The organism is Vibrio sp. 10N.222.54.E6 (genome assembly GCF_041473955.1).
Classification (GTDB): domain Bacteria; phylum Pseudomonadota; class Gammaproteobacteria; order Enterobacterales; family Vibrionaceae; genus Vibrio; species Vibrio tasmaniensis_A.
In genome coordinates this window covers 3,579-61,249 of the sequence record NZ_JBFRTD010000013.1, presented here as the reverse complement: position 1 = coordinate 61,249, position 57,671 = coordinate 3,579, and the positions used below count along the sequence as shown (strand labels likewise).

Annotated in this window: 48 protein-coding genes and 1 pseudogene (1 of these 49 only partly in view); 24 read left to right on the top strand and 25 right to left on the bottom strand. The window is 43.7% G+C overall.

The features are described from left to right. Both AB4513_RS08060 and AB4513_RS08055 read left to right on the top strand, forming a co-directional pair. Nucleotides 1-682 carry the 3' end of a DUF294 nucleotidyltransferase-like domain-containing protein gene (locus tag AB4513_RS08060; RefSeq protein WP_009847053.1) on the top strand. 1,208 nt of this gene lie to the left of the window's left edge, so only the last 682 of its 1,890 coding nucleotides appear in the window; its start codon lies beyond the left edge, outside the window; it ends in the stop codon at nucleotides 680-682. Nucleotides 683-687: 5 nt separating this feature from the next. Then, complete coding sequence (locus AB4513_RS08055; protein WP_012604226.1) at nucleotides 688-1,404, top strand: 3'-5' exonuclease; 717 nt, start codon at nucleotides 688-690, stop codon at nucleotides 1,402-1,404. A 128-nt stretch (nucleotides 1,405-1,532) separates the two neighbouring features. On the opposite strand, the gene AB4513_RS08050 is transcribed toward AB4513_RS08055, so the two are convergent. From AB4513_RS08050 to AB4513_RS08040, 3 genes are all read right to left on the bottom strand, one after another. After that, nucleotides 1,533-2,225, bottom strand: a complete 693-nt coding sequence (locus AB4513_RS08050; RefSeq protein WP_102258603.1) for an MOSC domain-containing protein — start codon at nucleotides 2,223-2,225, stop codon at nucleotides 1,533-1,535. Nucleotides 2,226-2,291: 66 nt separating this feature from the next. After that, entirely contained in the window at nucleotides 2,292-3,386 is a 1,095-nt protein-coding gene (gene serC / locus AB4513_RS08045) for a 3-phosphoserine/phosphohydroxythreonine transaminase (RefSeq protein WP_102258604.1), read from the bottom strand. A 163-nt stretch (nucleotides 3,387-3,549) separates the two neighbouring features. After that, complete coding sequence (locus AB4513_RS08040) at nucleotides 3,550-4,812, bottom strand: DUF945 family protein (protein ID WP_017096724.1); 1,263 nt, start codon at nucleotides 4,810-4,812, stop codon at nucleotides 3,550-3,552. A 182-nt stretch (nucleotides 4,813-4,994) separates the two neighbouring features. Here AB4513_RS08040 and AB4513_RS08035 point away from each other — a divergent pair, with 182 nt between their 5' ends. The 3 genes from AB4513_RS08035 (at nucleotide 4,995) to AB4513_RS08025 (ending at nucleotide 8,342) form a co-directional block, all read left to right on the top strand. Continuing rightward, on the top strand, nucleotides 4,995-6,938 hold the full coding sequence (locus AB4513_RS08035) for an ATP-binding protein (protein ID WP_102258605.1): 1,944 nt from the start codon (nucleotides 4,995-4,997) through the stop codon (nucleotides 6,936-6,938). Next, nucleotides 6,931-7,428 (top strand): response regulator, encoded by a 498-nt coding sequence (locus tag AB4513_RS08030; protein ID WP_017096722.1) that lies wholly within the window; start codon nucleotides 6,931-6,933, stop codon nucleotides 7,426-7,428. Before AB4513_RS08035 ends, AB4513_RS08030 begins: the two co-directional genes overlap by 8 nt. Before the next feature lie 359 nt (nucleotides 7,429-7,787). After that, nucleotides 7,788-8,342, top strand: coding sequence for a hypothetical protein (locus tag AB4513_RS08025; protein WP_009847060.1), 555 nt, complete (start codon nucleotides 7,788-7,790; stop codon nucleotides 8,340-8,342). 125 nt (nucleotides 8,343-8,467) lie between these two features. On the opposite strand, the gene AB4513_RS08020 is transcribed toward AB4513_RS08025, so the two are convergent. Continuing rightward, on the bottom strand, nucleotides 8,468-9,049 hold the full coding sequence (locus tag AB4513_RS08020; protein WP_009847061.1) for a TfoX/Sxy family DNA transformation protein: 582 nt from the start codon (nucleotides 9,047-9,049) through the stop codon (nucleotides 8,468-8,470). 355 nt (nucleotides 9,050-9,404) lie between these two features. On the opposite strand from AB4513_RS08020, the gene AB4513_RS08015 reads away from it, so the two are divergent. The 5 genes from AB4513_RS08015 (at nucleotide 9,405) to AB4513_RS07995 (ending at nucleotide 14,963) form a co-directional block, all read left to right on the top strand. Then, on the top strand, nucleotides 9,405-10,325 hold the full coding sequence (locus tag AB4513_RS08015; RefSeq protein WP_017096721.1) for an HDOD domain-containing protein: 921 nt from the start codon (nucleotides 9,405-9,407) through the stop codon (nucleotides 10,323-10,325). Between the two features lie 54 nt (nucleotides 10,326-10,379). Next, nucleotides 10,380-11,285, top strand: coding sequence for a lysine exporter LysO family protein (locus AB4513_RS08010; RefSeq protein WP_102258606.1), 906 nt, complete (start codon nucleotides 10,380-10,382; stop codon nucleotides 11,283-11,285). A gap of 174 nt (nucleotides 11,286-11,459) precedes the next feature. Beyond that, the gene (locus AB4513_RS08005; RefSeq protein ID WP_009847065.1) at nucleotides 11,460-11,987 is read left to right on the top strand and encodes a hypothetical protein; all 528 of its coding nucleotides are present in this window, start codon (nucleotides 11,460-11,462) and stop codon (nucleotides 11,985-11,987) included. Nucleotides 11,988-12,105: 118 nt separating this feature from the next. Then, nucleotides 12,106-13,749, top strand: coding sequence for a pyridoxal-dependent aspartate 1-decarboxylase PanP (gene panP, locus AB4513_RS08000; protein ID WP_102258607.1), 1,644 nt, complete (start codon nucleotides 12,106-12,108; stop codon nucleotides 13,747-13,749). A 359-nt stretch (nucleotides 13,750-14,108) separates the two neighbouring features. Further along, the gene (locus AB4513_RS07995) at nucleotides 14,109-14,963 is read left to right on the top strand and encodes a MurR/RpiR family transcriptional regulator (protein WP_004734686.1); all 855 of its coding nucleotides are present in this window, start codon (nucleotides 14,109-14,111) and stop codon (nucleotides 14,961-14,963) included. A gap of 140 nt (nucleotides 14,964-15,103) precedes the next feature. Here the strand turns inward: AB4513_RS07995 and AB4513_RS07990 are convergent, their stop codons facing one another. Next, nucleotides 15,104-16,396 (bottom strand): iron-containing alcohol dehydrogenase, encoded by a 1,293-nt coding sequence (locus AB4513_RS07990; protein ID WP_102258608.1) that lies wholly within the window; start codon nucleotides 16,394-16,396, stop codon nucleotides 15,104-15,106. A gap of 525 nt (nucleotides 16,397-16,921) precedes the next feature. On the opposite strand from AB4513_RS07990, the gene AB4513_RS07985 reads away from it, so the two are divergent. Both AB4513_RS07985 and AB4513_RS07980 read left to right on the top strand, forming a co-directional pair. Continuing rightward, nucleotides 16,922-17,185, top strand: a complete 264-nt coding sequence (locus AB4513_RS07985; RefSeq protein WP_009847069.1) for a GrxA family glutaredoxin — start codon at nucleotides 16,922-16,924, stop codon at nucleotides 17,183-17,185. A gap of 247 nt (nucleotides 17,186-17,432) precedes the next feature. Continuing rightward, nucleotides 17,433-19,115, top strand: a complete 1,683-nt coding sequence (locus AB4513_RS07980; RefSeq protein ID WP_012604238.1) for an aspartate:alanine antiporter — start codon at nucleotides 17,433-17,435, stop codon at nucleotides 19,113-19,115. A 184-nt stretch (nucleotides 19,116-19,299) separates the two neighbouring features. Here AB4513_RS07980 and fabV read toward each other — a convergent pair whose 3' ends face one another. From fabV to AB4513_RS07960, 4 genes are all read right to left on the bottom strand, one after another. Next, nucleotides 19,300-20,502: an enoyl-ACP reductase FabV gene (fabV, locus tag AB4513_RS07975; RefSeq protein ID WP_009847071.1), complete on the bottom strand. Its 1,203-nt coding sequence runs from the start codon at nucleotides 20,500-20,502 to the stop codon at nucleotides 19,300-19,302. A 209-nt stretch (nucleotides 20,503-20,711) separates the two neighbouring features. Then, nucleotides 20,712-22,994 (bottom strand): acyl-CoA dehydrogenase, encoded by a 2,283-nt coding sequence (locus AB4513_RS07970; protein ID WP_009847072.1) that lies wholly within the window; start codon nucleotides 22,992-22,994, stop codon nucleotides 20,712-20,714. Between the two features lie 63 nt (nucleotides 22,995-23,057). After that, on the bottom strand, nucleotides 23,058-23,687 hold the full coding sequence (locus AB4513_RS07965) for a TetR/AcrR family transcriptional regulator (RefSeq protein ID WP_009847073.1): 630 nt from the start codon (nucleotides 23,685-23,687) through the stop codon (nucleotides 23,058-23,060). A gap of 440 nt (nucleotides 23,688-24,127) precedes the next feature. Continuing rightward, the gene (locus AB4513_RS07960; RefSeq protein WP_102258609.1) at nucleotides 24,128-27,937 is read right to left on the bottom strand and encodes a VCBS domain-containing protein; all 3,810 of its coding nucleotides are present in this window, start codon (nucleotides 27,935-27,937) and stop codon (nucleotides 24,128-24,130) included. A gap of 300 nt (nucleotides 27,938-28,237) precedes the next feature. On the opposite strand from AB4513_RS07960, the gene AB4513_RS07955 reads away from it, so the two are divergent. Both AB4513_RS07955 and AB4513_RS07950 read left to right on the top strand, forming a co-directional pair. Next, the gene (locus AB4513_RS07955) at nucleotides 28,238-29,545 is read left to right on the top strand and encodes a TolC family outer membrane protein (RefSeq protein WP_102258610.1); all 1,308 of its coding nucleotides are present in this window, start codon (nucleotides 28,238-28,240) and stop codon (nucleotides 29,543-29,545) included. After that, nucleotides 29,545-30,156, top strand: coding sequence for an OmpA family protein (locus AB4513_RS07950; RefSeq protein WP_032499588.1), 612 nt, complete (start codon nucleotides 29,545-29,547; stop codon nucleotides 30,154-30,156). Before AB4513_RS07955 ends, AB4513_RS07950 begins: the two co-directional genes overlap by 1 nt. Nucleotides 30,157-30,393: 237 nt before the next feature. On the opposite strand, the gene nhaA is transcribed toward AB4513_RS07950, so the two are convergent. The 5 genes from nhaA to AB4513_RS07925 form a co-directional block, all read right to left on the bottom strand. Continuing rightward, entirely contained in the window at nucleotides 30,394-31,557 is a 1,164-nt protein-coding gene (gene nhaA / locus AB4513_RS07945) for a Na+/H+ antiporter NhaA (protein WP_029222855.1), read from the bottom strand. A gap of 275 nt (nucleotides 31,558-31,832) precedes the next feature. Then, nucleotides 31,833-32,981, bottom strand: coding sequence for a lipocalin-like domain-containing protein (locus tag AB4513_RS07940; RefSeq protein ID WP_012604245.1), 1,149 nt, complete (start codon nucleotides 32,979-32,981; stop codon nucleotides 31,833-31,835). Beyond that, nucleotides 32,971-35,424, bottom strand: coding sequence for an ABC transporter permease (locus tag AB4513_RS07935; RefSeq protein WP_170962736.1), 2,454 nt, complete (start codon nucleotides 35,422-35,424; stop codon nucleotides 32,971-32,973). The genes AB4513_RS07940 and AB4513_RS07935 overlap by 11 nt, the downstream gene beginning before the upstream one ends. Further along, on the bottom strand, nucleotides 35,405-36,076 hold the full coding sequence (locus tag AB4513_RS07930) for an ABC transporter ATP-binding protein (protein ID WP_009847080.1): 672 nt from the start codon (nucleotides 36,074-36,076) through the stop codon (nucleotides 35,405-35,407). The genes AB4513_RS07935 and AB4513_RS07930 overlap by 20 nt, the downstream gene beginning before the upstream one ends. A 122-nt stretch (nucleotides 36,077-36,198) precedes the next feature. Continuing rightward, nucleotides 36,199-37,572: an MATE family efflux transporter gene (locus AB4513_RS07925; RefSeq protein WP_102258612.1), complete on the bottom strand. Its 1,374-nt coding sequence runs from the start codon at nucleotides 37,570-37,572 to the stop codon at nucleotides 36,199-36,201. Between the two features lie 96 nt (nucleotides 37,573-37,668). Between AB4513_RS07925 and AB4513_RS07920 the strand changes: the two genes are divergently transcribed. Next, on the top strand, nucleotides 37,669-39,129 hold the full coding sequence (locus AB4513_RS07920) for a DUF2867 domain-containing protein (RefSeq protein ID WP_102258613.1): 1,461 nt from the start codon (nucleotides 37,669-37,671) through the stop codon (nucleotides 39,127-39,129). A gap of 196 nt (nucleotides 39,130-39,325) precedes the next feature. Here the strand turns inward: AB4513_RS07920 and AB4513_RS07915 are convergent, their stop codons facing one another. The 3 genes from AB4513_RS07915 to rsuA all read right to left on the bottom strand — a co-directional run bounded on the left by AB4513_RS07915 (nucleotide 39,326) and on the right by rsuA (nucleotide 42,112). Beyond that, complete coding sequence (locus tag AB4513_RS07915) at nucleotides 39,326-39,985, bottom strand: DUF2913 family protein (RefSeq protein ID WP_009847083.1); 660 nt, start codon at nucleotides 39,983-39,985, stop codon at nucleotides 39,326-39,328. Continuing rightward, nucleotides 39,985-41,202: a Bcr/CflA family multidrug efflux MFS transporter gene (locus AB4513_RS07910; RefSeq protein WP_017101184.1), complete on the bottom strand. Its 1,218-nt coding sequence runs from the start codon at nucleotides 41,200-41,202 to the stop codon at nucleotides 39,985-39,987. Before AB4513_RS07910 ends, AB4513_RS07915 begins: the two co-directional genes overlap by 1 nt. A gap of 214 nt (nucleotides 41,203-41,416) precedes the next feature. Next, a complete protein-coding gene (gene rsuA, locus AB4513_RS07905; protein WP_009847085.1) occupies nucleotides 41,417-42,112 on the bottom strand; it encodes a 16S rRNA pseudouridine(516) synthase RsuA in 696 nt (231 codons plus the stop codon). A gap of 97 nt (nucleotides 42,113-42,209) precedes the next feature. Here rsuA and AB4513_RS07900 point away from each other — a divergent pair, with 97 nt between their 5' ends. Beyond that, on the top strand, nucleotides 42,210-43,949 hold the full coding sequence (locus AB4513_RS07900; RefSeq protein ID WP_102258614.1) for a DEAD/DEAH box helicase: 1,740 nt from the start codon (nucleotides 42,210-42,212) through the stop codon (nucleotides 43,947-43,949). Nucleotides 43,950-44,025: 76 nt separating this feature from the next. On the opposite strand, the gene AB4513_RS07895 is transcribed toward AB4513_RS07900, so the two are convergent. Next, entirely contained in the window at nucleotides 44,026-46,407 is a 2,382-nt protein-coding gene (locus AB4513_RS07895) for a GGDEF domain-containing phosphodiesterase (protein WP_102258615.1), read from the bottom strand. Between the two features lie 288 nt (nucleotides 46,408-46,695). Here AB4513_RS07895 and AB4513_RS07890 point away from each other — a divergent pair, with 288 nt between their 5' ends. The 3 genes from AB4513_RS07890 to AB4513_RS07880 all read left to right on the top strand — a co-directional run bounded on the left by AB4513_RS07890 (nucleotide 46,696) and on the right by AB4513_RS07880 (nucleotide 49,227). Beyond that, a complete protein-coding gene (locus AB4513_RS07890) occupies nucleotides 46,696-47,094 on the top strand; it encodes a PepSY domain-containing protein (protein WP_009847088.1) in 399 nt (132 codons plus the stop codon). 24 nt (nucleotides 47,095-47,118) lie between these two features. Beyond that, nucleotides 47,119-47,778 carry a response regulator transcription factor gene (locus AB4513_RS07885; RefSeq protein WP_004734666.1) on the top strand — a complete coding sequence of 220 codons (660 nt, stop codon included), beginning with the start codon at nucleotides 47,119-47,121 and terminating at the stop codon, nucleotides 47,776-47,778. A 102-nt stretch (nucleotides 47,779-47,880) separates the two neighbouring features. Continuing rightward, nucleotides 47,881-49,227: an ATP-binding protein gene (locus tag AB4513_RS07880; protein ID WP_102258616.1), complete on the top strand. Its 1,347-nt coding sequence runs from the start codon at nucleotides 47,881-47,883 to the stop codon at nucleotides 49,225-49,227. 106 nt (nucleotides 49,228-49,333) lie between these two features. Here the strand turns inward: AB4513_RS07880 and AB4513_RS07875 are convergent, their stop codons facing one another. The 3 genes from AB4513_RS07875 to AB4513_RS07865 form a co-directional block, all read right to left on the bottom strand. Further along, the gene (locus AB4513_RS07875; RefSeq protein ID WP_029222854.1) at nucleotides 49,334-49,714 is read right to left on the bottom strand and encodes a VOC family protein; all 381 of its coding nucleotides are present in this window, start codon (nucleotides 49,712-49,714) and stop codon (nucleotides 49,334-49,336) included. Between the two features lie 172 nt (nucleotides 49,715-49,886). Further along, entirely contained in the window at nucleotides 49,887-51,194 is a 1,308-nt protein-coding gene (locus AB4513_RS07870; RefSeq protein ID WP_102258617.1) for an LssY C-terminal domain-containing protein, read from the bottom strand. A gap of 14 nt (nucleotides 51,195-51,208) precedes the next feature. After that, nucleotides 51,209-51,937 (bottom strand): glycosyltransferase, encoded by a 729-nt coding sequence (locus AB4513_RS07865; RefSeq protein WP_102258618.1) that lies wholly within the window; start codon nucleotides 51,935-51,937, stop codon nucleotides 51,209-51,211. A 369-nt stretch (nucleotides 51,938-52,306) separates the two neighbouring features. Between AB4513_RS07865 and rplY the strand changes: the two genes are divergently transcribed. Continuing rightward, nucleotides 52,307-52,585 carry a 50S ribosomal protein L25 gene (rplY, locus tag AB4513_RS07860; RefSeq protein WP_009847093.1) on the top strand — a complete coding sequence of 93 codons (279 nt, stop codon included), beginning with the start codon at nucleotides 52,307-52,309 and terminating at the stop codon, nucleotides 52,583-52,585. A 462-nt stretch (nucleotides 52,586-53,047) separates the two neighbouring features. Here rplY and AB4513_RS07855 read toward each other — a convergent pair whose 3' ends face one another. Both AB4513_RS07855 and AB4513_RS07850 read right to left on the bottom strand, forming a co-directional pair. Further along, entirely contained in the window at nucleotides 53,048-53,374 is a 327-nt protein-coding gene (locus AB4513_RS07855) for a hypothetical protein (RefSeq protein WP_102258619.1), read from the bottom strand. Between the two features lie 281 nt (nucleotides 53,375-53,655). After that, on the bottom strand, nucleotides 53,656-53,976 hold the full coding sequence (locus AB4513_RS07850; protein ID WP_102258620.1) for a hypothetical protein: 321 nt from the start codon (nucleotides 53,974-53,976) through the stop codon (nucleotides 53,656-53,658). Nucleotides 53,977-54,162: 186 nt separating this feature from the next. On the opposite strand from AB4513_RS07850, the gene AB4513_RS07845 reads away from it, so the two are divergent. The 3 genes and pseudogenes from AB4513_RS07845 to AB4513_RS07835 form a co-directional block, all read left to right on the top strand. Then, entirely contained in the window at nucleotides 54,163-54,384 is a 222-nt protein-coding gene (locus tag AB4513_RS07845; protein WP_009847096.1) for a TA system antitoxin ParD family protein, read from the top strand. Then, complete coding sequence (locus AB4513_RS07840; RefSeq protein WP_102258621.1) at nucleotides 54,377-54,667, top strand: type II toxin-antitoxin system RelE/ParE family toxin; 291 nt, start codon at nucleotides 54,377-54,379, stop codon at nucleotides 54,665-54,667. Before AB4513_RS07845 ends, AB4513_RS07840 begins: the two co-directional genes overlap by 8 nt. Nucleotides 54,668-54,770: 103 nt before the next feature. Further along, nucleotides 54,771-54,866: pseudogene (locus tag AB4513_RS07835) on the top strand (integrase); the annotation flags it as partial. A 256-nt stretch (nucleotides 54,867-55,122) separates the two neighbouring features. On the opposite strand, the gene AB4513_RS07830 reads toward AB4513_RS07835, so the two are convergent. Then, on the bottom strand, nucleotides 55,123-55,479 hold the full coding sequence (locus tag AB4513_RS07830; protein ID WP_012604261.1) for a hypothetical protein: 357 nt from the start codon (nucleotides 55,477-55,479) through the stop codon (nucleotides 55,123-55,125). A 138-nt stretch (nucleotides 55,480-55,617) separates the two neighbouring features. After that, complete coding sequence (locus tag AB4513_RS07825) at nucleotides 55,618-56,028, bottom strand: GFA family protein (protein ID WP_240798316.1); 411 nt, start codon at nucleotides 56,026-56,028, stop codon at nucleotides 55,618-55,620. Between the two features lie 162 nt (nucleotides 56,029-56,190). On the opposite strand from AB4513_RS07825, the gene AB4513_RS07820 reads away from it, so the two are divergent. Next, on the top strand, nucleotides 56,191-57,345 hold the full coding sequence (locus AB4513_RS07820) for an IS110-like element ISVisp2 family transposase (protein WP_372192922.1): 1,155 nt from the start codon (nucleotides 56,191-56,193) through the stop codon (nucleotides 57,343-57,345). Nucleotides 57,346-57,671: the final 326 nt, after the last annotated feature.

Genomic DNA, 57,671 nt, shown 5'->3' with positions numbered 1-57,671 from the left:
CCAATGTGGCTATGTGTACTGTACCGGTGACATCATGGCCACTAACCCAACTTGGCGTATGACACGTCGACAATGGGAAGAATGCTTCGCTGATTGGATTGATGATCCAAACCCGAAAGCACTACTGAACGCCTCTATCTTCTTTGATTTAGATGGTGTTTATGGCCGCTTAAAATGGGCAGAACAGTTAAATAGTTTTATTGTAAGACGTGCGCGTAAGAACAACCGTTTCTTGGCGTGTCTTGCTCGTAACGCACTCAACCGAACACCGCCTCTGGGTTTCTTTAAAGATTTTGTAATGGAGAAAGATGGTCGTCATAACAACTCGATCAATCTTAAACGTCGTGGTACCGCACCACTTGCCGATCTAATCCGTGTTCACTCTTTAGCAGTCGCATCTCGCTCTAAGAACTCATTCGAACGTTTAGATGACATTATCGACGCAGGTATTTTGCCAAAAGGTCGAGCTCAAGACTTGAAAGATGCGATGGAATTTATCTCTTTAGTTCGTATTCGCCACCAAGCACACGATGTCGACAACAACATCGAACCGGATAACAACATCGAACCAGAGAACCTTTCTGACTTCGAGCGACGTAATCTAAAGGATGCATTCCAAATATTAAGCAATGCACAGAACTTTCTTAAGTTCCGTTATCAAGCCAGCAATAAGTTTAAGTAGGCGCTATGAACAAACTATTCAGATCCCCAGCGGTTGATTGGCCATTTAAGTTTGCTCAGAAGCTCGAACGAGCGAGAGATGAACGCTTGAAGCAATTTTATAGCCAGCCTCTTCCTGCACCTGATACGCCATTATCAGAAGTGACTTTCTTAGCTGTCGACTTTGAGACAACGGGTTTAAACCCAAACAAAGATGGCATCATTACCATTGGTCTAGTTCCGTTTACGCTAAATCGAATCTACCTAAGACAAGCCAAGCACTGGACCCTGAGACCAAAGCAGAAATTGGAAGAAGACTCGGTTGTTATCCATGGCATCACTCACAACGACATCATTGATGCGCCAGACTTAAGTGAAGTATTAGATGAGATCTTAGAATCAATGGGCGGCCATATCCCAGTCGTTCATTATCGCCGCATCGAGCGTGATTTCTTGGATAACGCGTTGAAGGTCAGATTAGGTGAAGGAATTGAGTTTCCAGTCCTCGACACGCTCGAGATTGAATCTCAAATCCAAAACAAACTGGCCGGCGGTCTATGGAATAAGCTAAAAGGTAAGAAGCCTGCGTCAGTAAGGCTTGGTCAGAGCCGTCGTAGATACCACTTGCCTGACTATACTCCGCATCATGCGTTAACTGATGCGATTGCGACAGCGGAGCTTCTACAAGCACAGATTGCGCACCATTTTAGCCCTGATATGCCTGTTAAAGATTTCTGGTTATAGCTAGATAAACTAGTCGCTGTTAGTTACTGACTAATAAGTGCTCACCTCAGAACCAAAAACGCTCACATCTTCTAGATAGTGAGCGTTTTGTTTTGCGCATGATTGTCTTTTAAGCATGAATAGAAAGTCTACTCGGCTGTCGGGCCAACCAATCTCATTTCCCAATCTTCAACTTCGCCAGTTTGAAGTCGACGTTCTACGAGCGTGCCCCAAGATTCCACTAGAGGCAGCTCCGCCAATTCTCTAAGCTCTTGTTTATCCAAACAACCCGTGAACACCGCACCCATAACCCGGCTTAACGGCCATTCTGGGTAAGGTCTTTCACACAGGATAATCTCGTCGCCGGAGCCGATATCACCCTCTTCCAAAACACGGAAGTACCAGCCAGTTCGAAGGGTGTCTTGTAGCCTTTTCGCCATATCATTTTGATCGAATCGTACATTGAGCTTCCAACAAGGCATACGACCTTGTGAAACTTCCAGCAAGGTTGAACCAATTCGAATCTTATCTTTTAAACAAATGGAAGCTTCAGTCACCCCACTTGAACTTATGTTCTCGCCAAATGCGCCTGCAGATTGGAAGATGTCTTTGTCGCCCAGTTCTTGCTGCCAAACCGGATAGTGCTCACTTGGATAAATATGAAGGGCTTTCTGAATACCGCCATGAAAGCGAGGGTCGCCTTGCTCATCGTTAATAAATCCAAGCTCAGTGGCGTATTGGCGCTCAGATAAAACCTGCTTATTGATTGCACTCTGTGTACCGTGAGCAAAAGCAACGATCTTACCGCCCAAAACACTGTTTACTGTACCTAACTTCTTCATACCCTTCCTTTTCAGCAAGTAAAAAAAGAGGAGCTTTCGCTCCTCTTATTATGAATAACGCCCTATTTAAGCGTATTTCTCTTCAAAGTCTTTCATGAAGTTGACTAATACTTGCACACCTTCCAAAGACATTGCGTTGTATAGTGATGCTCGCATCCCACCTACCGCTCTGTGACCTTTTAGTGATTTCAGACCAGCAGCATCAGCCAACTCTAAAAACTTAGCATCTAGCTCTGGTTTCGCTAATTGGAATGGCACGTTCATTCTTGAACGGTTTACTGTATGAACATCGTTTCTGTAGAAAGCTGAGCTATCAATCGCATTATAAAGCAGCGCAGCTTTCTCTCTGTTCACTAATTCCATCGCTTCAACACCACCTTGAGCTTTCAACCACTTGAATACAAGGCCTGATAGGTACCAAGCGTACGTTGGCGGTGTGTTGAACATTGAGTCTTTTTCAGCAAGTACTTTGTAGTTAAGAATGCTCGGCAATACGTCGTTTGCTAGCTCTAGCAGATCATCACGCACGATAGCAATGCAAATACCAGCGGGGCCTATATTCTTTTGAGCGCCAGCGTAGATAACACCGTACTGAGACACATCGATCTTACGAGACAGAATGTTAGATGACATATCCGCTACGATTGGCTTATCCGTTTGAGGAAGCTCACTGATTTCAATACCATCGATGGTCTCATTTGGACAGAAATGTACATACGCCGCTTCCGGGTCGATTTTCCAATCTTTAGCTGGAACAACCGCTGCTTTGCCATCAATTGACGTCTTGGCGTTGAATACATCGATTTCGCAATATTTGCTCGCTTCAGTCACTGCACTTTCTGCCCAGTAACCCGCATCAATGTAAGTCGCTTTCGTCGCGTCACCTAAAAGGTTTAGAGGAACAGCAGCGAATTGAGCACGAGCGCCCCCCTGACAAAAAAGAACTTTGTAGTTGTCTGGGATGTTCAGAAGATCACGTAGGTCCTGTTCGGACTCGTCAGCAACTTGAATAAATTCCTTGCTGCGATGGCTGATTTCCATCACGGAAGTCCCTAAACCATTCCAATCAATAAAGTCCGCCTGCGCTTGTTTCATTACCGGTTTAGGCAGTGCAGCTGGGCCAGCACTGAAGTTGAATACGTTATCTAATGTAAGTTCCATGGGGATGATTGCTCCTGCTAAATAATAACTATGCAAGTAATACCATGTTTTACCCAACATAAAAACAACAAAAGAGGTCTTAAGACCTCTTTTGTTTTGTACCGTATAAAATGTTTAAGCTTGACCTGCTAAATCACCCTATCAGTATTCAAGCCTGTTCTGTTTATTGAACAAAAACCGGCATAAGTAGAGCGATTAATGGAATTTCTTGTCCATTTTCGAACACTAGGTTTCCATTTTCTAAGTCAGCGCTGATTTCATAACCACTTTCTGTTTCCTTGATCATTTCCATCACAAGCAATTCATCGATACCTTCACGGATGAATGGGTACTCTTCAACAAGCTCATTTGAGAAGCTAGAGTGAACGTTACCCGTTAATGCCGGCATGATCATCGAAGGATTACTGCTGATGTTTTCGGTTCCTTCCGGTACGCTCACTAACCACTTAGATTCGAATTGACCCTTACCTAGATCTAACGACATATTGTTCATTGAAAGGTCGAAGCCTTTAGCAAACAGGATATCGATAAATGGAATGATCTCGGCAACGTCTTCTTGCGTCATTACTGGATTAGATTGGTAAATCTCAAAGATTTTCTCAAACGATTCGCTATCCAATTTCGACATTTCGAAATCGACGTTTAGGTTGTTCAACTGGCCTTCACTGGTCTCGATGTTTGCGATATCCAGCTTAAGGTTGCTGCGCAGACGCTTAGTCGCTTCATCTAGATGTGATTCAAAATCGTACTTAGAGTTTTCAATGGTCATGAAAGGCTGCATTGCAGAGTCTGTAACCAAGAAGCTATCGATAGTAAAATTCTGAGAACCTAACCAGTAGCCTTTCGCTTGTTGACCTGAACCTACACCTTTTAGGTTTGACAGTGTTACCTCTTCACCGGTTTCAAAATCAATTTGAACTGAAGGGATTGAAAGCTCGTAATCAACTTGCCCTAAAACAGTGGCATGGCCAGACAGATTCGATTTCGTGATTGATACCGAAGTACCATTCTCATCAGAACCTTGATGATTGAACTGGCTTAACTCGAAGTTAAAGTCCGTGTTGCCGTTTAGCTCAGTGCTAGTTGTCAGAGTTAGAGGCAGAATATCAGTATTATCAAACGTCGACAGTGCATTCAGGCTCACCAAACCGTGGCTAACCGCACTATTGATGACAAACTCACTCGGCAGCCCATCAATCGCGAGTTGTTCTTTCAGGTTTTCATCGGTCACAGTTAGGCGAGTAGTTACGTTAGAAGACAGGTAACCTCTATCGTACTCCACGATCTCCGCTTGAATGCTTGAATTGTTAAGCTTTGCAACACCATCGGTAATGGCATTTTGTCCAATTTGGCCAACCGCTAGTGGCCAACAAAGTGCCAATGAGATTGCGCCGCCAATTGCACCAATTTTTCTTAACTGTTCCATGAGTTCTCTTTCTACACGTGTCTGTTTTTTTAGTCTAACCCATCAGTAGCAAACAAGAAACATTGAGTTAAATCAGTCTATTGCTCGATACTTCGATTGCCTCAATAAATTAACGGCTAGCTCTCATCCTTATTCGGCGGTTCTTGCTAGGCTAGAGACGTCGCTACTATTAAGGTTGAGCTGTGAATCAATACGCTGTTATCTGTTTGGACAATAATCCGGTTAGCATTGAAAGAATACGTTCGGAGCTGGCTCCGTTGGCTTCTGTATTCGATATTTATACTGCCGAGAACATAGAAGACGCGCATCACGCATTAGAAGATATTCATGATCACAACCAAACTGTAGCCTTGGTGATCACTCATCATCATTCTGAATTTAATGGCGTGCAATTTCTGATTGAACTCGAACAGCTGCCCCATAGTAATACCGCAAGAACGATATTAGTCAGCGCTTCGTCAGACATTCAATCCATTCTAACCGCTGTAAATGAAGGCAGGCTCAACCACTGTCTAACCAAGCCAGTTCAAGATCAGGTTCTATTCAAATCAGCGCAAAAAGAGCTAACGTCTTTTGTCATCCAATACGACTCAGAAAACCTGCTCTCTTACAGCGATGCATTGGATCAACAGCGCTTACTCAGAGCGCACATTGAACAAAAGATTCACTCTTTCCAATCGGGTTTCATTCACGATTACCACCAGCTTTCTGACAATGCCCTTGCTGAGCGTGTCGTCAGTGCTCTGCAGGATGTCTTTTCAAAAGATGATAAAACCAAGGCCATTCGTGATTATTCACCAGAGCATCTGCTGACGGTTGAGGGCGAAGATAATCGCTTTCTTTGGTTAATTATTGAAGGTGAAGCGGCGCTCTATAAAAAAGATGAACTGGGGCAGCAACGCGAAGTTGTGCGTCACTCTAAGGGCAATATTGTCGGAGGGATGTCATTCGTGACGGGTGAGCCTTCGTTCTCTACTGCGATTACTCTGACTCAGACCCAAGTCATCAAACTGGATAAAGATAGCTTTGCTCAGGTGATGCATTCAAACAACACTCTGCTGCCGCTGTTTACCAATCTACTACTCCGTCACTTTAACCGACGATTACAAAGAAGCATCAACAATAAGATCCAGCTTCAGCAAACGCTAGAATCGTTGGAATCTGCACATCAACAATTGATAGAGAAAGAGAAGATGGCGATGCTCGGCCAACTCGTGGCGGGTGTTGCACATGAGTTGAACAACCCGATTGCAGCGATCTTGCGAAGCATTGAAACCTTGTCTGAACATCTCGATCAAATACTCGAGAACTCGGCACTCCCAGAATCCAATAAAGGGACGGATGTATTAGCACAGTCAAAAATGGCGAAGCCACTATCAACAGCTCAAGAAAGACAAATTGTAAAACACCTCACCTCTACTATCGATGACCGCGCGCTAGCTAAAAAAGCCGTAAGACTGAACCTGAGCCAAGACTCTGCGGTTTTAGATACCTTAAAAGACTCCCCTGTCGCAGGCAAAGAGCTGCTCAATGACTTAGAGCATTATCACTATGTTGGAAACTCTATCCGCTCAATTCAAGTTTGCAGCAAACGTATTGCCGATATGGTCAAAAGCCTAAAAAGCTATGCCCGAGAAGATGAAGAGGTCCGCCACTACACAGATATCCACGAAGGGCTTGAAGATACGTTAGTGATCTTTGAAAACAGGCTCAAACATCACCAACTTGAAAAACACTACGACACCGACTTGCCGCTTCTATTGTGCCAGTCGCTCTCGCTGCAACAAGTGTGGACCAACCTTCTCTCTAATGCACTTGATGCTCTTTCAGAGCGAGGCAAAGTCTCTATCACCACGTATCAAGAAACTAAAGGTGACGACACGTTTCTTGTAGTGCAAATATCGGACACTGGACACGGTATCGCCAAAGAAGACATCAACACTATTTTCAACCCAAACTTCACGACCAAAAAAGAAGGCAACTTCGGTTTAGGGATTGGGTTATCCATTTCTCAACAAATCGTTTCGGCTCATCAAGGTTTTATTTTGGTGGAGTCTGAGGTAGGCAGCCATACACACATGCAAGTGTGGCTTCCATTCAAACAAGAAGGAGCACCTCATGAATAAGTACCTAATTTTATGTGTCGATGATGAGCCAGAGGTTCTCAACAGTGTCCTTCAAGATTTAGCACCATTTGAAGACAATTTTATTGTTGAAGGAGCCGAATCGGTCGATGAAGCTAAGCAAGTGATTAAAGAAATGGGACAGGAAGGTATTAAACTCGCCTTAATCTTGTGTGACCACATCATGCCTGACAAAACGGGTATCGATTTTCTTATCGAACTTAACCAGCACGACTCTACAAAGCCAACACGCAAGCTGCTGCTCACCGGGCAAGCTGGGCTAGAAGATACCGTCACAGCAATTAACAACGCGGCGCTTGATTTTTATATTTCAAAACCTTGGCAAGGCGATCAACTTAGAGACACGATTACTCAACAACTGACAGACTATGTCATTGCAAACGACAAGCAGTTGTTAAACTGGACTTCCATTTTAGATACTGAGCGAATACTGACATCAATGTCAGACAAGCGAACTAGTTTCAGTGAATAGCGATAGGTTGGTAAATAGAGGTTGTTTGATGAATAGTGATTAGATGATGAATAGCGATTAGTTAGTCGCGATGCATCTTTGACACTAAGTGTATTTTGTATAACAGCGAGTAAATTAAGTGTATCTAATAGTTATCGATAACAAGTGAATGGATACTAGATTTTGTTAAATAACCCTAAAACATGAGATCTCTGTAACAGAGCAGTACTTTACTTGCTTGTTTTTTAGCTAAATGACAAATGAATAGCATTTTTATGGGTTACTTTTCCGCGAGTTAGATTAAACTGTCTCAATGTTTATGGTTTGGCTATTTTTTATCAAACCAAAGGGATCAACACTAATAAAGGTTTACGGTCGTTATGCGCAAAATTCTACTTACTACCGCTATGCTATTGGCTTCTAGCCAAGCACTAGCTGTCGATGGACAACCAAATGAACAAGCACAAGTAATGAGCAACTTTAGCTACGATTACTTTGACGCTCGTATCGGTGCGAGCCCAATTACATTTGGTGGTGCGTTCAGTAAGTCAATCCACCCGAATGCTCACGCAGTAGCGCGTATCGATTCAGAATTTGAAGGCGATTACGACTCTGCTGTAGGTCTTGGTTTCCACGCTCCAATTAACAACTGGGCAGATCTAACGGGTGAAATGCTAGCTCGTATAGTTCAACCAGCAGCGAAAAGCTCTCCTGATGTTGGTATGGAATTCAACGTTGGTGTTCGTCAATGGCTTGGCCCACAACTAGAAGTTGGCGGCAAAGGCGGTTACGTTTCTATCGATGATAAAGATGATTGGATCGGTTCTGCTTACGTGCGTTTCCACTCTACAGAACTATTCTCTCTAGGTGCAGAAGTTCGTATCAATGATTTCTACGGTGATCAGTTAATGTTCACGACTCGTTTCAAGCTTTAAGTAAAACGAGAAAGCTCTTCATATGGGCTTAGCCTTTAAAACGGGCTAGATAGAAACAAAAAACCGAGGAAATCCCTCGGTTTTTATATATAAACAGTAATCTTATGCATATACAGGCGATATCTTTAGTGGCAGCTCTTTAATAATTGCTGCTTGCGTGGCTCTTGTAATAGTTTCCAGTGAATACCATCAATTGCACCCGCAAACTTCCAAAGTAATTTTAGGTCAACATCGTTTCCGTACGCTTCGCGAACCTTATTAAACACTTCAGATGCACCCAACTGCATAAACATTGAAACATCATCCACTCCAGCCTTTTTAACCATGCGTTCTAACGTCAGTTGCATGTTAGGCAAATCCCTTAATCTACGGCTAGCAGATGATTTTTTGAAGCTACGCTGCTGAATTGAATTATCGATTGAAGTACGAATAATACTATCCAATTCAGGATGCTCAGACGTAAAGAGATCCGTGATGTCGTAGTAATTCACGGTTGCTGTCGTCTGCTTTTTTACGTGACGATACTTTTCACAATCAAGCCCCGTCAGCTTTTTATCTAATAACTTCCCACCTCGAATGAATACACAATCTTCACTCAACAAAGCGAACATAGCGTCATTTTGAAAGAGGCCAATACCTCCAAACATAGATCGCTTTTGATGTTCACCAAATTGATTCACGTAATTAATAAATGCTGTCTCGGTCATATCCGTTGATCCTTAATCAAATTACCCCGATTAGGTTGATCGCCAGACAAGCAGCTTTTTATGCGAAAAATTTTAAATCTATTTAATGTTTAGGTGAATATTATGGTTTCGTTTGTCACCTTTGAAATAAATGATACTTCGAAAAGAAAAATAAGTCAGGGCGCAGCTCACATCAATCAGTTGAATATCCTTGCTTTTAATGATTTACATCACATTAAACTATCAAATCACGCCAAGAATTTAATTCTTAGTGATACCCCCGTTCAAGTTATCAAAGCTTATGTGGTTCGATGAGTATTGCCTCGCAGCATCGCGGCTTGTAAAATGGTACGACATACATGTTCTTACTCTTAATATGAATCATTTATCATTTTTCTGGCTACCACAAAATAAAGCTCTTCTCCTTAAGGGCCTAGAATCCGAGTTTGCCCAACTTGTTGGACATTCCATCTCAGCGGGAAAAATAACTCTTCCTCCGATTCCTGAGGTTGTACTTAAAATTCAAAAGCTATGTACTCTTGAACCAACAGGCGTCGCCGAAGTTGCCGAGTGCTTACTTGAAGACCCAGGGCTGACAGCAATCGTGATCAGAGTTGCTAACTCAGTTGTCTTCAACAGACGCAATATTACTTGTGTCGATGTTATGACGGCCGTATCGCGTCTTGGTATATTGAGAGTGCGTGACATTGTCACGGCTCAGGCTATTGAACAACTTAAACATTCCGTCAATTTGAGTAAAGAGTGCAACGAGCTATTGGTTCAGAGCGCTTCTGTATCAAAAGAACTCGCCGCAACTATGGTGTTAGTCACTAACCTATTTAAAGAACTATCCCCTACCGAATACCGTTATCTAGAGCATGAAAAGTCACTACTTGTTGGGTTACTTGCAGACATTGGCTTGTTCTGTTTGGTTAGTGAATATCACCTCTACCTAGACAACGGGAACTATTTAGATCACGACATCGCACTGCAAATATTCCAAGGCCAATGTTCAGCAACCAGTAAGTTGGTCCTTAGACGCTGGGGTTTCGACAGCGACTTTATCGATGTGTGCAGCAACACCATTAATAATCACGAAGAGCGCGAGGTGTCTTACCTTGATATTGCGCGAATAGCTAACCACCTACTGATGTTTAGAAACAAGGATGAGAACATTGATGAGCACGAAGTAGAACTAAACGTGACAGGAGCGGAAGTACTTTATAAATTAAGCAACTTGAGCAAACAGGATTTTAATGCAAAGCTAAGTGACGTGATCAATACTAGCGGCTTCTAAGTTACTGTTAAATTGCTAGTAAATGCAATATGAAGTCAATGCAATGGGGAAAGCATGTTTACAGGGATGATCTTTATATTTGCGCCACTCGTCGTGGGGTATCTTTTTTCAATTTCGAACGCTCAGACGCTAGAATTTATCAACCGCTCTACTTCGCGGTTGATCTACGTGATTCTCGCGTTAATGGGACTTAGCTTAGCCGCACTCGATAACCTAGGCAGTAACCTGCAGACAATTCTTCTATACACGGCCACTTTCTTTGTCTGCTTAAGCGTTTGTAACCTAATGGCGCTACCTGCTATTGATAAGTTACTGCCACTCCAGACAGACAGCTGTAATAAGAAACTCCCCCTGTCTTCTATGGCGATGGAGTCTGCCAAACTCATATTAGTGGTCGGTTCCGGCCTTATTGCGGGTTTAGTTTTGCCTATTGGACTTGATTGGGTTGATACCGCGAGTGAATGGATTCTGTTTTTTCTACTGTTCTTTATTGGCATTCAGTTACGCAATAGCGGACTAACACTTCGTCAAATCTTACTCAACAAGCACGGTATGGTAATCGCAATCGCAATCATCACCACCTCAATGCTTGGTGGTATTATTGCGGCTTATATCCTTGATATTCCTTTGTTCAGAGCCTTGGCAATGTCTTCAGGGTTTGGCTGGTATTCTTTAGCCGGTATCTTGATGGGCGACGCCTTTGGTCCTATTTATGGCGGCGCTTCTTTCATGCTTGAGCTGTTAAGAGAGTTAGTTGCTTTAATACTTATTCCTGTGCTGATCCGGAGCTACCCATGCACATCGATTGGTTATGCAGGCGCAACAGCGATGGATTTCACATTACCTGTCATTCAAACCACAGGTGGCGTTCGGTGCGTGCCAGTCGCCATAGTCAGTGGCTTTATCCTCAGCTTGCTTGTCCCGATTTTGATGTTGTTCTTTGTATCTCTTGCTAACTAGATCGCAGGAATAGCGTTTGTTTTAGATTAGAATGCAACTCGAATACCGATGCCCAAGACACCGATACAGTTACCGAAATAAAAAGACACTAAGTGTCATTGCTCAACAAATAATGATCACGGTAATCTGTAACGACAACGTTATAAAAAGAATAAACTTACAAAAGGAACCGCTATGAAACGCCTTTGCGTCGCATTACTGCTAGCTTCAACTTCGACTTTCTCTTTTGCAGCAGATTCAATGTCTGAGACAAATCAGTGCCAAGCAAAAAAATATGATGCGTACATCGACGCCTCTTTAGGTTGGTATGCTGACCTCGCTACATTAACTTCTGAGCAATACCCAGAATTGACAGAAGTAAGCGAGTGGTTCCTAGAAGGTCGTAAGCACCACTTCGAGCTTAATCGCGCTGCGGTAAACTACTACCTTGTGAACGATTCAAGCAAAGTGGCAACAGAGCAACCGGTAGAAGGCTGGCTGCAACTGGAACAACACGACATTAAGACGTTATCAACACGTGATGATGAACTTGGTAGAATTGCGAAAACAACGTTCGACGACCGCCAATCAACACCTCACGCTCAAAACTACGAGCTACGTTCCGCCTTTGCTGAGCTGCTTAGTCACCCTAAGCAAATCGATACAGCACTGCAGCGTTACAACCAGTCGATCGCCAAACTAGAAGCGATTAAGTGTAAATAACCCTTAATTTACTATGCTTTTATGGGAAGTTGGATTTCATAATTAAGACGGGACATTGTTCCCGTTTTCGTTTAGATTATCCCGCTCGCGTCAATATAAGAAAAATAACTCGCTTGCTATGGTTACGGAACAAAAAACAGCAGATGTTAGCTTTGACAGTCTTCTACGTATCTTTACAGTACCAGAAGGCCCAGACTCAACACTCACTCAAATCGAAGACAAACTTTCACGAAACCTGAATCAATTCTTACGTGAACACATTGTGGCTGAAGAAAAGCCATTACGTGAGATTGAGAAAGATTTTTCGAATGCTCATATCCCAGAGCAGCCTGAGTTTGTTTCAGAACATACCGAGCATCTCCTCGATTCTCTTGTATCTCATTCTGTACATACGTCGTCGCCAAGTTTTATTGGTCACATGACGTCTGCGCTACCCTATTTCCTGATGCCGCTGTCTAAAATCATGATTGCGCTAAATCAGAATCTAGTAAAAATCGAGACCTCAAAAGCTTTCACTCCCCTAGAACGTCAAGTTCTGGGTATGTTACATCGCCTGATATATCAGGATAGCGACCAGTTTTATTCTCGCTGGATGCACAGTGCCAACCACTCTTTAGGAGCGTTTTGTTCTGGCGGTACCATCGCGAACATAACAGCGCTTTGGGTTGCACGTAACAACGCGCTAAAAGCACAAGGTTCGTTCAAAGGTGTGGAAAAAGAAGGCTTGTTTAAAGCCATGAAGCACTACGGCTACGAAGGCCTTGCTATCTTGGTTTCTGAACGTGGTCACTACTCTCTGAAAAAAGCAGCGGACGTCCTTGGTATTGGTCAAGAAGGTCTAGTGTCTGTTAAAACAGATAACGACAACCGCATTTGTACGGACGACCTAAGACTCAAGATTGAACAGCTCAAGCAGAATAAGATAAAGCCTTTCGCTGTCATTGGTGTGGCTGGTACAACCGAAACCGGTAATATCGACCCTCTAAGAGACATTGCAGAAGTGTGTGCTGAATCCGATTGTCATTTCCATGTTGATGCCGCTTGGGGAGGTGCGACTCTAATGTCGAACAACCATCGTCACCTTCTTGATGGTATTGAATTGGCTGATTCAGTCACGATTGATGCGCATAAACAGCTTTATATCCCTATGGGTGCTGGCATGGTTTTGTTTAAGAAGCCAGATGCGATGACCGCAATCGAACATCATGCTCAATACATCCTTCGTAAAGGCTCAAAAGACTTAGGTAGTCATACGTTAGAAGGCTCTCGTTCAGGCATGGCAATGTTAGTCTACGCCTCAATGCACATCATCAGTCGCCCTGGGTATGAACTGCTGATCGACCAGAGCATCAATAAAGCGCGCTACTTTGCCGACCTGATTAAAGATCAAAACGACTTCGAACTGGTTTCAGAGCCTGAGCTTTGCCTACTGACCTATCGCTATGTGCCTGGATCAGTCAAAGCAGCACTACTCAAGGCTAAAGCACCAGAGCGTGTTGAACTGAATGAGCTACTGAATGAACTGACCAAGTTTATTCAGAAGAAGCAACGTGAAACGGGCAAGTCTTTCGTATCGCGAACGCGCTTAAACCCCGAAATATGGGCGCATCAGCCAATCATCGTTTTCCGTGTAGTATTAGCAAATCCACTGACGGGCAACGATATTCTCTCTTCAGTGCTTGAAGAACAGCGTGAAATCTCTAAACTAGCACCCAACTTGATGAGTAAAATCACCAAACTGGTTAAGCTAATCAACGCCTAGCCATTCAATTTTAGTTGCATCAAATTGAAAATTTCTTTCTTTTTGATGTAACTTAGCTGTCAGTTCATACTCAATTTGCATTCTTTTTGCTCTAATCCTCTTCCAATTCTGTAGTTTTCTAAAATTTTGTTGAGGTTTGTCATATTCTTAAGCATTGATGCCGTGTTTTTGTATTAGTGAATAGTATCTTGGGTTTATACTGACTCTATGGTGCTAGTTAGCTTGATATCTATTTGATGCAGTAGAATTTACAATACCGAATATAAGTTTGGTTTTGTATTTTCTTATATTTGTTTCAGCCATACCCCCTGGTAAAAGATATTAACTAGCAAGTTGTTCTCTATACCCTTGTGAACACTATGAATACATTAGAAAAAATACAAAAAAACCTGGAAAATTTCAGCAAGTCTGAGCGTAAGGTAGCCGAAGTCATCATGGCTTCCCCTCAAACTGCAATTCATTCTAGCATTGCTACCTTAGCTAAAATGGCTGACGTGAGTGAGCCTACAGTTAACCGCTTCTGTCGTCGTTTAGACACAAAGGGCTTCCCTGACTTTAAACTTCACCTAGCTCAAAGCTTGGCGAACGGTACACCTTACGTGAACCGTAATGTTGAAGAAGATGACGGCCCAGATGCTTACACGCATAAGATTTTTGAATCAACTATGGCTTGTCTAGATGTTGCTAAAAACAGTTTAGACGCGATGCAAGTAAACCGAGCGGTTGACTTACTGACTCAAGCAAAACGCATTTCGTTCTTCGGACTGGGTGCCTCTTCTGCTGTAGCCAAAGATGCTCAAAACAAATTCATTCGTTTCAATATCCCAATCACTTGTTTCGAAGACATCGTGATGCAACGCATGAGCTGCATTAACTGCAGTGATAACGATGTTATTGTTCTGATCTCTCACACTGGCCGCACTAAAAGCCAAGTAGAGATTGCGAACTTAGCTCGTGAAAACGGCGCGACAGTTATCGCTATCACAGCAAAAGACTCTCCGCTAGATAAAGCGAGTTCTCTGTCTATCTCATTGGATGTACCGGAAGACACTGACGTTTACATGCCAATGGCAAGTCGTGTTGTTCAGATGACGGTTATCGATGTGTTAGCAACAGGCTTTACGCTTCGTCGTGGTTCTGGCTTCCGAGAGAATCTGAAGCGAGTAAAAGAGTCACTTCGTGATTCACGTTACGAAAAGTACTCTCAGTTCTAATCTGTTAAGATGTGAGCTTAAGAATTATATTCAATTGAAAAACGGAGCCTAGCGCTCCGTTTTTATTTGTCTGTTTAAATGGGTTTGTGCTGTGATTAATTATAGTGTGTCTAGTTATGCCGAGAGCAGATTGAAGACTGTTAGATAGTCCAGCTATTGCCCTTCTCAACCACGCTGTTCTCAGACGCATAAGAATTGATAATGGTAAAGCTCGACTCAGCAGTAGGCTCTTGCTCAATTTGATTCATTAAAGCTCCCTCATGAAGCCCTTCTACACAACCGCACTTCTCGCAAACCTTCTTCAGAATACGTACGAGCCGTTCTTGGTTCAGCGGTAAAGGGTTCCCTTTAATCGCCACTGATTTGAGCGCGTCGGCTGACACCTCATCAAATTGGGCTTCACAGACACCAAATTCCAGTAAGCTTGGAAGCTTGAGCGTATCCAACACTTCAGACAACCAAGAAATTGCCTCTTCCTCAGTTGCTTCTACGTTACCTGTCACTATCTGAGAAATTCGCTGATAACGCGCTAGGATGTCACATCTCTGCTGCTCCTTCGCAGCAGCTATATTCTCTAACATCACAAATGGTGCTAAACGTGCAGTTATCACACTATGAGGAGCCGAGATTTTGCCACCTAGCGCAGAAGCCAAACCATGCGCAGCGCCAAGTTTGGCGTTAGTTATCGCTATTCCCCCTAACATAGAGGAAAACGCGAGATCAGAACGCGCTTGAGGTTCATCGTAGATACACGCCTGAATGACAGAACCACTCAGCTTACGTAAGCCTTCTTCGCAGATCATATCAGTCAGTGGGTTCGGTTCACCGCACACATAGGCTTCCATTAGATGGGTAAATGCGTCCATAGCACCTCGCCCCGACAAATACAGATTCGTACCATGAGTTAGGGTTGGGTCAACAATCGCAACGTCAGCCAGCATGTCTGGGTTTCTAAGGCTGATTTTCACTTGGTCTTGCCCTGATTTCAGCACCGCGTTTTTAGTGACTTCTGCACCTGTACTCGCTGTGGTTGGAATCGCAATGAACGGAAGCGGTTTGGTTTTAAGAGGGACATTACGCCCAACGACTTCAACATAGTCATACAAATTACCTTGATTAGGTAAAACCGCAGCCAACGCCTTGCCCATATCGATGGCACTACCGCCCCCCATAGCGACAACCATATCTGGCTTAAATCGACGTGCGGAAATAGCAGCCTCCTCAACCATTTTGATATTAGGTTCACCGGAAACGGCAATGTGTTGATAGCGCATACTCTGTGCATCGAGATAGTCAGTAACTATTGAAGTGCGCTCTAATGTATTGCCAGTCACCAATAGCACGCTGTAACCGTATTGATTAAAGAGAGACAATGAAGCGGAGAGTGCTCCATCACCAAAGATGATCTTTGTAGATGTCATAAATTGAAACATGGTGCCTCCTGCGCCTATGACCGAACAAAACTGCGAACTCTTGGTTTTTAGAAAATTGATTTCTGGAAATTGGTCTCTTGGATTTTACATTTGAAATTTGATTTTCGTATTTACAACACAATCTCGGCCCCCCAAATACGAATGCACTAAAACATCATAACGTCAGGCTGCTTACAGAATATGGTTCCATACCTAGATAAAGGATGCCTCGTTCTGCGTTTGATTTTTTTGACAAGGTGCAACTTGTCGCACTAAATATCGACTAAAGTTGCAATCTTAGGGGTAATTCACACACTAATATTGAGGGAAATTCACGATGACAGTGGCCAGTAAACAAGACTCTAGCCTTTTATGATTAATATTTGCGCTGATAGGCAAAACCTATCGTATTAAGAGGCAATTCCATCTTTATTTCCCCATGCCATTGAGGCATAGTTGGTTTTAAGAAATTTTGAGTGGCATTCATAAAAGAATAGTTAACATAAATGAGTTAACGAGCCTCATCCCGTATTTAGGAGAAATTAAATGTTTGTAGTTATTTTTGGTCGCCCTGCTTGTCCATTCTGTGTTCGCGCAAAAGAGCATGCTGAAACTCTTAAAGCTAAACGCGATGACTTCAACTACCGTTACGTTGACATCCACGCTGAAGGCATCAGCAAAGCTGACCTAGAGAAGACTGTTGGTAAACCTGTAGACACAGTTCCACAAATCTTCATCGACCAAGATCACATTGGCGGCTGCACAGAATTTGAAGCATACGCAAAAGAAAACCTAGGTCTTTTCGACTAAGCTGGGATTTCTCAAACGAAAATCGAGGCTAAAGCCTAAACAGCTGATAGATAAAATAGTTAGACTGTATGATTGATATAAAGCCCGCTCATTGCAGCGGGCTTTTTTATGACAATTTTTCAACAGGAGTAAGATTAAGGTCAATATCGAATAAAATTGAAAATAGCACTTATAATTTATTTATATTTAGATACAATTCACTCCTCAAACTGATCCTGTGTTTCACGCTAATTATTGAGCAATCACTGTGAATATCGACGTTGTCTTGCTGTTAAAACAAAACCCCATCCTTCTCATTTTTGTTGTGTTATCTATTGGCCTCGCCATTGGTAAAATTCGTTTCGGTAGTCTCCAACTAGGAAATTCAATCGGTGTTCTGATTACTTCTCTTATCATGGGACATCTTGGCTTTTCCTTTAACGCCGACGCTCTCACGATTGGCTTCATGCTCTTCATTTACTGTGTAGGTATTGAAGCTGGGCCCAACTTCTTCGGTATATTCTTCAGAGATGGTAAGCATTACCTCATTCTTAGCCTCGTTGTACTTTCTACGGCTATTGCCCTTACTTATTTTTGCAGTGAATATTTAGGTCTTGGTTTCGGACTTTCCGCAGGCATGATGGCGGGAGCACTAACTGCAACACCAATATTAGTTGGCGCGCAAGATGCACTCAATTCAGGTTTAGCTGAAGTACCAAGAAACATGGACTTGGGTCTGGTCATAGAAAACCTCTCTGTAGGTTACGCGATGGCTTATTTAGTCGGCTTAATCAGTATGATTATGTTTGCCCGCCTTATTCCAAAGCTTCAGAAAGTAAACCTGCACGACTCTGCAGAACAAATAGCTCAAGAGCGCGGCCTAGGCACCTCTGGCCAGCGTAAGGTTTACTTACCCATTATCCGAGCTTATCGCGTGGGACCAGAGCTAATTACCTGGACTGATGGCAAGAACCTTCGTGAGCTTGGCATCTATCGCCAAACTGGTTGCTACATCGAGCGGATTCGACGTAATGGTATTCTTGCCCACCCTGATGGCGATGCCATTCTGCAAGAAGGCGATGAAATCGCATTGGTTGGTTTCCCTGACAGCCACGCTCGTCTTGATCCAAGTTTCCGAAACGGCAAAGAAGTTTTTGACCGTAACCTTCTCGATCTACGAATCGTTGAAGAAGAGATTGTCGTTAAAAGTGACAACATCGCAGGTAAGCGTTTATCTGACTTAAACTTATCCGAATACGGCTGTTTCCTTAACCGCGTAGTAAGAGCTCAAATTGAAATGCCGATGGATTTAAACATCGTACTTTCTAAAGGTGATGTACTACAAGTCAGTGGTGAAAAGAGCCGTGTTCACGGCCTTGCAGAAAAAATTGGTTTCATCTCGATTCACAGCCAAATGGCCGATTTGACGGCTTTCTGTAGCTTCTTCATTCTGGGCATTTTGTTTGGTTTGATCACCATGACATTCGGCCAAGTCTCATTTGGTTTAGGTAATGCAGTTGGTCTTCTTCTATCGGGCATCATGCTTGGCTTCTTACGAGCGAACCACCCTACCTTCGGTTACGTTCCTCAAGGGGCGTTGAATATGGTCAAAGATCTCGGTTTGATGTTCTTTATGGTCGGTATCGGCTTGAGCGCCGGTGGTAAGATATTTGAGCATTTGACCCAAGTGGGTCCGCAAGTTATCGGGATAGCACTTATCGTGAGTGTACTGCCGGTATTCTTCGCTTACCTAGTCGGCGCTTACGCACTGAAAATGAACCGAGCTCTTCTTTTTGGAGCCATCATTGGCGCACGAACCTGTGCTCCGGCAATGGACATAGTAAACGACCACGCTCGTTCAACTATCCCAGCACTGGGGTACGCAGGTACGTACGCGATAGCCAATATATTGATGACCTTAGCGGGTACCTTTATCATTATCATCAGCTAGTTTATTCAGCGTTATAGCGCTTTAGATTAGATATTTTAAATGCACTAATTCATCTTTGAGTTAGTGCATTTTTTATTACTTAATCTCTTTTCTCATCCCAAATCTCTATACTACTTTCCTCAAACTACAGACAAAAAAATAGGCGCTCAATGAGCGCCTATTTCGTTTTATTTTGATTTGTGAATTAGATATCAGCTACATCAAATTCAACAGCTGTCTCTACATCAGCTTCGTAATCAACACCATCAACACCGAAACCGAACAACTTCAAGAACTCTTCTTTGTACTCAACGTAGTCAGTCAGTTCTTTTAAGTTTTCAGTTGTGATTTGAGGCCATAGGTTACGACAATGCTCTTGAATGTCGTCACGCAGTTCTAGGTCATCTAGACGTAGACGGTTCACTTCATCAACTTCTGCTGCGCTGCCGTCTGCTTTGTATAGACGTTGGCTGAACATGCGGAAGATCTGTTCCATACAACCTTCGTGAATACCTTCTTCACGCATCTTCTTGAACACCATCGCGATGTAAAGAGGCATAACAGGAATCGCAGAGCTTGCTTGAGTCACAACAGACTTCAGAACAGCAACGTTTGCAGTACCGCCAGTTTGGCCTAGTTTTTCGTTAAGCGCTGATGCTGCACGGTCTAGATCCATCTTAGCTTTACCTAGCGCGCCATCCCAGTAGATTGGCCACGTTAGCTCTGTACCGATGTAGCTGTAAGCAACAGTCTTACAACCGTCAGCTAGAACACCCGCTTCAGAAAGTGCGTTGATCCAAAGTTCCCAATCTTCACCGCCCATTACAGTAACAGTGTCTTTGATCTCTTCTTCAGTAGCAGGCTCAACGCTTGCTTCGATGATCGCATCTTTGTTTGTATCTACCGCTGTAGATGTGTAAGTCTCACCGATAGGTTTAAGAGATGAACGAATCACTTCGCCAGTCTCTGGCATTTTACGCACTGGAGATGCCAGTGAGTACACAACCATATCGATTTGACCTAGATCTTCTTTGATCAGGTCAATTGTTTTCTGTTTAGCTTCGTTAGAGAAAGCATCGCCGTTAAGGCTTTTTGAATACAGGCCTTCTTCTTTAGCTAGCTTATCGAACGCTGCTGAGTTGTAAAAACCAGCTGTGCCCGGCTTTTTCTCAGTACCGGCTTTCTCGAAGAAAACACCGATAGTTGAAGCGCCGCCACCAAATGCAGCCGCAATACGTGAAGACAAGCCGTAGCCACTTGAAGAGCCAACAACGAGTACACGTTTAGGTGCATTTGCGATTGGGCCTTGAGCTTTTGTGTAAGCAATTTGTTCTTTTACATTAGCTTCACAACCGACTGGATGTGTTGTAGTACAGATGAATCCGCGAATTCGAGGTTTGATGATCATATTCAACTTCCTTAAAAAATCAGGTTAAGGATAAGAGTTTCGTGCGCAAATGGCATCTAATTTCTGTAAAAATGTGGTGAAAATGCAAGTGGTTGGAGCACTCAACTGATATTTGCCGACTAAGTCACCATTTGTTAACGCTTCTATTGCGACTTCTACGACAAAAACAAAAAAGGCACCTTATTAGGTGCCTTTTATCATTTCGTTATCTAAGCAACGCTATTTAGCTTAGGTTTTAACTCTTTTCGCGTCAAAGTTTCACTAAAGTCATGACTGAAGTGGTCAACTTGAATCGCTGTGTAACGCAGTTTATCAGCAGCAACAATTTGGTCGACTTCTTCTTGTGTCAGAACATCGGCAGCAAGTGCTTGAGCCAGTTTGTCTGCCAACAAGCCTTTACGAGCCACTTTGCCCTCTTTCACTGCTTTGAAGATCTTACGCTCCAGAGGCTTGATGCTGTACATCGCATTGAACGCGTTCTCCATAAGGCCAACACTATCATCCTCTTCCTTGCCGATGTAGCAAAGGTGAGTCAGACGTTCACGGTGTGCGCCCGGAGTCATCAAGCTTTCTGCTAGTTGAACTGTTAGGTTATCACTTGGTTTTTCGAAGTGGTTACCTACAGGGAAAACTAGACCTTTAAGTACTTTGCCAACCATCTTGTTCGGGAAGTTACGGTACGCTTCTTGTAACGACTTAGCCGCATTGTGGAAACAGTGTTGAACCGCGTAGTGTACGTAGTCTAGGTCAGCTTGTTGACGACCTTCGTCTTCATACTTTTTAAGTGCAGCAGACGCCATGTATAGGTAACTTAGACCATCACCCAAACGTGCAGAGATAAGCTCTTTACGTTTCAGTTCACCACCTAGCGTCAGCATTGCGAAATCCGCACTCACTGCAAGTGCGCGGCTCAAACGAGTCAAATCTTGGTAGTAAGGCTTCGTTGGACCGCTCATGTCGGCTTTAATGAACTTAGAGCCAGTTAGTGCTGCGCCAAACGCACCAAACGTGTTTTTAGTTGCGTGTGAGATGTGCTTGAACAACAAGCTATCAAAGTCTTTTGCACCTTGCTTCTCATCTGGGTTCGCTGCCGCTTCCATTTCGCTCAATACGTATGGGTGACAACGTGTCGCACCTTGACCGAAGATCATCAGGTTACGAGTTAGAATGTTCGCACCTTCTACTGTGATAGCAACTGGAATACCTAGGTAAGGCGCAGCCAAGTAGTTCATTGGGCCATCTTGAATTGCACGACCTGAATGGATATCCATTGAGTCATTCAGAATAGTACGAGCCATCTCTGTCATGTGATACTTCGCGATAGCCGTTACGATACCCGGCTTCTCTTTCATATCAAGTGAAGTGGTTGTCAGTGTACGAGTCGCTTCTAATAGATACGTTAAACCACCAATACGGCCTAAGCTCTCTGCAACACCTTCAAATTTACCAATCGACATACCGAACTGCTTACGAACATAAGCGTATGCGCCGGTCGTTTTCGCTGTTAGGTGGCCCATCGCCGTACCAAGTGCGGGTAATGAGATACCACGACCTGCAGACAGACATTCCACCAGCATACGCCAGCCTTTACCTGCGTAATCTGCGCCACCGATTAGCCATTCCATAGGAATAAATACATCGTGACCGCGTGTTGGGCCATTCATAAACGCAAGACCAAGTGGATCATGACGCTCACCGATCACAACACCTTCGTGGTCTGCCGGGATAAGCGCACAAGTGATACCAATGTCTTCTTTGTCACCCAGTAGCTTTTCTGGATCGTGCAGTTTGAAAGCCAAACCAAGTACCGTTGCCACTGGTGCTAGCGTAATGTAACGCTTGTTCCAGTTAAGCTTGATGCCTAGTGTCTCTTTACCTTCGTGCATGCCCATACACACAGTGCCGACATCAGGGATACCACCCGCATCAGAACCTGCTTCAGGGCCTGTTAGTGCGAAACAAGGGATATCTGTACCGTCAGCTAGACGTGGAAGCCAGTAGTCTTTTTGATCTTGAGTTCCGTAGTGAGACAGTAGCTCACCAGGGCCAAGAGAGTTTGGAACCATTACCGAAACCGCGGTACTGATACTACGCGTTGCAATCTTAGTTACGATTGTAGAGTTGGCGTGCGCCGAAAATTCACGGCCGCCGTACCCTTTCGCGATAATTAGCGAGAAGAAACGCTCTTTGCGTAAAAAGTTCCATACTTCCTCAGGAAGGTCTCGGTCTTCTTTCACAATTTTGTGGTCATCGAGCATAGCGAGCAAAGTTTCAAGTTCATTGTCCATGAACGATTGCTCTTCTGGTGTCAGCTGAGGTTTTGGGTACTGGTGAAGCTTAGTGAAATCTGGTTTACCAGAAAACAGCTCTCCGTCCCACCACACGCTACCCGCTTCCATCGCTTCTTTCTCGGTGCTAGATAGGGGTGGTAGTACTTTTTTAAAGAGTTTAAAAGCTGGGTCACTTACCCATTTTTGTCTTAGAGAGCTCATAGTTCAGATCCTTTTGTTCACTATATTGTTTGTGAATATTTTGCTTTTTATTGTTTTATTCTTTTATTCTTTTGCTGACATGCCAGCGGCCAAATAAGGAATAAGAATATCGACCACTGCCTTCGCATCTATCTTTCTGTCATAGTCATTCTCTGCAATTTCTATTAGAGCTTGGCTAGATGCCATGGTGAATACACAAGTCCCTAGGGTGAAGTGCAATCGCCAAAATAACTGTTCTTGAGTGAGGTTTGGGTTAGCTTTCATTACTGAGTTGGTAAACAAAGTCAGTACTTCGCTATAACGAGTAGTAATGAACCAACGCAAATGACCTTGCACATCTGTATAGCCTCGACCGATGAGTAACATAAATCGACTCGTACCATTTGGCCTTACATCATTGAGTGCCCTTAGTGGCTGCCTTAAAGACTCAAACACGTCACTCATAGAATACGTTTCGTTCAAATTTAAGTTCACTAGTGCATCTTGCAATGCTGGCATAAATGCTTCTAAGTAACGATTGAGTACCGCACGAACCAGAGTCTTCTTATCGCCAAAGTGGTAGTTCACTGAAGCAAGATTGACATTGGCTTTACTCGTAATCGTGCGTAAAGAGGTGTCATTAAAACCGTGCTCAGCAAATAAGCCTTCAGCCACATCTAAGATTTTGTCTTTGGTTGTACTTCTTGGTGCCATTTCAATCACTCGTATTAAACAACTGTTTGAAATATACGCTTAGAACATTTATTTAACAAGCAAGCAACATCACATTTTCACAAATTGGTCGTACCAGTTATAAGCATTACGTTCTAAGCGATTGAATAGAGGCGCGTTTAATTAAAAAGAGAAAATTAATGAATTTTTTGGGGAACTGAAATGATAATCGAGGGTCATAAATTAAGTAGAAAACAGAGTATTTAGATGTTTAACAGGCCGTCAAACTTGTTTCTCACTGTTTTCTTAATTACTGCATTTTCCTTATTAACTCCTATACTTGTATCCGCCCAAACCGCGTTGGTTTGGGCTTTTTTTTATCTAAGATCACGGTGTTTTTTTTTGGTTAATAGTAGACACAAAAAAGCCCTCGAAACCGAAGGCTTTCATTACATTAAAGTTCAAAGCATTTCACGATCCGACTAGGCAGCATCATTTTTGATTAACTCGGCTAGCACCGAAAGATCATTGCCGAGATCAACCGAAGCTCCCATTTCCGTTGCAATACCTTCAACCACTATGGTTTGAGTACCACTGCCGCCATTGATTGGAATCGATAGTGCGATATCGTCTCCATCAACAGACACTTCAATCATGCCAAGCAGCTCAGCCATTTGAGTTTCATCTTGTGGGTCTTCAAGTAGATCATTTAGGTCAATCAGATCACCGGCGCCCTCCGTATAAAGCTCAAAGTCTTTAATGATATCGGTCCCATTGTCGAGCGTAGAGTCTAGCCAAGTGAAGATGTTGTCTCCGCTATCTCCAATCAGCAGATCGTTGCCTGACTCGGCATACAAAGGTTCATTACTCGCTGCACTAATAACGTTATATTGCTGCGGTTCTTCGATATCTATGGTGACCGTCTCTACCGTGCTTTCTGCGCCATTAGAGTCGACCGCGACATAATCAAACTGCGGGCCTTCAGTTACCGCCTCGTTACCTTGGACATAGCGTAACTCCCAACTGCCCCCTGTCGATGACAACTCCATTCCAACGATCGGATTATCTGGTGATGAATAACTAAAATCATAAAGAAGTTGGCTATTTCCGGTGTCTCCGGGGTCTTTCTGATACTGCTCTGTATGCGTTGTACCATCAGCAAAGGTATAGAGTACTTCAACATAAACATTACTATTGGTGTTAAATGAACCACCCAAACCATCTAAACCAAAATCAACGACCCCTAATGGGTTATTCGTAAAATCGAGGACTAAGGTCTCCTGTTTGTTCATACCTCTACCATCGGTATCACCAATACCAAAACCGACATGAGACTGTTCACCTTGATACTGTTTCAAAGGTTTATTATTGTTGTCTTCAATCGTAACCGTAATCGTATTGCCGTTATCTAGGGTAATAAGTCTCTCGGTTGGTGACACCGCGACGCCCCAATTATAGAAACCATCAACGAGCTCTGGCATATCGTCAGGGTCACCACTGAAGCCCATTTCAAACATTTCTCCTGGCCCGGCAACGAAGCTGATATTATTTGGGACAAACAACACACCGTTGTCGACGTCAGACTGCACAATTTCTCTCGTGACGCCATTTTCATCGGTATACAAAAGGCTGCCGTTGGTTGGCAAACTTTCTATCCGAATATTAAGTGGAATGTCGTCATGATCATCTTCTATATCTGAGATGTAATCTGGCATGCCGCCATCTTCAGAATCGAAGAGGATAGGTATAATCGCGTCCTCATCATTAACGACCGTGAAACTGGTCGCTTCAGGTGCGTCATTGACACCATTGATGGTTATCTCGATAACATGCTCTACACCATCGATGGCGGTGACGACATATCGCTCAATAACCGTGTCGTCATCGTTCAAGTATTGAACCGCATCGTTATCAACGACATAACTCCATGCCCCTTCAGGAGTAATCGTTAACATACCTAGTGCAAGTGCATAAGTAGATCCAACAGGGGTAAACACGCCATTAGGTTTAAATGCAGGCATGTCACTCGTGTCGACGTCAGTAATCGTTAAAGTACCGGACACCGAGAGTTCGTTGGTATCTTCATTGACATCGACGTCCTCTGTCACTTCTCCCACGTCAGAGTCACCTTCCCCAATCGTAATCTCAGATGGATCATCAGCACCATTAATAGTGATTGTCACTTCACTTGTGGTTCCGTCAATCGCAGTAACCGTGTAAACCTCGGTGATAAATTCATCGTCATCGAGATATTGCACATCATCGTTGTCGACGACGTAAGTCCATTCGCCATCGTCGGTAATGGTCAACATACCCAACGCAATATCATTGGTCGAACCTTCAGGATTAAACGTTCCGTTAGGTTGAAAAGCCGCGACATCGTTAGCATCAACATCGGTAATCGTCAGTGTTCCCGTCGCCATCAAGTCGTTACTCTCCGGGTCAACATCGACATCTTCCGTCACCTCACCCATGTCTGAGTCACCTTCTCCGACAGTAATTTCGGATGGATCATCAGCACCATTGATGGTGATAGTTACTTCACTTGTGGTTCCGTCAATCGCAGTCACCGTGTAAACCTCGGTGACAAATTCATCGTCATCGAGATATTGCACATCGTCGTTGTCTACGACGTAAGTCCATTCGCCATCGTCGGTAATGGTCAACATACCCAACGCAGTATCATTGGTCGAACCTTCAGGATTAAACGTTCCGTTAGGTTGAAAAGCCGCCACATCATTAGCATCAACATCGGTAATCGTCAGTGTTCCCGTCGCCATCAAGTCGTTACTCTCCGGGTCAACATCGACATCTTCCGTCACCTCACCCATGTCTGAGTCACCTTCTCCTACGGTAATCTCGGACGGATCATCGGCACCGTTAATAGTAATGGTCACTTCGCTCGTGGTTCCGTCTATTGCAGTAACCGTGTAAACCTCGGTGACAAACTCATCGTCGTCAAGGTATTGCACATAATCGTTGTTGACGACGTAAGTCCATTCACCACCATCGGTAATGGTCAAAAAACCCAGAGCGGTATCATTGGTCGAACCTTCTGGGTTAAACACACCGTTTGGTTCGAAAGCAGCGACGTCGTTATCGTCGACATCGGTGATGGTTAGCGTCCCTGACGTCGCTAAGTTGTTGCTCTCTTGATCAACATCCACATCCTCAGTCACTTCTCCTGTGTCTGAATCACCTTCACCAACGGCTATGTCAGATGGATCATCGGCACCGTTAATAGTGATAGTCACTTCGCTAGTGGTACCGTCACTGGCTGTCACGGTATAAACCTCAGTAACGAATTCATCGTCATCCAAGTACTGAACATCGTCGTTGTTAACTACGTAAGTCCAAGCACCATCAGGGTCGATGCTCAATACGCCTAGCTGTGATTCGTTTGTTGAACCTACGAGGTTAAACTCACCGTCAGCTGAATAGGTAGGAGTGTCGCTGTCTACATCTGTAATTACGATCTGACCAGACGTCACTAATTGATTGGTGATCTCATCTACATCAATGTCCTCAGTCACACTGCCCGAGTCATCGGTAGCGACTGCCGCATCATCAGTACCAATGATGGTGACGGTGATGACTTGTTCGCCACCGTCGGAGGTTTGCACTGTCGTCGTATCTTGAATTTGCTCGCCATCAGCAAGTTCATCAAATGGACTGTTGGCCACGAATGTCCACGAGCCATCCTCATTAACGACAAAAGACCCGACCCCATTTTCGCCTTCCGCATCTTTGGCGATAAAGGTAACGTCCGGATCGTCAATGGTTAAAACGCCCCCGGTTTCAATAGGCTCATCCTGTTCAAACTCAATAACGTTGGTTTCACCTGAAACAAGCGCAAGAGCAATGATATCGAAAAGAGCAATACTTTGAGTTTCGGACAGCCCTTGAGATTCAAGTCCGTCAGTTTCAAAGTTTGTTGAAGCCAGAGTTTCAGCCCCTGTACGTTCAATCCTACCGCTGTTGGTTAGACTTGAGCCTTGCTCACCTGCTGCGGCATCAAACTCTTCACCCAATTCTGTTGGATCAAACCCTTCTTCAATAGCACGTTGAACTTGAGCGATCGCATCATCAGTGTCTATCACGTTTTGCTGACCTTGGTCATCGACAAACCGCGCAGAAACGTTTGGCACGCTCTCTTCAGTTGTTTCGACAGTGACAATGACGTCGCTAGTAGCTGGTTGCTCGCCCGGAGGCAAACGTCTAACTTGGCCTTGAGCGTCGAGCACTATAACGCCGTTCGCAAGACCTAGTATACTTAGGTTGATATTTCCCATATCCATATTCCCACTTCTGCCCAGAACACACCAAACGCGGATCCAATCCCACTCTGCGCTGTGGCTATTTCCTACAATAAATTTAGTAGTGGCATTATTGATAATCAACTCACTAAAGGCATGGAAATGCGATGCTTTTTAAATTAGTCAATAGCAATAGCGACTTACATTCAAAAAAAACCAACAAACTTCGCATTTTTTTGCAAATGTCCTAAGCTTCGTTTAATACCATTCACTCAATTCAACGGTAAACGTAGGTTGGGAAACGGATGAGGCATTGAAAGTAGAAGGAGAGCTACTTTGAAATTGTTTAAATTATCCATAATGTGTTGCTTAGTTGCTGCAGCACCACTCGCCGCTCAAACTCTGGAACAGTCTGTGGCTATTACCCTGGCAACGAATCCAGAGATAAAAAGCATCTTTAACGAATATGTGAGCGTGAAAAAGCGTAATGACGCCTCTGGTGGGGCATACAGGCCGAGTATCGACCTTGATGCCGGTATTGGTTATGAAGGTATAAACCCTGCACCAAATAACGGTCCAGACACGGATCTAACAAGAAAGGAAGCAACGATTTCCCTCACTCAATTGCTGTGGGATGGTTCTTCGACTCTGAACGATATTGACCGTACCGCTGCAGAAGCCGAATCAGTTCGTTTGCAATTGATAGCAGATGCCGAAGACAAAGCACTGGAGGTAACACAAATATATCTCGACGCAGTAAAAGCGACTGAGGTACTGGCGCTGTCAGAAAGTAACCTTGCGATACACAAGAAAATCTATAAAGACATAAAAAAACGAGCGAGTTCAGGCATAGGTTCTACCGCAGACGTTTCGCAAGTAGAAGCTAGGATTGCAAAAGCTCATGGTAACTTATTAGCCGCCCAGAATAATTTGATCGACACACATACCCAATTTAGAAGAGTTGTAGGACAAGAACCGCTAGGTCTGATTTACCCAAGGGCCGACATATCTTGGATTCCACTGTCATTGTCAGATGCCATAGTTGACGCTTTAGATAAACACCCTGTAATTAAAATAGCGGCGGCAGATGTCGACGCAGCACATTTTCAATATAAACAGTCCAAAGGCGTAAACTATCCTACATTCTCTATCGAAGCGTCTCAGTCATGGCGTGATGATGCAGGAGGCGATGAAGGTTCAAGTCAAGAAACGCTCGCAATGCTGAGAATGCGGTATAACTTGTACAATGGTGGTACAGACAGCGCCAATTCAGAAGCTTCTGCTTACCAACTCAATAAGGCGAAAGATCTTAGAGATCGTGCTTATCGCCAAGTCGAAGAAGGACTTCGCCTCTCATGGAGCGCCTTAGATCTCACACTGCAACAGAAAAACTTTTTGTCCGACCATGTTGATTCAGCTTCAGAAACCGTTATCGCCTATGAAAAACAATACCGAATAGGTAAACGTACTCTGCTTGACCTGCTCAATACTGAGAACGAACTGTTTGAAGCACGCAAAGATTATCTGGATGCCCATTATTCGGAGCAGTACGCTAAATACCGAGTGATGAACGCTACAGGTTCTTTATTGAATGCTCTGCTGGTTGATATACCGGAAGAGTGGACAACGGCCGTGGAGTATTAATGATGAAAATAACTTACTTATTACTTCCCGTATTAACGATGACTTTATTTGCCTGCTCCAATCAGCAGCGAGAAGCCTACATCGAGACGCCCGAAGCTGAACAAATTGCCGATCTACAAGACGATGATAAAGATGGTGTAGTAAACGCGCGAGATACCTGCCCTGGTACACCAGAAACATCACAAGTCGACAATGATGGCTGTGGTGAAACAATTCGAGCAGAAGAAGTACGACAGCTGAAAATACTCTTTGCTCATGACTCATTTGAAGTAAACCCAATATTTTCTAGCCAAATTAGCACCATGGCAGAGTTTCTTGAAAACTACAAAAGCGCTTCAATTGAAATCCAAGGTTACGCCAGTAAAGTGGGCTCCAACGAATACAACTTAGACTTGTCAAAGAAACGAGCAAACAATGTACAAGATGAGTTACTTTCGAATGGTATAGAACCAGAGCGCGTGAGAATTGTTGGCTATGGTGAAGAACGCTTAGAAAACGATGGTGACGATCCTACTTCACACGCACTGAATCGTAAGGTAACCGCGACCGTAGTTGGGTTAAGTGAGCAGATCGTTGAAGAGTGGACCATTTTTACCACACTAGAAAAGTAACGTGACATCATCACTGAAAGCGCAAGATGTAAGGTAAATTCGCTTACAAATACAGCTTAGCTTCAAGATCAATAAAGCCGTGATAGGGTTACCCATCACGGCTTTTTGTTCTTTGTCGTCACATGAATCGTAAAGGTGATTCTGTGACTCTTCTTGCTACTCAGAAATTGACTTGTTACTCAGTGAGTAGGCTCCCTCTTAAGCGAACCTACTACCGATTATGCTTTTACCTACCAATTATAGCTTTACTTCTTGATGCTTAGTTTTCGGTAGAGAAATACTTAGCAGGAAGTAACCTAAGATAGCTGCGGTCGTTGAGCCCATCAGGATACCTAATCGAGCAAGCGTATCAAAATCTGCGTTCGTTGGACCAAATGCTAGCGATGAAATAAAGATAGACATCGTAAAGCCAATACCACACAACACAGATACCGCGAAGATGTTCATGAAGTTCACACCTTCAGGAAGCTTAGCGATGCCCGTTTTCACAGCACCCCAGCTGAATAGGAAGATACCCAGAGGCTTACCAACCAATAGACCCATAGCAATACCAAGCGGTAGCATGCCTGTAAGGTTTGAAATTGAGATGCCTTCTAGTGAGATACCTGCGTTTGCAAATGCGAAGATTGGCAAAATTGCAAAAGCGACGTATGGGTGCAGAGCATGTTCTAGATGTTTCAGCGGAGAACGCTCTCCTTTATTGCCTTTCAGTGGGATAGCAAAACCAATGACTACACCAGCCAATGTTGCGTGAACACCTGACTTCAATACTGCGAACCACAGAATTGCACCAACAATAAGGTAAACACTCAACTTAGTTACATGCTTGTTGTTTAGCATGAACAGCACACCAGTTGCAATGAAGCCAACCGTTAGTGCAAGCGTCGATAGATCGCCTGAGTAGAACAGTGCAATGATAACAACAACCCCTAGATCATCGATAATTGCCAACGCTAGTAGGAATACCTTCAAGCTTACCGGTACACGGTTACCAAGAAGAGCCATGATGCCCAATGCGAAAGCGATATCAGTTGCCGCTGGGATAGCCCAACCTTGAAGCGCTTCAGGGTTACTTGAATTGAATAGCACGTAAATAAGTGCAGGAGCTAGCATACCACCCACCGCTGCGATAGCTGGGAAGATTGCTGTCTCTTTAGACTTTAATGCGCCTTCTAACAGTTCGCGCTTAACTTCTAAGCCAATTAGAAGGAAGAAGACAGCCATTAAGCCATCGTTAATCCAGTGTGATACAGACATACCAAGAACATAGCTGTGCAGTACCCCTTGGTACATTTCGTTCAATGGTGAGTTTGCTACAAACATTGCGATCGCCGCAGCGATGACTAGTATGATGCCGCCAGCAGATTCCAATTTAAAGAAGTCACGGATGACGTCGGTCATGATTTCGCCCTTATATTTATTATTTAAATAAACGAATAACAAAGAATAACCACGAGTTTATATCCAAGCTCTATCGATAGATAATCACTTCTTCGGATGTTTAACTTCGGTTTTTCCTACAAATACTAAACAATACGTCGTATATTCCATAATGTTGTTATGCACCATGAATTAAGTATAGATGAGTTCACCAAGGCTGTATGCACAAATAATTCGAGGGTTGTCGGAATATCAAACATAAAAAAAGGCTATCAAATTATAGCCTTAAGTGTTTTTTAGTAGCCAGTTAACTGCATAAAGCCTGTTGCTTCATGGCTTCCGCTCGCCATAATTGGCCCTTCCCAATAGGGTATGACAAAAGGCAGCCACATATCCCTACGTTTGATACGCGTAGTGAGATTGATATCGTGTTGTGGCACGTTAATAATCCATTGGAGCGGCATTCTTCTACCATTCATTAGCGTCGTATTCTGTAATGGCTTGATAGAAATGTCGGAGTCCGTTAGCTGATACACTTTGCCAGAACGAGTTGCCAATGTTCCAAAAACATAAGGCAATTGTTGATTGTGGCGATAGCGGTTAATGCTCAGTGCAGTACCGTCATCGAGATTAAACACGAACCAATCCCAGCCTTGCTGACCGACTCCGAGTAAACCACTGCCCCACTCTTTATGCACCCACGCAGTACCTTCGACTTCTTTCGTTACACCGTCGAGATTCAAAACCCCACTCAAAGATAAAAACGGAGCGCTGAAGTTATAAGACGCGACAGGCAATAAGTCGTGCTTTTTCTGATAGCCGTTATCGCCGTTGAGCACGTATGGCCCTTTCGCAATAGTGTCGAGTTCAAGGCCAAACGTATCGGTTTGTACTTGAAGGCGACCTGGAAACGGTGTGTTACCCAGAGCACGCCAGTTCCAGTTATCAATCCAAATTCTAAATGGATGACTGGTCATACCCGCCTGTCCAATGCCGCCACGCGCCAAACGTTGCTCTTTCCAAACCTTAGATTCAGACGAAATTACCACATTTGAAATATAAACCTGCGGGCTTTGCCACCCCCAGGTTTCTCTCTCGTCAGTTGCTATACGAAAGAAGCTCCACTGTACCGAGTACTTTTTCCCATCATCCCCTTTTAGAGACGCAAAATAATGCCACCACTCATGCTGGAATTCTGGGTGGAACTGGAAATCACGAGGCAACGAAACGCCTCGGTCTGGCAATACAGGTTCAAACACATTGAAGTGCTCACTTACAAGTACTGAATTAACCTCATTCTCGCCCTTATCGCCAACATCGACAAAATAGGAATAGTAAGCCCAGACACCTAAAATAGTGCCAAAGAAACCAATCAGTAATAGAGCAGAAACAAATCGGTGTCTGAGTTTTTTTGAGCCATTTCGTTGAAGCATATTAAAGCGCATCCCTCAGTGATTTCATCGGTGTGTTCCGAATCATTCTCATCACTGGCAATGCACCAGCTAACATTAATGCTGCCATGGCCCACGCAAATGTCTGCAAATAGTCCCAAGGAATCACTTGTAATTCGAGTGACCACCCAAAAGACTGCTTAATGACAATATCGACGATCAAGCTGGCTAACGCCAATCCGAGCGGGATAGCAATCAAGGAAGAAATAAGTCCGAACACAAACAACTGCAAGCTGCCTGTAAAAATCAGCTCTTTTGCCGAGACCCCTAAGCAACGTTGCAATGAAATATGCCTTTGTCGAGACACTTCACCCGCAACCGTCGCGAAAAAGATGCCGAAGACCGCGATGACCAAAGTGATGTTACCCAATGTATCAGCTATCGCGAATGTTCTATCAAACACTCTCATCGCCTGACTGTGAATATTGTTATTATCAAAAATACGCTCAGATCCAAGCCTGAATACGCTTTCCAATCGACTTCGAAGTCCTACGGAATTGACATCATCTTTGAGTATGACGCCTAGACCGACATTTCCGCGTCCAGCAAACCCAGATAGCCAGTTTCGATGTGACATCATGACTTGATGGTAAGGGTTGCCATAATCGTAATAAACACCAACAACCTGCCAACCAGAGCCAAGACTGTCATAAAGGTCTATATAGTCGCCTGGGCGAATCCCTAACTTGAGAGACATCGATTCACTGATCAACACACCTTTCGAATGATGCAGGTGGTACCAGTAATTCGGAATACCTAACTTGATCGTCAGCGCTTCTAATTCTCCTTCAGAAGGACCAGTACTGACCACCTGGGTACTTCCGACAGGGGAAGCGACATCTTTCTCCCAACGCCACCAAACTGAATCGACTTCAGGCTGTTCTGACAGCCAATTACTCATACGTGCAGCGGCGTTGTTGGTTGGGTAGATGTAAAGGTCTGCAGCCAAGCGCTGTGTTAGCCATTTATCGGTGGTATCCCTAAAGCTACCCACCATGGTTTCTACACCAATATTCGCTGTTAACGCTAGCATGAACGCCATTGTCGCCACACCACGATAACTCATGCTTGAAGCGGCATCCGCAAAGAACCAGCGAGCACGAACCCAACGCAGTGAATAAGACAAACTGTTGAACAGCTTCCACATCAAGAAAGGCGTAAACAAAGCCACACTGACGAGCATCAGGGCAATAATCGCAAAACCAGATTCTTGCGTTTGTGGGGCTTGATACACAGCGACAGCTGCAACCAAGAAACCACAACCAATCAATGCTTGCCAAGTAAACTCAGTGCCAGCAAAGCGCATCAAAGATAAACGAGATGACAAACGAATCGGTTGCGACCTCAGCAAACGAACCAATGGCCATGCACACGCTAGGAATGCACCAAGCAACGCCATTAATAAGCTATAACCACTCCAACGCCAACTCCAGCTAAGGGTTAAGCCCACATTCGCATCGTAAAGATCACCTAAACTCGAAGAAACGGCAGGTAACAGTTGGTTTGCCAACATGACACCGAATACATTACCGCAGATCCAGCTCAGTAGAACCAATAACAATAACTCTAAGCAAAGCGCTTTAGTCAGTTGCCAACCAGACACACCCGTTTGTCTCAAGATTCCGACGAGTGGTTGGCGCTGAATGAAAGACAGCGACATCGCTTGATAGAAAATAAACAAGCCAACGACAAACGACAGCATGCCCATCGCTTTTAGATTTAAGTGGAAAGCGCTAGTCAATGACTCAAGCTCAGCTTTAGAGCTGCGAGAGATTGTCAAACCATTGGGCAAAATGTTTTTAAGACGTTCAAACTTCTCGGGAGACATGTCTGAACACGCAATCACGGAAAGCCCTGCACTGCGTTTAAGCATTCGGAGCAAAGATATATCCGCAATCAACCTTGTACCATTAATCAGGTTATTTTGGTCCACTACCACTGGACCTAGCTCTGAACCATCCATCAGTGGAATGTAGTCCCCATCCTTCCATTCCATATGTTCAGCAAGATCATCACTCACTAGGATCGGATATGGTGGTTTCATGAGATCTAACGTGGTGAGTTCTTTTAGGGCAGCACCAGGCTGAAGCTGAAGCATAGAAACAGGGTCTATGCCAATAAGCATAAAGTTTGCACCATTTTCATCAGTGATACTATGGTGGTCAAAAGGAGAACACTGCTGAAAGCCTTCACGACGAAGCTGAATGTAAAAACCTTGCGGGATTTTATTCGCGTTATGTTTTGGTCGAATACGGTAAGGAAGAGGATTCGAAAAGAGTTTTTCGCCATGCGTATAACTTTGCTTGGCGTGTTGGTTGATAGCGGTAACACCAACCAAAAGTGATACGCCTAGGGTTAAACCAAGCCATACCAAGATAATCTGAAGTGGGTAACGTCGATAGTGACCAAGTAGCGCTTTAACTACGGGCCATAACATGCAGTTGCCCTCCTTGTAGGCGAATTCTGCCATCCATATGCAATGCAACTTTCTCACTGTGTGTCACCAGCAATAAGGTACATTCTAATTGACGGGCCAAAGAGGTCAGCAAACGCATCACCGCTTCTGCATTACGCTCATCTAAACTTCCCGTCGGTTCATCGGCTAACAGAATTTTAGGTTCCATGTACAGAGCACGAGCAATCGCTGCGCGTTGTTGTTGACCACCAGACGCTTCTTCAGGGTAACGACCAAGCAAAGGCATCAGGTCTAAAGCAGAAAGAATCTGTCTCCAGAGCCCCTTATCTTCAGGTAAACCTTTTAACTGGCGGCAAAAACGGATGTTGTCGGCAATGTTAAGCGTTGGTAGCAAGTTGAATTGCTGGAAGATATGACCGATGTTGTTTCTACGATAAGCGGTGCGGTCACGCTCGGTCGAGTCGTGCATATCGAAGTGAGGGAAAGCGATTTCACCTGAATCGGCGAGGTCTAAACCCGCGATAAGATTCAGCAAAGTACTCTTACCAGAGCCACTTTCTCCCATTAATGCCAGCTGATCACCTTGGTTTAATGTTAATTCAGCACCTTGCAAAACAGGGTGAAACTCCCCCCCATCGACATAGCCTTTACACAGGTCTGACAGCTTTAACATTAAACAGCTCACATTAGTTAGAATTTGGAATGAGAATCTACACTAATTCCCTGTTAGGAGGAAGTATTTTGAAAGATAGATCACACACCAACGATAAAGTGATGGGGTTGATGCGCTCTACTTCAATTTCCTATCAAGTTTTTAATCCATTTTCTTGTTTTCATGCGGTAGAGCGACCCACCCCACTTAAGCACTTCTTCAGTGAGGAAAAGCAGATATATCCACTCAGGTGGAAACTTCAGATAGATAGCAGCAATCGCGGCGAGCGGAATACCGATCACCCATTGGGCAATCAGGTCTTGATAAAGGCAGAACTTCACATCACCGCCCGCTCTCAACACACCAACAATGACAGTCAGCGGTACCGATCGGATAACAATACCCACGCTTAAAATTAGAATGAACTTTTCTGAGAGGGCTCTGGTTTCTTCCGTCAGTGCACTAAAAGCATTCAGTATTGGCGTTTGTACGAAGTAAAGAAAAATCGCGACCACGATACTGGTCAAGAAACACAAAATCGTTAAGCCTAACGCTTGGTAATAAACCGCTTCATTATTCTTTGCGCCAAGTTGATTACCCACCAGAACCGCTGCCGCATTCGAAAGGCCAATCAGTAAACTCAATGAGATAGATTCAACCGGCGTCATCACTGACAGTGCTGCCAGTCCTTGAACGCCCGATTGCCCCATGATCGCGTGGTAAGCAAATAAGCCACCCGCCCACGCCAAAAAGTTAAACGTCGTCGGCAGCGATAACTTTAAGAAGCGAACCACTTTTTCAATCGAAGCTGCTGCTTTTATATCGCATAACTTGAAAGCCAAGAGATGCTTTGAACAATAAAGATAACCATATAAGGTCGCCACTTCAATGGCACCGCTCAATACCGTCGCAATCGCCGCACCTTTGATTCCAAGCGCAGGAAAGCCTAAGTTACCGAAGATCAGCACCCAGTTTAAGAACACGTTAGACAGGATACCGATACCGCTGAAGAAGGTGCTTAGCCCGGGTTTGTGCATCGCTCTCAAACCTACAGCCATACTGCTAACGCACGATACAGCTAGCATGCTAAACGAGGTGATAACAATGTATTCAACACCAAGGTTGATCACTTCTTGGGAGTCAGTCGTCACGCCCATGATTTGTGCGGGAAATGAAACGAAGAAAACAATAGTTAGTAATGCAAACAGTGTTGAAACCAGCCAAGTCAACGCCGTACTTTCTCTGACGCCTTGCTTGTTACCTGCTCCCCAATATTGCGCAGTCAATAACGCACCACCCGTGGTGACACCCACCAGCATAATGGTCGTGACAAACATGGCTCGACTCGCCACACCCACCGCCGCAATATCCGCTTCACCCAATTGGCCTAACATCAACACATCCACTAAGCCTCGGCTTGAAAACATAATGCTCTGCAAAGTAATAGGCAAAGCAATCGCAATAAGCCTACGAACAAAATCACCTCGAGTGTGATGAATAATTGAAGAGAGCAACATAGAAATACCTAAACGGAACGTATTGATGAATAAAGATAAATATCGCGCTATTATATCAATGTTCGGTTTTTAACCACAGAGATAAATGGAGTAACAATGAAGAAAGTACTGGTTTTAGGCGCTTCTGGATATGTTGGTTCGCAGCTCCTCCCTATCCTGCTTGAGCAAGGCTATCAAGTCACAGCTGCAGCAAGGCATATCGACTATTTAAAAGCACGAACAGAGCCTCACGACAACTTGTCACTTGAATACCTTGATCTCGCAGATCAAGCTGCGACACAAGCGCTCGTCCCTGACTTTGACCTTATTTTCTTTCTTGTACATGGAATGGCTGAAGGCCATGATTTCATTGATTACGAACTCAACTTGGCTCGTAACTTTGTTTCGGCTCTTGGGCCAAAAAACCAACACGTCATCTACCTCAGTTCGCTTCAGCCCCAAACTGGTGATTCAGAGCATCTTCAAGCGAGAAAACAAACCGGACAACTGCTTCGTAAAGGACCAGTACCGGTGACCGAACTTCAAGCAGGCGTCATCATTGGCCCTGGCTCTGCGGCGTTCGAGATCATGCGAGACTTCGTGTACAACTTACCTATCATGATTGCGCCCAAATGGGTCGACTCTAAAGCCAACCCTATTGCCTTGCAGAACCTGAACCACTATCTACTAAAACTCGCACAAGACACGCCTAGCGAAAGCCAAACCTTCGAGGTTGGCGGGCCGGATATTGTCTCTTATCGAAATCAATTTGCTCACATTGCCAAAACAGCCGATCGTCCACTCAGGCTGTGGGCGACATCACTTCTCACACCTTCAATGGCGTCTTATTGGTTGGGCGTGGTGACTTCTGTTCCGTCCAACATAGGCAGAGCGCTTCTCGCGGGCTTAAAGCATGACTTTATTGCCAGTTCGACCATCATTAGAGAAAAGTACCCTCAGAAACTTATCTCATTCGAAAACATGGTTGAGCAAGCAATTCACGCTGAAGGAAACTTCGTAAAAAGTAATGTTTGGGGCTTTGACAAAACCGCCTTCACGCGCTGGCAAGCTGGGTATGGCTATTACCCGAAGAAAACAGGGGCAAGTATCACCTCAAGCGCATCCTTAGATTCCCTCTGGCATGTTGCACAGCAGATAGGAAGCCCAAAACAGGGTTACTTCTTCGCTAACGCTTTATGGCGCACACGCGAATGGTTAGATCTTATCTTTGGCGGTGGTGTACCTGTTCGACAAATGCCAGAAGGCCCTAACCTAAAAGTCGGTGACAAAATTGACTCTTGGAAGGTTATTCGCTGTGAAGAGAATCAGTTTCTATCTCTGCTTTTCGGTATGAAAGGCCCCGGTTTGGGGAGACTCGAAATTACCGTATCTGACCACGGTGATTCTCGTGAACTGAACATTTCAGCTTGGTGGCATCCAAAAGGCTTTTTAGGCTTACTGTATTGGTTCGCGATGATGCCAGCTCACCTGTTTATCTTTAAAGGCATGGTGAAGGCGATTGAGAAGCAGGCTAAAGAGCAGATGCGAGATTCGAGTGTCGAGATGAGAAAAGATTAAAAGCGGATCCGGGATTCGAGTAACGAGATGCGAAACGATTAAAAGCGGATACGGGATGCGAAGAGATTAAAAGCAGATTCGTCTGTCGAGATGCGAAAAGACTTAACAGCAAATTTGCGACACGCGCTATGAGAGGCAAAAAAAGAGCGGATAGTTCCGCTCTTCGTATCTCTCATCTCGCATCCCGAATCCGCTACTAGCCAATAACGCTAATTGGGATCTCTGCAAGTTGGTTGCCTTGGTTAGCTGGATACACGATGTATTCACCGTGATACTTCACCGCTGACTTGTAGTCAGTGACTTTGTGAAGCATGAAACCTGCTTCCATCGCTGCTTGAATAAACTCAGCGTGGTTACCACGAACAAACCAGTTCATTGGTTTTACCATTAGCTCACCGTCGAACGAGTCGTCACACTGTTTGCCACAAAGTGCAAAAGAGTGCTCACCATCAGTGAAGAACTGAATTTTGCCGCCAGTCGTTAGCTCGTCTTCACTTGATACACTCCAACCCATCTCGTACATTTTGTCCATGAACGCTTCAACATCACTGTCTTTTAGCGCTTTAGGCTCTTCGCCTTCAGGGAAAAAACGTCCGTAAAACGCAGAAATACGTTTAAAGGTAAAAGTTAAATCAGAGTTATTGCCCTTTGAACGGCCCTGTTTCTGCCAGCGAACCAAGTCAGGCACAATCACACGATCATAAGACTGAGCCTTAATCGCCTTCGTTACCCAACGAACTAAATAAAGGTTGTTCGCAATAGGCGCATCAATCGCTTTGCCTGCTTTGTGCAGAGCGTAAAGCTCGCCTAATGCATCATTCACTAACTTCTGAATTTCAATATAGTATTTTGACATTATGCCTTCTTTCCTAATGTCCAATATAGTAACGCTGACATTACTGCACACGCAGCCATTACCATAGCCATAGACCCAGCACTGTCACTTGGCAGCATCGCAACGATAGCTCCAACGACAGAACCAGTACCAAATCTTAATGTTCCCGCAAGCGATGAAGCCGTACCGGCCATGTTTGGATAACCACTGAGCAATAGACCCATAGAGTTACTGCCGATAGTAGAAATGGTGCCAATAAATAGCATCACAAACGGCACAATACCCCAAAGCCCGAGATCCAATAACCAACCAACCAGTAAACCGACGCCAGCTAATAATTGAATGACCAGCGCGGCTCTCAGCATGGTATGAGAGCCAACCTTCTTAACAATTCGACCATTAATTGTCGTCATCAGAATCATCGCAACGATGTTCAGACCAAACAGGTAACCAAACAGGTCAGGACGTACTCCATAGACATCAATGTAGACAAAAGAGCCTGCGGTTAAGAATGCAAACATCCCAGAGAACGAGAACGCACCCGAGAAAATTAGGCCCATAGCGGTCGAGTTTTTACATAAACGAGCGTAATTGCGAATCGTCGTTTTAAAGCGCAATGGCTGACGATTTTCAACAGGCAGTGTTTCAGGGATCTTAATGATAACCGCAAGAATCACGATAACCGCAAAAATAGCCAACACCCAAAAGATTGAACGCCAGCCGAACCACAATGCCAAATAACCACCAATCATAGGGGCAATTAATGGCGCAACCGTCATCACTAAGGTAACGAACGACATGGTTCTTGCAAAATCTTCACGGTCGAACATATCACGCACAACCGCTTGGATAATGACCGCCGCCGCCGCACCTGCAAAACCTTGAGCGGTACGAACTAACGTTAACGCTTCAATGCCATGAGTGGTTGCACTCACGACAGACGCTATCGCAAAGAAGAGCACACCAATCAGTAGAACTGGCTTGCGACCATAACTGTCGGCTAACGGACCATGTAACAACTGACCTAAAGCGAAACCTGCGGTGTACGCGGTAAGTGTGATTTGCACTTCCCCTGCTGTCACACCAAGATCTTTGGCGATCGTTGGCATTGCAGGTAGGTACATATCGATGGCGAGTGGTGTTAAAGCACCAATAGCGCCCAAAACCAAAAATAGCATCCAACCTAACTGAGGCGTTTGTGGTTGTGAGCTTGGGGTCTGTGAGGTAGACGTTTGCATAACTCTCCGACTAAGTACTAAGTTCTATGTGAACACGAGCATGCACGCAGCAATATACGAATATACACGTAGCAATACACGAATACGCACAGTGATACACGAATATGCGCACACATACATGAACATATAGTAATAATGGCTGAAACTGTCCTAGTACCAGTCAAAATAATCAGCCGACGCTATCCTTGGTCGGCCACATCTACGGTAGAAAAGATTACTTCCAGATAGAGTCTACTTCTTCTTGTGTTAGGTAACGGTATTCACCCAACTCTAAAGACTCGTCCATCTCGATTTCACCAATACGTTCACGGTGCAGTGCTTCTACCTTGTTACCAAGTGCTGCAAACATGCGTTTTACTTGGTGGTATTTGCCTTCGTGAATCGTTAGCAACACTTCACGCTCTGCACGTACTTCAAGGTGTGCTGGAAGTGTTAGGCCGTCTTCGCTCTTAAGCTGGATGCCCTCTTTGAACTTTTCAACGTAATCGTCTTCAACAGGTTCAACCAACCACACTCGGTACATCTTCTCGCACTTGTGCTTTGGCGATGTGATACGGTGAGACCACTTACCGTCGTCTGTCATTAAGACAAGACCCGTTGTATCAACATCTAAACGACCTGCAAAGTGCAGCTTGTCCATTTTGATTTCATCGAGTAATTCAAACGCAGTGCGATTTGAACCATCTTCATGCGAACAAACAAAGCCTTCTGGCTTGTAAAGCATGATGTAACGCGGGCCGTGAACATTCAGTTCATTGCCTTGCCATTCCACAACGCACTCTTCAGTTACCTTAAGCGAGCCGCTTTTTTGAATGACATCATTTACTGTCACTGCTTTTGATTTTAATAAGTGTGTTGCTTCTCTTCGAGTGACGCCTAACGCATCGCACAGAAATTTATCTAAACGCATGAATACCTCAACTAATCTAAGTCGGGTATTATAGTCACCTTTGCTCAATTAGTTGAGCTATTTCACACTATTTGTTTTTCATTTTACAAGACACGATATGTATACACTCCGCCCGTACCAAGCTGACTCAGTAAAATCAGTGATTCATTACTTCAGAAAACACCAAACACCGGCTGTTCTTGTATTGCCTACAGGCGCAGGAAAAAGCCTTGTGATTGCAGAGTTAGCAAGGCTCGCTAAAGGTCGTGTTCTAGTGCTTGCGCACGTAAAAGAGCTCGTTGAGCAAAACCATGAAAAGTATGAAGGTTATGGGCTAAAAGGTTCAATTTTCTCTGCTGGTTTAGGGCGTAAAGAGACAGACCAACAAGTGGTGTTTGCTTCAGTTCAATCCGTAGTTCGAAACCTTGACTCATTCTCCAATCAGTTCTCATTATTGGTTATCGACGAATGCCACCGCGTACCAGATGAAAAGACCAGCAGCTATCAAAAAGTGATCACTCACTTACGTGAAAATAATTCAGGCATAAAGGTGCTTGGATTGACCGCGACGCCTTATCGTCTTGGTATGGGGTGGCTTTACCAATATCACACACGTGGCCAAGTGCGTTCTGAAGAGCCGAGATTTTTCAGAGACTGTATTTTCGAACTGCCGATTCGTTACTTGTTGGACGAAGGCTTTCTAACACCAGCACGCATGATCGATGCGCCCGTTTTGAGCTATGACTTTTCGCAACTAAGGCCGGCAAGTACGGGGCGCTATAAAGAATCAGAACTCGATATGGTGATTGAGCAATCGAAGCGTGCTACCCCACAAATTGTCGATCAAATCATTGAACTGGCCAAAGACAAGCTTGGCATCATGGTATTTGCTGCGACCGTTAGACACGCACAAGAGATCCTTGGTTTACTGCCAGAAGGTGAAGCTTCAATTGTAATCGGCGACACACCGACACTCGAACGTGACCAAATCATCAGTGATTTCAAGGAACGTAAAATCAAATTCTTGGTTAACGTGTCGGTATTAACCACTGGTTTTGATGCGCCCCATGTGGATTTAATCGCGATTTTGCGCCCAACAGAATCTATTAGCTTGTACCAACAAATCGTTGGCCGTGGCTTACGCCTATCTCCGGGTAAAAAAGAGTGTTTAGTGCTCGACTATGCGGGCAACAGTTACGACCTTTACCAACCAGAGGTCGGAGACCCAAAGCCTGACTCAGATAGTGAAATCATCACTATTCCCTGCCCTGCTTGCGGCTTCAATAATAACTTCTGGGGCAAGCTAGACAGCAACGGCTTCTTACTCGAACACTTTGGCCGTAAATGCCAAGGCTACTTTACCGATGAAGACACGGGCGAACGCGAGCACTGTAACTATCGTTTTCGTGCTAAGTATTGTGGTGAATGCGGCGCTGACAACGACATTGCCGCGCGCATTTGTCATGAGTGTGATGCCACCTTGGTCGACCCAGATAAAAAGCTTAAGGAAGCGTTAAACCTCAAAGATGCGTTGGTGTTTGAGTGTTTAGAAATGGACCTTAACGTTCTCAAGGACGAAAAAGGCAAGTCGCAGCTTAAGGTCACTTACCGTGGAGAAAACCAAGCACAAGTGCATGAGTTTTGGTCATTAACCACCAAGAAACAGAAACAGAACTTTAAGGATCAGTTTGTTCGCCCTCACCTTGCAGACAGACACAGACCGTTTGAGGAAGCTTCACCGACGAAGGTGGTCGCTCACCAACATCGATTCCGCCCACCTCAATTCGTCATTGCACGTAAAGTCGGGCGCTTTTGGAAAATGAGAGACAAAATATTCGAAGATGAACTCAAGCAATAGACTCTCAATAATCAACAGAATTAATAAAAGGAGTATCGATACTCCTTTTATTCACATTCTAATGACCACACATGAGTTAACTTGTTAAACCACAAATTAGATTGCGCTCAGCTTTTTCTGATTCCCGCGCCTCTTTAGCCATATTATCAAAAATCTCAATGGCTAAAGTTGGCTTATGAATATAAAAGCCTTGAATGAAGTCAATGCCTAACGCTTCTAACATTCTTAATTCTTCAATTGTTTCAACACGTTCCGCAACCACTTTAGTTTGGCTCATTTCTGCCAACTCAACTAATGAGTGCACCATTTTTTTCTTAAAATCAGAACCGTTAATATTTTCAACGAGCGAACCATCAAGCTTGATCGTATCAAAACAACCTTCAGATAAAATTGAATACGATGAATAACCTGAACCAAAATCATCTAAGGCAACTATGATCTGGTGGTGTTGTAGTCGTTCTACTATTTTTCGAAACTTCTCATCTGCACGATAAAAAACAAGCTCAGTCACTTCAACACATAAACGGGAACGGATATAAGGGGGTAGATGACATAAACGATCGATAACACTCATATCGAAAATGGTTTTAACTGAGAAATTTAATGACAATTGAATAGTTGAATAGTGCTCAAGTAAGCCAATTGCGTAAGTAAGCATACGAGAATCGAGCTCCTTCTCAAGCCCATGAGAGGCTACAACATCGAGCAATTCACCAGCAGAAACGATTTTTTCACGTCCCTCTTCGTCCTCCATTTTTAAACGACACAGTAGCTCATAGCTCGAAGCAACACCCTTTAAAGAATGAATTTTTTGAGCAAAGCAAAGCAACCTATCCGAGTTAAGTAATTCAACTGCTTCTACTCTAAGGTTCGGTAAGCTATAGAGCATGACCCCGTCTTGTTGCTGCCAATCTTGGTAAGGTTCATTGTTGGACTTTGCTTTACGGCAACAGTATTCAGCTTTGTAAATACAATCTTCGACAGATTCATTAGGACCACTTCGATAACGGCCAAAACTAAAGCTTAGAGCGTTTTCTGTTTCTTGGGTGAGGTTCTGTTCCAACAAATATTCAAGTAACTCCTTGGAAACCGACGTTTGGCAAATTAATACAAATTCATCGCCACCGACTCTATACGCCTTCCCTATGCCTTGTGCGGCTATTTTTTTGAAGCGCATAGCTAAATTTATTATCATTCGATCACCTACATGGTGACCTTGACTATCATTGAGAAACTTCAACTGATTTGCATCAATGTAATAATAACAACGAGAACACTCAATGACCTTTTTATATTCTATAGATTTTCGATTATACAATCCTGTCATGAAATCTTTATCAGAATTAGACAACAATTTCTTATAATCGCCCAAATTAATAACTCTTAATTCCCCAAGATCATAAACACACGCTAATACAAAAGAAGCATGAGACAAGTAGAATAGCGCCTGTATTAAATAATAATACTCAGGTATGAATGAAATAGTCATTGATGATTCAAGAACCACCACAGACATAATAAAACACGAAAGATAGCTAATTATTATTTGAACTTTATTATTAACTTCTTTTGATATCAAACAAAATGCTATAACAACGGCTGCAAGGATAGTGCTAATTAAAAACCCAACAATGACATCAAAGTTTATATAAACTGAAAAGAACTGTAGAAACACAAATGAAGAACAAATCAGTAAGTGCTTTGTATTTATTCTATCGCAACTTGAAAAAACAAGCATTAAATATACACAAACTAAAGATAAAGAATAAGAAACGAACCAATAGTCGCTTCTAAAAAAATTTATAACGTAGGTTCCTTTATCATCATACCCATCCCATAAAAACCCAAACTTGTAAATATAAAACATAGAAAACAGCACTATATAGCACGTCATAAATAGTGTTTTAGATCGCTTTATCGGCCAAGCAAAATAAACATAAACTAACGATATTGCGCTCGACAATAGAAATAGGGCTAGAATCACCCCATCTTTCATAACAAGTGATTGCTTTAATTGATGCTCTTTCGAAAATAACGCACTGGCATTTACAGTCTTACCTCTAGGAAATTTCACTAAAACATAACTGTATTCAAAATTTTTGTTCAGCCGTAGCGAGCGATAATACTCAAACAAAAAATTGCCAACAACTTTTCCGTCTTGATCAACAAAAAACAGCTCTCCTGTCCGGGATGAAAGAGATTTCCAAACTAGATGTTCATATGATTGGTTGTCTGAAGGTAGTGCAAGTTTAAGCCAACACGACTGATTAGGTTCAGGAATACAAGTAACAATTGAGCTCCACCCTTCTTCCTTATATAGGATGGCATCAACCGAAGAATCACTCACTACCATGCCATATTCGAAATCACTGATTTGCTTGAAATCTAATTCGTTAGCATGGCTAGTGAACGTTATCAGCACTGAAAAAAACAACATCACTAGCACTGTAAATGGCACTCTAAAATCCTTATTAAATCAAATATCGCGCGGCAAAAGAGCCCCATAAGTCCATATACTTGCGAGTTTACCATGTTAATTATTTGTAATTTGTAAGGGAATGTAATAACGTCAACGCATTACTATTGAGCAAATGAATCAACATGAATATCAGGTTGGTTAATTGCACGTTGATACAACACTTTACATTGCTAAAATGATAAAGCGTCTCTCGTATTCACATTCATACTCCATTCATTTTTATTGTATTAAACTGTCGTTACTTGCTTCTTTTACTAAGGCCACTGCATGCAAAAACCAAGCGCTATACTCATCTGTATCGCTGTAGCTATAGGCTCGACATCAAGCTTTGCACAAGATGATCACCATAACGGTCATGATCTTGTACAAGATGTTCATAAAGCGGGAACCCGTATCGAATTTGAAGAAGATCAAGACGAAGTCTATGAAGCGGTGCAAGAGGGCTACATTCGCCCTTTCTCAGAAATGTATGCTGCGGTTGAAAATGATCTTCATGGCCGAATCATTAAAGTAGAACTAGAAGAAGACGATGATATTTGGGTGTATGAGCTAAAAATAAATTTCCAAAACAATATCATTAAAGTGGAATACAACGCTGAAACGTTAGAAATGCTGATGATTAAAGGTCGCAACTTTAAAGAAGCGATCAAAAACTCCCACGAATAATAAATAACAATAAAAGAGTGATACATGAAAATTTTAGTCGTTGAAGACGAACCTCGCTTGGGCCAACAAATTCTAGAGACCCTTGAGGGAGCCGACTGGGTTCCAGAGCTTTCTCAAGACGGTATCGACGCACTCTACCGTGCAACATCGGAAGAGTGGGATGCCATCGTTCTCGATTTAGGTCTACCTAAGCTGGATGGCCTAACCGTATTAAAAGGCATTCGAGACGAAAACATTAACACGCCAGTGATTATCTTAAGTGCGCGTGACACGCTAACCCAACGTGTCGAGGGCTTGAATGCAGGCGCTGATGACTACCTAACTAAACCATTCGAAATGGTCGAACTGATAGCCCGCATTCGTGCTCAACTGCGCCGAGCGTCAGGCAGTGCTGCACCTATACTTCAAATTGGTGATCTAAGCCTAGACACACGTAGCTCTAAAGTATTGTGGCAAGGCCAAGCAGTTAGCCTCACGGCGCTTGAATATAAAGTGGTCGCTTATTTCATGCATAACCAAAACAAAGTTATCTCGCGCACTGAGTTGGTTGAACACATCTACAAGCAAGATTTTGACCGCGATTCAAACACGGTTGAAGTGTTCATTGGTCGTATTCGTAAGAAAATCGCACCTAAAATCATCAAAACCGTTCGCGGGCTTGGCTACCAACTGAATGCTGAATAATGCTGTATTTAATTAAGCTAAGAGCAATCTCCAATTAGTGGGCAGCCTGTGCTGATCGTTGTTGTTCTCATAGCAAGATGAGTAAAGACAGGCTGGTAACGTATGAATCTAAAAAAACGAACACTTAAAAACGTCAGTCTAAAAAGCCGCTTGCTTCTTGCCGCGGCTTTTTGGCTAGGTGCGATGATATTAGCGGCAGGTGTCGGAATTCCGAAACTGGTGAATGACTACCTCGTCGATGACATGAAGCAGCAGCTTGCTTTAACCATGGATGAGTTAACCGCCAATATCGAAACCAATGACAGTGGTAACCTAGTCATGGCAGAGCGTCTGTCTGATCCTAGGTTCAACCAACCCTACAGTGGTATTTATTGGCGCGCCGCTACCCAAGATCAGATTATTCGATCTCGCTCGCTATGGGATAAAGACCTCACCATCAAGCGTTCGCCGATTCACACATCAGTCAAAGGGCCTGAGAAAGAAAAGCTGATTTACATCGAGCAGGATATCTATCTGCCTGAACTGAATGACCCTGTCACGATCACCATAGGTATTGATGAAGACCCATTAGAATCCACACTGACCGAACTTACAGGTCAAGTCTGGTTGATTCTGATGTTGCTGTTTGTGGGCGTGCTGATGTTGATTGGTATTCAAGTCAGCTGGTCACTATTGCCACTCAGTAAGATGCAACGTGAACTGGTGATGTTAAGAAACGGCGAGCAACAAGGATTAAGCGACAACTACCCGAAAGAGGTTTCTCCATTGGTTTCTGACCTCAATGCCCTACTGTTCCACTATCAAGAGTTATTGGAGCGAGCGCGTAACCACGCGGGTAACTTATCTCATGCGTTGAAAACTCCGCTGTCGGTTCTGAAAAATGAGATAGAGCGACTTCCAGAGGATGACAAGGCACTGCTGCAACAACCCATTAATCAGATTCAAAGCCAAATCGATTATCACCTTGGCCGAGCACGCATGGCCGGTGCAATGAACATTCTTTCAGTGAAGTCTTCACCTTGTGAACGTGTTGAAGCTATCTCAATGGCATTTGATAAAGTCTATGCCGCCAACGAAGTCACCATGATTAATGAGCTAGACTCTGAAATTGAAGTGGCGGTCGAAAAAACCGACCTTGATGAAATGGTCGGCAACCTACTAGAGAACAGTTACAAATGGGCGAGCAGCATTATCCGAGTCCATTCGAATGAACTCGATGATGGCAACATTGAATTAGTGATTGAAGATGATGGCCAAGGCATTCCTGAAGAGAAGCTTGAGCAAGTGACCAAACGTGGTGTTCGACTTGATGAAACCACACCGGGAACAGGTTTAGGGCTTAACATCGTGAATGAAATGGCACACAGCTACCGAGGTAGCCTAACGCTCAGCAAGAGCTCTATGGGCGGATTGAAAGCCTCTCTGGTGCTAAAACTAAGCAAAGGTTAAGTAAGCTAAACGCGCTAAGTAAACCAAGTAAACACGATAAGCCCTAGCACAACGCTAGGGCTTAACTTTATTCTGGCTTAACAACGCTTTTCTCACTTCAATATGATTAGCTCATCGAGTGAAGCCCAATCATATTGCCTTCCGTGTCACTCACTACACTGATAAAACCATGCTCACCAATGTCCATTTTGGGTACTTGTAGCGCGCCACCGTTGGCCGCTGCCAAACTTGCTTCTGTGGCACAATCCTCACAAGAGAAGTAAACCATGGTGCTGTTGCCTCCCGCTTTTACACCAGACATCTTACATATAGCTCCAGTGGCTCCATAGTTCCCCATATCGCAAGGAAATACCCACATCTCAACTTCGATTCCGGTTTCATTGTCTAACTTGTCCAGCGTCACTTTAAATACTGATTCATAAAAAATTTTTGCTCTCGACATGTCATCAACATATATTTCAAACCAACCAATCGGATTCATTTGCATAACGTTATCCTCAGTTTTCGCTGCTTGTTCGCCCTTAATCAGCATAGTCAAAGTTGAACAATTTATAGTTGAGGAGTTACATGAGAGAAGGTTAAGTTTCTTTAGATAGAGTCCAGTAGAAATCACAAAGCCTTGTTTGAAGGGGGTTCAAACAAGGCACAAGCCAGTCGATCTATATCTCATTCACAGCGACATCTAAAGTTTGCAAATTGTCATTATGAGTTGCTACTCCGATCATCAAGATCTTACCGTCGGTATAATAGTCATGATCTTCATTCATTACTTCCACCGTAGCCAATGGGTACTTGTCTAGATCAATATCTGGTAATGACGTTCGTATCTGATTAGCAAGCCTATCTCGCTCTTCATCAACATTAGGGTCAATGTTATGCAGTATGGTCACAATGCCGGAGTAAGGGGTAACTTTAAGGCCATCATCATAGCTGATTGCACCTAACCACTGAGGCTGGTTAGTTTGAACATCAACACCAGCACGCCACCAGCGAATATGGCTACGCTTCATCAAGTTACCCGGCAATTGAAACGCCATATCTTGTGGCTTGTCTCTCCAATATAAATCGGACACTGGGGGCGTTTTGTCTCTAAGCAATGCGAGATAGCCAGCCCATTCAATCTCATTTCGAGAAAAAGTTTGATTCTCTATCCAGCCCAATTGTTTCATTAAGTCTCTTGGGGTTGCTCCAACATATAGTACGTTGATCGCTTGTGCCGAGTAGAATGAAGATTTGCCTGGGAACGCTTTATAGGTAACCGAATTCCAGTCGACTTTGTCAATTTGAGCCGTCTCTGGTTGATTCTTAAAATCATCCGCTTTCCAGAAAAAGTGTGCGTAGTTCGCAAACAATACCCACGCCAACAACAGCGCACTGGATTTGAGCACCAAGCGTCGCCACTTCATTCGATAACCAATAATGGTGAAGACCAATACCGTGAACACACCGGCGATCAAGCTATTATGCTCAGAGATAAATATCTTAAGGTTATTAAGCCACGGGAAGTTTTCAACACCGTGCGCCAGTAACATGCCCCAAGCAATGAACTGTCCACCACCAAGAGCCAAGCCGAACAACGCCAACACACTAAAATTACGCCACGGTACACGATGCGAGCCCGCTATAAATGGCACAACCCAAGCGATAGGCCCTAATAAACGAGCAAAAAGAATGATGTATGTGCCTTTGCGAGCAATTAGATAACGGCAGCGCGCAATTAATCGTTTGGTTTTAGGACGAAACTTAATGAGCCTTCGCTGCGCTTTCGCACCGTATTTATAGCCAATGAAATAACTGAGTTGGTCACCAAGCAAACCACCTAGCATGACCAAAACCAACGCCATCCATGCACCTGAATACAGTTGAAAGCCCGCTGCGATAAAGAAGGGCTCTCCCGGTACAAATAGGTTTGGGCCAATGAGAGCATCACCCAATGCCCCCAGAAACAGCCCTAGTCCATCAAACATAACAACCTCAATACTTACTGTTCTTTGTAGTGACCAAACTTGTAGTTCATCTCGTTGTTACGCATTTCGCCTTTGAAGAAGCGTCTTACATTGGCTTTAAGATAAGTTGAGCCTGTCTTCACAACGCCATCTTGATCTAAACGACGTGGGTCAAAACCAAAGGTCATATTCAGGAATCTAAATCGCCATGTTTTGCTCGCACGTTTTACGTAGTCACAGTCTTCACACAGGACGATCTCTTCATCGAAACCGCCGATCTCATCATGCGCGCGTTTAGTCGAGAAAATACATGCGCCAATCGCCGTCGGGAAAAAGAACTGGGTAGTGAACAAGCCTGCGTTAAATAAGCCGTAACCGAACTTGTGTACAAGCGGCAGACCTTTCGAGCTCATGTACACACCCGCCACTTCAAGCTTCTTCTCCTCTAGTTCATAAAGCGCTTTCGCAAGAAAGTTTCGGGGCAAGCTCACGTCAGCATCTAAGAAAAGGATTCTGTTGTATTGCGCCAATGAAGCACCTGTGTTTCGTCCAAGGCTCACACCACGACTTTCCATATGATGAACCGTTAATTTTGGCAACGCGTTTTCATAGGCTTGCGCCACTTCTCTGGTGTTGTCTTCACTATTCGAGTCGACAACAATCACTTCAAACTCTTGGTGGGTTTGCACACTCAACTCTTCCATTAAGCGGCTAATGCGTTTCTCTTCATTTAGCGTAATTACGACAATGCTTACCGGTTCCATATTTTCACCTATTCATTCTGCTGTTTGATTAACACTAAGATTAACCAACCAAGCCTTAACCAAGTCTTAGGCAAACATTCATTTTCCGTTCATTAACTTGATGATTTAGCAACGCTATAAATAGATAAGATAGGCAATGTAAAAGACGATAAAATGGGGTAAATAAGCGCTAGTGAACGTTTTATCTCCAAACGAATCATTTATCGAAGGAAATTCACTTTGAGATGGGCTTCTGACTTGCTCAGATTTGAATGTGATGTTAGTATCCGCGCTCGCTTAAGCATGAACTCGTTTATGCCTAAGCTTTACCACATACTCAAGGTCGCATTGAGGTGTGAAGTTAATTTTTACTAATTTGAGAGTAAAACTATGAAATTTGAAGCAGTAGTACGTACTGAACTAGGTAAAGGTGCGAGCCGCCGCCTACGTCACGCTGGTAAATTCCCAGCTGTAATCTACGGTGGCGAAGCAGCAGCTGTAGCTATCGAACTTGTTCACGCTGACGTGATCAACCAAATGGATAAGCCTGAATTCTACGAAACAATCACTCTAGTGATTGACGGCGCAGAAGTTAAGGTTAAGCCGCAAGACGTTCAACGTCACGCGTTCAAGCCTAAAGTTGAGCACATGGACTTCATCCGTATCTAATTCCCTACCAAGGAATAAGATTGGATTAATCCAGCCTTCTGCATAGAAAAGATAATCGATCTTACCAGTCGAGAAATCTAGAAATTCGAAACCCCGATGCTACCAACATCGGGGTTTCACCGTTTCTGAGCCCTCAAAAACGTCTAAAATCTCGCGCAATACACTGAAAATAATCAATTTTCCCTCTCCCCACTTTATCCCAGTCTTGCTTGGGTGGATTAAGGGTGGACGAAAGGTGGACTTATACAGTAGTTTTTCTAACACAAAGACTAGACCGCTTTTTCGCTAGGCTCCGCACACTCATTTTTCAAAACATAACACTGAGCCTCCCTGGCCAAAAATCATGGATTCGGATACCGAATTAGCGAATAAAGAAGAGTAATATTAGGATGGTTGTAGCAGTTTACCTTGGAAGGTTATCGTACATTTACTGGGTCAAGCGGCCTGAATACCCGACTTTTCTTAGGATCTTCTTTCTAGAGCGTTCGTAATGTCTTTTTTGAGTTCCTCTGAAAGGCGTTCGAATTGTTTTGGTACAACCAAACCTTCTTCACACATTTGCATGAGTTGGATAAATGCTCGGCTTCGAGAATGGCCATCAAAAATAAGCTTCATTTGCTTTTGAGATTCTTTGGAGTACTCGCACATAAAGTGAAACCTTTCCCCTACAGATTCTGATTCATCAGTAATCGCTTTGATGGCTTCATCTAGCTGACGAGTACAAAACAGTTGCGCAGCTTCACTCTTTATCTCACAAAAGATTTTCCAATCAGACTCTTTGATATTCATACAGACCTCCACAAAGTGTTACTTCTTAGGGTAGAACATTACGGCGTTTAAAAGACGTGAGCGACACGATTACCCAATAGTAAATCAGAGCGCTATTAACACGAAATCCAATCTTGAGCAGAAAGGAAGGGCCAGCATTAGGCTGCTTTAAACGCCTGTAGGAATATTTCCAAAGTCTAGTTTGATATTAATTCCACTAATTTCGATTTCACTTGATGCTAAGAAATACAGGTATAAAATTTGGCCAGAGGTCCATATAAGAATCCGCCTTAAAGGATTTATTATGTGCGTTGCTGAAGATTAGCGACATGATGCTTATACTTCTTCTCACGCCAAAACCATATTGCATAACTTAAGGGGACAGCACCAATCGAGCTCCAGAAACCACTCATTAATACATCGGTAGTTTGTATCCAGCCCCAAGCTGTTTCTGACATAAACAACGGCTCAATACTTTGACCTACCATCACGCCTAAGATTGCTGGAAATGATGTACGAGCAGTAAATCTGAGACTCCCTTTTTTCCTCTCTAGCTTCCACTTGGAAAATTCGACATCTGGATCTTTCACTATCTCCTCCATAAGATATTCTGCCTGAAGCACATAATGCCTAATTGAGTCGCTGACAACACTACCTATACACTCAAACCTACGACCGAAATCACTGAAACTAATCCAAGTAGAAAATTACAAGCGTAACAGTCTGCTTAAATGCTTGTCATGGCGCAATTTGCAACACCCGTGGCGATTTACTACAATATAGATACAAACTAAATTAGGAGACATATTATGGCTACTGCAAGTGTACGTATTGACCAAGATCTTTTTGATAAGGCAGCGATAATGGCTAAAGCACTAAACCGCACTACACCAAAACAAATTGAGCACTGGGCTAAAATCGGGAAAATGATGGAAGACAACCCCGATCTACCTTATGAGTTCGTAAAGCAAGCAGTCATAGCAAAAGCTGAGAAGGAAGCAGGTAAATTAGAGGCTTACTCTTTTGACTAAGATTACCAACATTCTTCAGACACCTACTTTTAAGAAGGCGGTCAAGAAATTACACAAGAACCAAAAAACGGATCTAGATAATGCTATTCGAGCCCTTATGGAAGATCCGCATCTTGGTGAGCAGAAGAAAGGTGACCTGTTTTTCTTGAGAGTGCATAAATTTAAGATGGTTAAGCAATTAACATTGCTCGGTTATAGCTATAAAGATGGTACTGTAACTCTCGAACTAATAGCTCTCGGCTCGCACGAAAATTTTTATCGAGATATGAAGAAAATATATTGATTCAATGTGATCGAAAATATCCTTGCCCGTCTGAGCCATACTCGTTTGTTGAACGAAGCCGCTACGCGGCAGAGTAAAACAGCTACCATCCATACTCTTGTAACGCTATAACTCTCCTTATGAACAACACCTTACTAACCTTAAACTGCAAGGTAAACCACCTGCAACTATTGATGCCTATTCTCGTGTGGTTCGTCGAAAGGCATTTGATAATAAGGAGAATGGCATCAACCAAAATAGAGGAGGTGTAACGACGAAAGAAACGAAAAATAGCTAACTGGTTAATAAGATTGCTATCGCAACCTTATCTTGGCCTCGCTTGCCTTGAGAAAAACCTCAAAGCGATGTGTCCTTCAAACTAAATTACGCAATTTACTTAATAAAGTGGCTTCGGGCTTATTCAACACTTGGGATTTAGTGTTGGCTACGCAACACCTCAATCCTTATTAGTTAGCTTAAATTTCAACGAATTGTGCATACGGGCAAGCACTCACAAGTTCACTTTTAACACCTTTAATTAAGTGCTCTGGAACCCAAAAGTCCAAAGCTCCATCGGATTCATTAAACAGAGTTACGCACGTCCCTCCAATCGGGTCTTTCACAAACTGAATACGGACAATGCTAGTAGTACATATCGTGCTGCCTTTTAAGCTAAGGAATCGTTCCACAGCCAGCTTGCGGATCGTTATTTGATTACCCTCAACCTCGATGATTGCTTTGAGCTTTGAAGTTTTCAATTCGAACAAACCAAACAAGGCAGGAAACACAAATGTTGCGCATAAAACGACAATGATTATTGAAATAACATCCATAGCTTCACGTCCCTTTAAGCTAACGCCTGCATAACACGTTTGCTACGATACAGACCTAGCTGAATTTTAACGCCTTAATCACTGAAACTAAAGGCAAACTGACAACGCCGAGTGTAGCAAATCGTGTTGATGCATTTGTTATGCGTACGGTTTATCCGATAGTTTCAACCATTCAGATTCTGAAGGCATTGTGGCAAATTCTTCGACGTTATCGCAGATAAATGCCTCATCCCAGTTTGCTCGCGAATTAACATAGACATGAGCCTTGATTGTTGTTTCTAAATCTTCGGACATCAATCCTGCCGGCACCCAATATTTATCTTTGCTTGAGCTAAGGTTCGGTACAGGGCTTCCACAACACTGACAAAATTCCGATTTAAAGCCTGAACTTGAAACATAACGACCAATAGAATTTGTACTCGAAAGCCATTTGAAATTATCCGCTTTAACAATTAAAGCTGAATTCGATGACGACCCAGATACTTTGCGACAAAGCGAACAATGACATTGATAAATCGGAGGTAAGGCACCAGATAGCTCAAACGACACCTCGCCACACAAACAAATACCTTTCAAACTCAAACTCCCTTAATCAAAAAAGTACGCTTAGACATAATGACCCCCACGAAAGGTGCTAGCCTCCAATATCGTGGGTTAGCTTAAAGCCAGAGCCATAATTAGTGCGTCAAACAACTAAATTTGGAGGCTAGCATGAATAAAGATAGCATAATTTTTATTGGCTTAGATACGCATAAGTCATTTATTCAAGTCACTGTATTACAAGAACATCGTGGGGCAAATCCACAACACCTTGGCCGTATTAAATCGAATAAGTCCGCGTTGATTAAATTGGCCAAACAACTGGAATCCAAGTATCCAAAAGCCACTCTGCACTTTGTCTATGAAGCAGGGCCATGTGGTTACTGGACTTATCGCTTAATGACGAGCCTTGGACACTGCTGCTATGTCGTCGCTCCATCACTTATACCTAAAAAGCCAGGCGATAGAGTTAAAACCGACAAACGAGACGCTGCAAAGCTCGCCAAGCTGTTAAAAGCCGAAGAGCTCACACCCATCTATGTACCGGAAGTAGAAGATGAAGCCATTCGAGACCTCTCACGTGCCAGAGAAACCGCAATGAAAGATCTCAAAGACGCAAAATTCCAACTCAAAGGCTTTCTTCTTCGCAATAATATCCAAGCGACGGTGAATGATAACTGGTCTAAAAAGCATCTACGGTGGCTAACCGACCTCATTCTTCCTCATCATAGTCAGCAAATCGTTTTACAAGAGATGATCATTACCATCAATGAGCGAATGCAACGGCTTCAACGACTCGATAATGAACTACTCCATCAAGTCAAAAACTGGCGATACTATCCTGTGGTGAAAGCCATTCAAGCTATGCGTGGAGTCCGGTTACTCGTAGCACTCGGCACAATAGCCGAACTGGGTGACTTACGACGATTTGATCATCCAAGAAAGCTTATGGCTTACCTCGGACTCGTTCCAACAGAAAACTCCAGTGGCGGTAAAACTCGTCGTGGCAGCTTAACAAAGTGTGGCAACAGTCGGGCCAGACGGTTGCTGGTCGAAGGCGCACACACCTATAAGCACAAAGCGAACATCTCTGTAGAGCTCCAACTAAGGCAAGAAGGCCTGCCTAAAGAGATCGTCGATATCGCTTGGCTGGCCCAGCAAAGGTTATGTCGTCGTTACCAACGATTGCTACAAAAAGGTAAACACCGAAATGTCGTTGTAGTCGCCATCGCTAGAGAGATGATCGCTTACATCTGGGCGATTGCTCGTGAAGTAGTCATCAGCGACGTCGATCCTAAAACTCGAATCGCTCGATTACCGGCATGAAGAAAGAATTAGTGTTATCGCATTGGATAAAGCATCGGGAGTGGCACAAACACCGACGGCGTTAGGACGGCAATATAGCTTCGGCTGTATTGAACCACGAGCATAGACTGAAGACAGGTGCCACGACGGAACAAGTAAGGTAGGCTCTACTCATCAAACGATGAGCAATCCACGTATATCAGCATGAGAACCGACGACATTACTTGCTTCATCTATGCGGTAACACTATCCCCTAAGCAACAAGAAAGGCTCTGATAATACAGGAGAGAAACTTCTACGTTTTTAATTGACAGTGGGGGTCATATCAACGAATGACATGGATTCCC

Coding starts and splice junctions, on each gene's coding strand:
- AB4513_RS08055 (WP_012604226.1), top strand. CDS start 688: ATGAACAAACTATTCAGATCCCCAGCGGTTGATTGGCCATTTAAGTTT.
- AB4513_RS07910 (WP_017101184.1), bottom strand. CDS start 41,202: ATGCAAACGTCTACCTCACAGACCCCAAGCTCACAACCACAAACGCCT.
- AB4513_RS07925 (WP_102258612.1), bottom strand. CDS start 37,572: ATGTTGCTCTCTTCAATTATTCATCACACTCGAGGTGATTTTGTTCGT.
- AB4513_RS07995 (WP_004734686.1), top strand. CDS start 14,109: ATGAATACATTAGAAAAAATACAAAAAAACCTGGAAAATTTCAGCAAG.
- AB4513_RS07950 (WP_032499588.1), top strand. CDS start 29,545: ATGATGAAAATAACTTACTTATTACTTCCCGTATTAACGATGACTTTA.
- nhaA (WP_029222855.1), bottom strand. CDS start 31,557: ATGACCGACGTCATCCGTGACTTCTTTAAATTGGAATCTGCTGGCGGC.
- fabV (WP_009847071.1), bottom strand. CDS start 20,502: ATGATCATCAAACCTCGAATTCGCGGATTCATCTGTACTACAACACAT.
- AB4513_RS07870 (WP_102258617.1), bottom strand. CDS start 51,194: ATGTTTGATGGACTAGGGCTGTTTCTGGGGGCATTGGGTGATGCTCTC.
- AB4513_RS08005 (WP_009847065.1), top strand. CDS start 11,460: ATGAAACGCCTTTGCGTCGCATTACTGCTAGCTTCAACTTCGACTTTC.
- rsuA (WP_009847085.1), bottom strand. CDS start 42,112: ATGCGTTTAGATAAATTTCTGTGCGATGCGTTAGGCGTCACTCGAAGA.
- AB4513_RS07890 (WP_009847088.1), top strand. CDS start 46,696: ATGCAAAAACCAAGCGCTATACTCATCTGTATCGCTGTAGCTATAGGC.
- AB4513_RS07820 (WP_372192922.1), top strand. CDS start 56,191: ATGAATAAAGATAGCATAATTTTTATTGGCTTAGATACGCATAAGTCA.
- AB4513_RS07875 (WP_029222854.1), bottom strand. CDS start 49,714: ATGCAAATGAATCCGATTGGTTGGTTTGAAATATATGTTGATGACATG.
- AB4513_RS08050 (WP_102258603.1), bottom strand. CDS start 2,225: ATGAAGAAGTTAGGTACAGTAAACAGTGTTTTGGGCGGTAAGATCGTT.
- AB4513_RS08010 (WP_102258606.1), top strand. CDS start 10,380: ATGTTTACAGGGATGATCTTTATATTTGCGCCACTCGTCGTGGGGTAT.
- AB4513_RS08040 (WP_017096724.1), bottom strand. CDS start 4,812: ATGGAACAGTTAAGAAAAATTGGTGCAATTGGCGGCGCAATCTCATTG.
- AB4513_RS07885 (WP_004734666.1), top strand. CDS start 47,119: ATGAAAATTTTAGTCGTTGAAGACGAACCTCGCTTGGGCCAACAAATT.
- AB4513_RS07900 (WP_102258614.1), top strand. CDS start 42,210: ATGTATACACTCCGCCCGTACCAAGCTGACTCAGTAAAATCAGTGATT.
- AB4513_RS07845 (WP_009847096.1), top strand. CDS start 54,163: ATGGCTACTGCAAGTGTACGTATTGACCAAGATCTTTTTGATAAGGCA.
- AB4513_RS07865 (WP_102258618.1), bottom strand. CDS start 51,937: ATGGAACCGGTAAGCATTGTCGTAATTACGCTAAATGAAGAGAAACGC.
- AB4513_RS07965 (WP_009847073.1), bottom strand. CDS start 23,687: ATGGCACCAAGAAGTACAACCAAAGACAAAATCTTAGATGTGGCTGAA.
- AB4513_RS07915 (WP_009847083.1), bottom strand. CDS start 39,985: ATGTCAAAATACTATATTGAAATTCAGAAGTTAGTGAATGATGCATTA.
- AB4513_RS07920 (WP_102258613.1), top strand. CDS start 37,669: ATGAAGAAAGTACTGGTTTTAGGCGCTTCTGGATATGTTGGTTCGCAG.
- panP (WP_102258607.1), top strand. CDS start 12,106: ATGGTTACGGAACAAAAAACAGCAGATGTTAGCTTTGACAGTCTTCTA.
- AB4513_RS07960 (WP_102258609.1), bottom strand. CDS start 27,937: ATGGGAAATATCAACCTAAGTATACTAGGTCTTGCGAACGGCGTTATA.
- AB4513_RS07940 (WP_012604245.1), bottom strand. CDS start 32,981: ATGCGCTTTAATATGCTTCAACGAAATGGCTCAAAAAAACTCAGACAC.
- AB4513_RS07930 (WP_009847080.1), bottom strand. CDS start 36,076: ATGTTAAAGCTGTCAGACCTGTGTAAAGGCTATGTCGATGGGGGGGAG.
- AB4513_RS07855 (WP_102258619.1), bottom strand. CDS start 53,374: ATGAATATCAAAGAGTCTGATTGGAAAATCTTTTGTGAGATAAAGAGT.
- AB4513_RS08020 (WP_009847061.1), bottom strand. CDS start 9,049: ATGACCGAGACAGCATTTATTAATTACGTGAATCAATTTGGTGAACAT.
- AB4513_RS07935 (WP_170962736.1), bottom strand. CDS start 35,424: ATGTTATGGCCCGTAGTTAAAGCGCTACTTGGTCACTATCGACGTTAC.
- AB4513_RS07990 (WP_102258608.1), bottom strand. CDS start 16,396: ATGTTTCAATTTATGACATCTACAAAGATCATCTTTGGTGATGGAGCA.
- AB4513_RS07985 (WP_009847069.1), top strand. CDS start 16,922: ATGTTTGTAGTTATTTTTGGTCGCCCTGCTTGTCCATTCTGTGTTCGC.
- AB4513_RS07830 (WP_012604261.1), bottom strand. CDS start 55,479: ATGGATGTTATTTCAATAATCATTGTCGTTTTATGCGCAACATTTGTG.
- serC (WP_102258604.1), bottom strand. CDS start 3,386: ATGGAACTTACATTAGATAACGTATTCAACTTCAGTGCTGGCCCAGCT.
- rplY (WP_009847093.1), top strand. CDS start 52,307: ATGAAATTTGAAGCAGTAGTACGTACTGAACTAGGTAAAGGTGCGAGC.
- AB4513_RS08015 (WP_017096721.1), top strand. CDS start 9,405: ATGAATCATTTATCATTTTTCTGGCTACCACAAAATAAAGCTCTTCTC.
- AB4513_RS08030 (WP_017096722.1), top strand. CDS start 6,931: ATGAATAAGTACCTAATTTTATGTGTCGATGATGAGCCAGAGGTTCTC.
- AB4513_RS07880 (WP_102258616.1), top strand. CDS start 47,881: ATGAATCTAAAAAAACGAACACTTAAAAACGTCAGTCTAAAAAGCCGC.
- AB4513_RS08025 (WP_009847060.1), top strand. CDS start 7,788: ATGCGCAAAATTCTACTTACTACCGCTATGCTATTGGCTTCTAGCCAA.
- AB4513_RS07970 (WP_009847072.1), bottom strand. CDS start 22,994: ATGAGCTCTCTAAGACAAAAATGGGTAAGTGACCCAGCTTTTAAACTC.